The organism is Streptomyces sp. NPDC030021 (genome assembly GCF_055574035.1).
On record NZ_JBVIAH010000005.1, the window covers coordinates 415,706 to 472,412 of the forward strand.

Consider the following 56,707-nt stretch of genomic DNA (forward strand, 5'->3'; position numbering starts at 1 on the left):
CACCACAACCCTCCCCCCCCCCCCCCCCCCCCCCCCCCCCCTCCCTCTTCTCCCCCCCCCCCCCCCCCCCCCCCCCCCCCCCCCCCGCCGGAGCGGAAGCGGGAGCGATCAGACGAGCTTGGCGCTCAGGGTGATCGTGGTGCCCGTCAGCGCCTGGCTGACCGGGCAGTTCGCCTTGGCGTCCTCGGCCGCGGCGGTGAACGCGTCGGCGTCCAGGCCCGGCACCTCGCCCTCGGTGGTGAGGTGGATGCCGGTGATGCCCTTGCCGGGTACGAAGGTGACGGCCGCCGAAGTGGTCAGCTTCGCCGGCGGGTTGCCCGCCTTCGCGAGGACGTTCGAGAAGGCCATGTTGAAGCAGCTGGAGTGCGCGGCGGCGATGAGCTCCTCCGGGCTGGTCCGCCCGTTCGCCACCTCGTCGGTGCGCGCGGGCCAGGAGACCGGGTAGCTGCCGAGGCCGGACGAGTCGAGGGTGACGACGCCCTTGCCCTCGAACAGGTCGCCTTCCCAGACGGCGTGTGCGTTACGTGTGGCGGCCATGGTGGATCCCTTCGTAGAAGTGGGAACGCCCGGGCCCCGAAGGTCCCGGGCGTCCCCAAACCTACTGGGAGACCAGGGGCTTCGCGTCGCGCGCCAGCGCGGTGAGCCGCGATATGGCGCGGAAGTACTTCTTCCGATAGCCGCCGTTCAGCATTTCCTCACTGAACAGCCGGTCGAAGGGGACCCCGGAGGCCAGCACCGGGATCTCGCGGTCGTACAGCCGGTCGGCCAGTACCACCAGCCGCAGCGCCGTCGACTGGTCCGGCACCGGGCCGACGTCGGTCAGGCAGACCGCCGTGAGGCCGTCGGTCAGCGCGCCGTAGCGGCTGGGGTGCACCCGGGCCAGGTGTTCGAGCAGGCCGGGGAAGTCGTCCAGGCTCGCGCCCTCGGTCGCGTACGCGGCCTTGGTGACCTGTTCGTCCGAGAAGGGCGCCGGGGCCTCCGGGAGACCGCGGTGGCGGTAGTCCTGGCCGTCGATCCGCAGCGGCCGGAAGTGCGCCGACAGCCCCTGGATCTCGCGCAGGAAGTCGGCGGAGGCGAAGCGGCCCTCGCCGAGCTTGCCGGGGAGGGTGTTGGAGGTGGCGGCCAGTGCCACACCCTGCTCGACGAGGCGGCTGAGCAGCGAGGACACCAGTACGGTGTCGCCCGGGTCGTCCAGCTCGAACTCGTCGATGCACAGCAGCCGGTGTCCGCCGAGGGTCTGCACGGTCTGCTGGAAGCCGAGCGCGCCGACCAGGTTGGTCAGCTCCACGAAGGTGCCGAAGGCCTTGAGCGCGGGTTCGGCCGGGGTGGCGTGCCACAGGGAGGCCAGCAGGTGGGTCTTGCCGACGCCGTAGCCGCCGTCGAGGTAGACCCCGCGCGGGGCGGCGGGGGCGGTCGGCTTCTTCGAGAACCAGCGCTTCTTGCCGGCGCCGCTGGCGTGCGCACCGCCCAGACCGGCGGCGAAGCCGCTCAGCGCGGTGACGGCCTCGGACTGGCTGGGCTGGGCCGGGTCCGGGTCGTACGTGTCGAAGCGCACCGAGTCGAACCGCGGTGGCGGCACCATCTCGGCCACCAGCCGTTCGGCGGGCACCCGCGGCTCGCGCGCGCAGAGGGCCTGGGGCCCCGCGTCGGCTATGGGGGGCCGGCCGGAGGTGTAACCGGAGGTGGAGAGAGATGTCGACACAGCTCTCAACTCTACGGGGCGTGGCACACTGCACCGATGCGACGCCTGTTCCCTGTGACCGATCAGACATCAGCCTCGCCCCAGGACCGGGCCGACCGGGAGTGGTCGCTCGACGAACTGGCCGAGGCCTACGCGTACCCCGCGCTGAAGGCGGACGGCCACTGGCTCCGGGCCAACATGGTCTCCACCCTGGACGGGGGCGCCCAGCACGAGGGCCGCTCGCAGCCCATCTCCGGCGAGACCGACATGCGGATCTTCGGCACCCTGCGGGCGCTGGCCGATGTGGTGGTCGTCGGCGCGGAAACGGTTCGCCAGGAGGGCTACCGCCCGGCCCGCGCCCGGGAGGCCTTCGCCGCCCGCCGGGCCGCCTCCGGGCAGGGCCCGGCGCCCGCCATCGCCGTGGTCACCGCCAGCCTGGACCTGGACTTCTCGCTGCCCCTGTTCACCTCCCCGCTGGTGCCGACCCTGGTGGTCACCGGGGCCGCCGCGCCCGCCGCCCGGGTGGCCGAGGCCGTGGCGGCCGGGGCCGAGGTCGTGGTGGCCGGTGACGGCGCGGGCGTGGACGCCGCCCGGGCGGTACGGGAACTCGCCGCGCGGGGGCTGCGCCGCCAGCTCACCGAGGGCGGGCCCCGGCTCCTGGGTCAGTTCGTGGCCGCCGACGCCCTGGACGAGCTGTGCCTGACGATCTCCCCGATGCTCGTGGCGGGAGGCGCCCAGCGGATCGCCGGCGGCCCCTCCGTCACGGTTCCGCACCGGCTCGCGCCCGCCTGCGTACTGGAAGAGGCCGGGTTCCTCTTCACGAGCTACCGTCGGATCTGACAAGGCGCGGAATTTGTCGTTCCGCTTTGCTTCCGCTGGGCACATAACTGGGCAGGTATGTCTGCGCAGGGCCCCGTGCGACAGCGGGGCAGGATGGTTTCCGCAGGGGTCGGCCGGCCGGCCTCGGCCCATGAAGGAGAGGGCGTCCGTGTTCACGAGCGTATTGATGATCGAGCAGCCGCTGACCGCGGTCGACGTGGACTTCGTCACCAACCTGCACGGGGACGACGCGGTCTCCTTCATCGTGCTCATGCAGCCCCGGGGCGACCAGGACCGACTGCTGCGCGCCATCGACGACGTAGCGCTCGGTGAGCTCCCCGAGGCCATCCGTGAGGGTGACGAACCCGAGGGCGAGGACGCCCTCGGCCCCGCCGCGCACGCCCTCGCGCACTCCCTGAACGCGCTGCGCGCCAAGGGCGCCAAGGCCGTCGGGCAGATCATCGAGGACCACCCGCTCGACAAGCTGAAGTCCGTCGTGGACGAGCACGACGCCGACGAGGTGATCGTCCTGACCGCCCCGCACTTCGTGGAGGAGTTCTTCCACCGGGACTGGGCCTCGCGCGCCCGCCACAAGGTCGGCGTTCCCGTGCTCAAGCTCTTCGCCCACAACGAATAGGCTGGGGCCAGTCAGAGCCTCACGCGCACCCGCAAGAAAACACGATCCTGGAGCGACCTGAATGAAGCCCGGCCTGCCGACCGCCATGGAACGGCCCCACTTCATCGGCATCGGCGGCGCCGGCATGTCCGGCATCGCGAAGATCCTGGCCCAGCGCGGCGCGCAGGTGGCCGGCAGCGACAGCCGCGGTGACTCCGAGACCGCCGAGGCGCTGCGCGCCCACGGCGCCACGGTCCACGGCGGACACGCGGCCGGGAACCTCGCCGCCGACTCGACCTGCGTGGTCGTCTCCAGCGCGATCCGCGCCGACAACCCCGAGCTGGCCCGCGCCGCCGAGCTCGGCATCCCCGTCGTGCACCGCTCCGACGCGCTGGCCGCCCTGATGGACGGGCTGCGGCCGATCGCCGTCGCCGGGACGCACGGCAAGACCACCACCACCTCGATGCTGGCGGTGTCCCTCTCGGCCCTGGGCCTGGACCCCTCGTACGCCATCGGCGGCGACCTGGACGCCCCCGGCTCCAACGCCCACCACGGCGAGGGCGACATCTTCGTCGCCGAGGCGGACGAGAGCGACCGCACCTTCCACAAGTACACGCCGCAGGTCGCGATCATCCTCAACGCGGAGCTCGACCACCACGCGAACTACGCCTCCATCGACGAGATCTACGAGTCCTTCGAGACCTTCGTCGGCAAGGTCGTGCCCGGCGGCACCCTCGTCGTCGCCCACGGCCAGGAGGGCGCCGCCGAGATCGCCCGCCGGGTCGCCGGACAGGAGGGCCTCACCGTCGTCACGTACGGCGAGGAGGAGGGCGCAGACGTCCGGATCACCAAGATCACCCCGCGCGGCCTGACCAGCGAGGTCACCGTGATCCTGGACGGCCGGATGCTCACCTTCACCGTCTCGGTCCCCGGCCGCCACTACGCGCACAACGCCGTCGCGGCCCTCGCCGCGGGCGTGGCGCTCGGCATCCCGGCGCACAACCTGGCGAGCGCGCTCGGCAAGTACACCGGCGTCAAGCGCCGCCTCCAGCTCAAGGGCGAGGCCGCGGGCGTCCAGGTGATCGACTCCTACGCGCACCACCCCACCGAGATGACCGCCGACCTGGAGGCCATCCGCGGAGCCGCCGGGGACGCCCGGATCCTGGTCGTCTTCCAGCCGCACCTCTTCTCCCGCACCCAGGAGCTCGGCAAGGAGATGGGCCAGTCGCTGGCCCTGGCCGACGCCTCCCTGGTCCTGGACATCTACCCGGCCCGCGAGGACCCGATCCCCGGCGTCACCAGCGAGCTGATCATCGCGGCCGCGCGGGCGGCGGGCGCCGACGTCACCGCCGAGCACGACAAGGCGGCCGTCGCCGACGCCATCGCGGGAATGGCCAAGCCCGGTGATCTCGTTCTCACCATGGGCGCGGGCGACGTCACGGACCTCGGTCCGGCCATCCTCGCCCGGCTGTCGAGCTGAAGGTACGAGGGAGCGGGAGAGTCATGTCCTACGAGGTCGAGAAGACGGACGAGCAGTGGCAGGCGGAGCTGACCCCGTCCGAGTACCAGGTGCTGCGCCTGGCGGGCACCGAGCCGGCCTTCCGCGGTGAGTACACGGACACCAAGACGGAGGGCGTCTACTCCTGCCGCGGCTGCGGGTCCGAGCTGTTCCGCTCGTCGGAGAAGTTCGAGTCGCACTGCGGCTGGCCGTCCTTCTTCGACCCGAAGGACACCGACGCGGTCGAACTGATCGCCGACACCTCGCACGGGATGGTCCGCACGGAGGTCCGCTGCGCGAAGTGCGGCTCCCACCTGGGCCACGTCTTCGAGGGCGAGGGCTACCCGACCCCGACGGACCAGCGGTACTGCATCAACAGCATCTCCCTGCGGCTGACTCCGGGCGGCCAGGAGAGCTGAACCCGTCCGGTTCCCCTCGGGTCCACGTCCCGTAGGGAACCGGTCGGCATCGCCCGCCCGCCCGCCTGCCGCATCCGCTGCCGCGGGTGTCCGTGCCGTGTGGACTCCGGTGCGACCTAGTGCTGTGACCGGCAAGGTTCACCGGGTTGCGACGCCCGGCACGGCACCCCATCCCCCAGACTCCGTCCGGGGGGACCCCCAGGTTGTCGGACCGCGCAAGTACGTCCAGTACGAGCCGCGGCCCTCCGTCTTGCGATGCTTCCCCTAGGCCCTGCGGGCCTGGGGAGACCCCATGCACCGGACGCCGCAACCCGGCAAACCTTCCTGGCCACAGCACTAGGTCACGGGGCGGGCGGCAGTACGGCAGTGCCGGTGCGGTGCGGCAGCCAGAAGCAGGACGCGGCCAGGAGCGCCGCCGCCGCGGCGCCGGTCAGCACGGGGACGCTCCCCAGCCAGGCCGCCAGCGCGCCCGCGGACAGGGCCCCCACCGGGACGGTGGTCAGGAGTGCCGCCTGGGCGAAGCCGGCGACGCGGCCCTGGAGGTGGTGCGGGGCGATCAGTTGCTGGGTGGTCGTCATGGAGATCGCCCAAACGGTCGCCGCAATGCCGAAGACCAGTTGGTAGGCGAGCAGCGCGGGGAAGGCGAGACCCAGCGACGCCGCCGGCACGAGGAAGATCGCGAGAGCTGCCACCACCGCGCAGATCCGTGTCGCCCGGTACAGCTCGACGGACGTCGCGAACCGGCCCGCGAGCAGGACTCCGGCCACGGTGGCCACGCTGAACGCGGCGTACACGATCCCCAGCTGCCATGCAGAGAGGGCGAGTTCGCGATTCGCGTACACCACGAAGAGCGCGTCCGCAGCCCCGCTGCCGAGGTTGAACCCGGCGCCCGCGAGCACCTGCCGGCGCAGCACCGGTTCCGCCCGGACCACCGCCAGCCCCTCGCGGAGCGCGGCGAGCCGGGGGCCCTGGCGTCCGGTGGGCTCGGCCGGTCTGTTCAGCGACGCGGGCAGGGCGAACAGCAGCACGGCCTCGACCGTGTAGGCGGCGCCGCCGGCCAGCAGGGCGGAGGACGCCCCGACGAGACCGACGAGGACGCCGCCCAGGGCGGGGCCGCCGATCATGCCCGTCGTACGGGCGCCGGTCAGGGCCGAGTTGCCGGTCAGGAGCTGCTCGGGCCTGACCACTCGGGGCAGCGCCGCCTGCAGCGCCACCGAGAGGGTCCAGGTCAGCGAGCCCGACAGGGCGGCCACCACGTACAGGTGCGGCAGGCCGAGGCTCCCGAGTGCCCCGGCGAGCGGCACCGAGGCGACGACCACCACCTGCAGCGAGGTGAGCGTGACGGCGAGGGTGCGCAGCCGGGCCCGGTCGGCGAGCACACCGGCGAGGGGGCTGAGCACGGCGCCGGGGAGATAGGTCAGGGCCAGCAGCGCCGACGCCCCGAACGGGCCCGCGTCCAGTCGGGTCACGGCCAGCATCGCCAGTGCGAGCGCGGTGATCTGCCGTCCGACGGAGCTGGCCGCCTGTTCGCCGCAGAGCAGCAGGAACGGGCGATGCCGCCGCAGCGCACCCCACGGCGTGCCGCCGCCGTCGGCGGCCGTGGACGGGGGTCGGGTCGGCGACGAGGTCACAGGTCAGACGCTCGTGCAGGGGACGGGCCAGCGGCGCAGGCGCGGCGGCAGTGCCACCGCCCACCCCTGCGTGACCAGGACGAGACGTTCGTCCGCCAGCAGGGACACGGCCTCGCGCCGTGTCGCGTCGAGCTCGTCGAGGGCCGTGGGTTCCTGCACGGTGAGGAAGGCGCCGAGCAGTGCAGGCTGGTCGATGGTGAACCGGGCCGAGGCCGAGGGATCCCTGCGGTCCATGACCGTCACGAAATCCGGCCCGCGGCGGTGGTAGAGCAGGCCGTACGCGTACCGGGACCTCCACACGGCCGCCTCGTCGGACCTGCCGGACCTGCCGGACCCGTCCGGGGAGGCGGGGCGGGGAGCCGGTGGCGGGAGGTGGTGCAGCAGCCCGGTGTCGAAGGGCAGGGCGTCGCTGTCCGGGACCCAGCGCACCGTGAGCGCCCGGCTCTGGCAGTCGCGCAGGAAACGCACGGCGTCCGCCGCGCCGCGTCCGCCCGTGCCCAGCGGCAGTGGCTCGTCCACCACCACCTGCCCGCCGGTCATATGGCCACCACCTCGGTGTCGGCCCCCGCCCCGGCACCGTCCGTGACGGCGACCGTGCGGACCGGAGCGTTCCGCAGAGGCAGCGACACGTACGACCGTCCGTCGAAGAACAGCAGCCCCAGGGACACGCCCTCTCCGAGCCACTCCGTGAGCCGTTCCGGGGTGACCGGATGCCCCTCCTCGGTGAGGAGCCGGTGCAGGGCGGGCCCGGAGCGGCCGTGTTCCAGGTGCCGGAACGCGGCGGCCTCCCAGCCGCCGAGCCGATGCGTCCGGGCCGGCCATCCGCGCCGCCGGTCGTGCACCAGCAGGTCACCGTCCGCGCCGGATTCCATCAGCAGCGTCGAACCGGCGTGCCCGGCCCGCCAGTCCTCGACGGCCCGTGCGAGCCGCTCCTCCGTCCTGCCGCCGATCCCGCGGGGCGGGGTGTCGAAGAGGTACACCAGGTCGGCCAGTTCCTCCTCGGGGAGGTCGTACACATGGCCGTACATCTCGGCAGGGGTCCGCTCGGCGAAGCCGAGGGCGGGATCGGCGAAGTGCGGGCTGAACCGCTCCAGCTGGATGCGGAACGCGCCGCCCGGTGGCTGCAGGTGCACGAGCGCGGGGATCTGGTCGACGACCGGGTCGTAATCGTCCGCCGTCTCGCCCGGGAACCCGTACAGGTAGTTCCACGTGCACGTGAGCGACCGGTCGGCGCATTCCCGGAGCGTGCGGACGTTGCGGGAGCCGGTGACTCCCTTGTCCATGAGGCCGAGGACGCGGTTGTTGAGGCTCTCGATCCCCGGTTGGATGTGCACCGCTCCCGAGCGGGCCAGGAGCGCCAGCTGGTCCGTGGTGAGGTTGGACTTGACCTCGTAGTGCATCAGGAGGTCCCAGCCGCTGTCGGCGGCGAGCGGCAGGAAGTCCGTGAAGTACGCCATGTCGATGATGTTGTCGACCGTGACGATGTCGAGGATCCGGTGCCGCCGGACGAGCCGGTCGACTTCGGCCCACAACTGCTCACCGGGCTTGGCGCGGAACGCCATCGCCGAGCCGTTGAGACCGCAGAACGTGCAATGGTGCTTCTCGCCCCACCAGCAGCCGCGCGCGCCTTCCACGACCAGTTTCGGACGGACGTACTCGGCCACCGGGGAGGCGTCGAGCTCCGCCTGCCAGATGTCGTAGTCGGGCGAGGCGATGTCACGCGGCGCCACCGTACGGCGGGTCTCCTCGTTCGCCCGCGAGGTCCCGCCGTCCCACCAGCACAGGCCCGGTACGTCGACGGGCGGGGTCCCGGCGTCCAGATGGGCCAGCAGGGCGGGGAACGCGTACTCCCCCTCCCCGCGCACCACATGGTCGACGAAGGGATGGTTGCGGTGCAGGGCGTGGCCCATCGGCCCGTCGCAGTTGCTGCCGCCGAAGACCACGGTGAGGCCGGGGCGGCGGCGCTTGAGCTCGGCGGCGAGCGCGAGCGAGGACACGTTCTGCATGAACGTGCTGGTGAACCCGACGACGTCCGGGTCCTCGTCGAGGATCTCCGAGGCGCTGCTGGAGATGAAATCCGCCGCGTGGACCCGCATGGCATGCGCCTTGTCCACCGGGATCCCGCGCCGCTGCGCGTACGCGCCGAGCCGTGCGACGCCCCAGTCGGGGTCCGCGTAGAGCACGCCCGAGAAGACCCAGTCGCCAAGCCCGTCGAAGATCGAGTCGCTGCCCACCTCGGCGTGGTCGGCCGGGCGCAGCAGTCCGTCCGTCCGCTCCAGCAGGAATTCCGCCCAGCGCAGCGAACCGTGGAACTCGTGGATCTCGTCGGAGGGCCGGGTGCGGGTCAGGAGGGAGTGCAGCAGGCCGATCTGGAGCGAGGGCAGGTCGATCGGCTGCCAGGGCATGGTCACCAGATGGATGCGCATGCGGTCCTCCCCGCCCGGCCTCGCTCCGTCCGCCGGGCCGGCCGGTCGGCAGCCCGGCACGGGGCCTCAGGGGGTGTCTTGCCGATCACGCCGGGCTCGCGGGGTCCGGCCTGACCGACAAGAAACCCCCTGGCGCCCGGCGTCCTCGGTGCCGGGCCGGGCGCCGACTCCCGCGCGGTCAGGACGACGGTCGCTTGTCGATGGTGAGCCGGTCGCGCTTCCTGGCCTCGTCGCGGACGGCCACCTTCTTGATCTCCGGCTTGGTCCGGGTGTCGTCCTCTGGTGCCCTGTCGCTTTCCATGGTGCCTCCCGTTCCTCAAGTCCGCCGACCCTAAAGGCCGTTACCCGCGGTACGCAAGGGATGGTTTCGGCCGACGGGGCAGTGTGCCCTCCTCCGGGGCGGCGTCGGTTCCGCCGAGGCGCCGGACCGGATTCGAACCTGCGTCCACCTGGAGATCGCGAGCAGTCCCGCAGTCCCATCTCCCTTTGTCCCCGGGGTCGTTAGCATGTGAGATCAGGGCCCGGCCTTGTGATCGCAGGGGGATGAGGACAGGTGTGGCTCAACAGGTCTTCGGACGGCAGACCCCGCAGCCTGCGCAAGGCGCTGAAGCTGGTGGAGCAGACCTTCCGGCCCGCACTGCTGACCGGAAGAGAACTGGACCAGGCCGCCGAGGCCTTCGGCCGGGCGCTCGTGGAGGCGCTCGACCACGACCCGGCGCTGGCGGCCGACCTGCTGGAGCGGCCGGGCCGTCGACTGCCCGCCGAGGGGTACGCGGCGGCCCTGGGGCCGGCCCGGAAGGCGGCGCTGCACGAAGCCGTCGGGCACGGCGACCGTACCGCCCTCACCGTGATCGCCGAGGCGGCGGGCCGCGCCGGAGACCTCGCGCTGGAACGTGAGGCCGGGGGCCGGCTGGCGGTGCTGGCGGGTGAGCGGGACAGCGCCGACAGCCTCGTCTCCTTGCTGCGGCGCCGCCAGGACGCAGGTCTCCTCGACATCGGCACGACGACGCAGGCCTTACGGGCGTACACCGCGAGGGCCGCGCTCGCCCACGACGCCGCGCTGTGGAGCACCTTCTTCGACCACCTCGCCGACCCCCTGGTGCCGGACCTGTACCCGGTGAAGCTCTTCCTCGGCCGCGGGGGCGATGCCGTGCGGCTCGCGGACAACCCCGTACGCAAGCGCGAGGCGCTGGACTGCTGCGCGACCTCGCAGCGGATCGACGACGTCCTGGCCGCACTGGAACTGGCCCGGACGGAAGGCCTGTCCGAGCGGGCCCGGGACTTCCACGAGCGGGCCGGTGAACTCCTCCTCGCCGCAGGCCGGCCCGCCGAGGCGCTGGCACACTGCGAGCAGGCCGGCCGGCACGATCTGGTGAGCCGCTGCCACGAGCAGCTCGGCGATCACCGGGCCGCGCTCGCGACCTGCCCCGCCGAGGAGCCCGACCGGCTGGCCTCCCTGGCCGCCGCCTGCCGCCCGGACATCGACGGCCAGGTGCAACGGGGCGACCGGATCGCCGCCCTCGGGCTCGTCTCGGAGATCCTCGGCCAACTGGAACGGGCCGCGAGGCCGACGGAGTTGATCGTCGACCGGAAGGCCGAGCTGGAGGGGTTACGCGCGGCCGTCGTCGCGGTCGAGCGGCGCCGTCTGGACGATCTGCTGCGGCAGGCACCCGCGGAGGACCGCCCGGCCGTGCACCTGGAGTGGAGCCGGTTCGAGGAGGCGGCCAGCCAGCCCGCGGAGGCGGCCGGGCACGCCGAGGACGCCGGTGATCTCTACCGGGCGCACACCCTCTTCCGGAAGGCCGAGCGGTTCGGCGACGCCGACCGTGTCCTCAAGAGCGAGGACTCGGCCGAGGGCCGGGCTGCTCGCGCAGCGGCCCGCGAAGCCGGCGGCGACCTGCTCGGCGCGGCCCGCCTGCACGAGCAGGACGGGCGGTACGAGGAGGCAGTCGTGCTCTACGGCCGGGCGGACGACGCCTCGGCGGCGGCCCGCTGTCTGATCCGCTGGAAGGGCGGGGAGGCGATCGAGGACCCGCGGCTGGCTCCGTTCCTGCGCAGGACGGGCGACATCGCCGAGCTCGTCGAGCGCTGCCTGGACGCCATGGAACGCAGGGGACGCGACTCGGCGGCCCCGGGGCTGCTGAGGTCGCTGGTCGAACAGGACGACGCCGCCGTCCCCGAGCTGCAGCGGGAACGGGTGAGCCAGGCCCTGCAGGCGATCGGCGCCGTCGGCCGCAAGGAGTTCGAGGAGCGGGCCGCCGAGTGGGCGCAGCGGGCCCGCGCCGAGACGGACACCCGCTTCGCCACCGTCTGGGGCCTCGACCTCGGGACCCACTCGTGTGTCGCCGCCCTCTACGACGCGCACAGCGGACAGCCGGTGATCTGTCCGGACGGGGTGAACTCCCAGTTCGCCTCCACCTTGACGGTGACGAAGGGGGGCGAGGAACGCGTCGGACTGACCGGCGACCAGATCCTCGCCTCCTGGGTGGTCGGCCACATCAGCGCGTCCAAGCGCCGGATGGGCGACGGCATGTCCTACACCATCCTCGACCGCTCCTACCGGCCGGAAGAGGTCGCCGCCCGCCTGATCGCGCACGCCCGGACGCTGGTGGAGAAATACCTCGCCGGGCAGGTACGGGAACGGCTCGGTGAGCTGGCCCGCGAAGCGCTCGGACAGGTTCGCGAGGACTGGCTGGACTGGGCGGCCGGACATCACGACCTCACACTGAAGCGGGAGGAGGCGATCCTCACCATCCCCGCGTACTTCCTCAACAACGCCAAGCACGCCACCCGCAACGCGTGCGAGATCGCCGGGGTGAAGGCCAGGCGCCTGATTCACGAGCCGACCGCGGCCTGCCTGGCGGCCGCGGCCCAGCGGCGGCTGAGCGGCGAGGTCACCGTCGTGGACCTCGGCGCGGGCACCCTCGACGTGAGCGCCATGGAGGTCCGGGGCAACCGCTACCAGGTCCGGAACATCCTCGGCGACAACGAGTACGGCGGGTACGACTTCGACCGCATCGTGGCCGACGAGCTCGCGCGGCGGCTCCGCGCCCGCGGACTGGACGTCCCGGCGACCGGCCGGGCGCGCCGACGGCTCGAACTGGCCGCCGAGCACCTCAAGATCGCCCTCTCCTCCCAGCGCGAGGCCGAATACACCCTCAACGCCTACCTCGGGCAGCCGGAAGTGCGCCTGGAGCTGACCCGTGACGAGCTCGCCGCCCTGCTCGCCGACTCGCTGCGCACCCTGCGCGACGTCTGCGAGCGGATGATGGACGAACGCGGCCTCCCGCCCGACCACCTCGTCCTGGTCGGTGGTCCGATGCTCTCGCCGCTGATCAGCGGGACCGTGGAAGAGGTCTTCGAGGCCGACCGCACCGTCCTGTCGGATGCCCGGACGGCCGTGGCCTGCGGTGCCGCACTGGAAGGGGCGGTGCTCTCCGGCCACCTGAAGGACATCCAACTGGAGGACGTGACCCCCTTCGACCTCGGGATCGCGGTCGCCGAGGCCGACGGCACCGAGGGCTTCTCCGTCCTCATCGAGCGGAACACGTCCATCCCGACCCAGGAGTCGAAGATCTACACCACGACCCGGGACCTTCAGATGCAGGTGGACATCGTGGTCTACATCGGCGGGATCGAGCCCCGTTCGCTGGTGGGGGTCCTGCGGCTGACGGGCATCCCGCCGGTCGCGCGCGGAGTGCCGCAGATCGAAGTGACCTTCGGGTTCGACAGGAGCTGCGTCCTGACGGTCACGGCGCGCGACACGGTGACCGGGAACAGCAGCTCGGCCGAGTTCATCGGGACGACCCTGCTCGCACCGAGCGAGATCGAGACGATGTCGCGGCGGCACACCGTCCAGCGCGAACTGGAGGAACTCAGGCGCGCCCTGCGCCGGCTGGTCGAGGAGGCGGCCGAGCTCGGCGACTGCGAGCCGATCTGCCACGAGTTCCGCGAGCGCCTGAGCGCCCACCGGCCGTCCCGCCGGGCCCTGGACCCGGCCACGCAGGGCATGCTCGCCGAGATGTACGGCCCGCAGTCGGCCGAGCTGGAAGGCGAACTCCTCTCCCTGCGCGCCCCGTTGCGGGATCTGCTGACCACCGCGCGGGACCACCTCTCCCAGCCGGCCTTGGCGGAACGGACAGCCGCGGGACAGCACCTCGCCCACCAGCTCGGGGTGCACCTCGACGCCATGCGGCAGGGCATGGCCCGGCTGACGCGCTGGAACGGCGTGCTCGCCGCCCTCGCCGCCGTGGACAGCGACCCGCTGACGCGCTTCCGCGCCCTGCACGACGCCGGTGACCACGGCCGGGCGCTCCACGCGCTGGAGGAACTGGCCGAGCCGCTCACCGACCCCGACGACCTCCGGCGACGGCTGCGCTGCCTCGCCGGCGCCGGGGACGTGGAGGGCTACCGGCGGACGCTGCTGGCCGACGCGGCCCGGCTGCGCGCGGTCGTGCTCGACCCCGAAGACCCCGGGGCGTTCGTGGCATCGGCCAGGTCCGCCCTGGTGCGGGTGGCGGACGGCAGCGGCCAGGAGGGCGGCGGCTTCCTGATCTCGGACCGCCACGTCCTGACCAGCCGGCGGTGGTCGGCGCAGGACCCCGAGGGGATGACGGTGCGCCTGGTCGAAGGGGAGCGGGCCGTACGCCGGGTCTTCCTCGCCGACTCCCCCTCCATCGCCACGGCCGTGCTGCTCCTGGCCGAACCGGTGCAGGCGGCGCCGCTGCGCCTGGGCTTCCCCCGGCTCGTCCACATCGGTGACCTCGTCTGGGCCCCGGCCCCGGACGACGCACTGCTGCCCGGCATCGTCGAGAAGTTCGAGGTCTTCCCGGAGCAGCGACTCCAGTTGTTCAAGACCGATCTGGGACTGCCCCCCGAAGCGGCCGGCGGCCCCCTGCTCAACGAGCTCGGCGAGGTGATCGGCACGCTGGCCCTGCGCGCGGAGTCGGAGCCCGCCTTCGCCGTCACGACCGACTCGCTGGCCGGCCTGCTCGCGAGCGCCGGATTCGGTCTGACGGGCGCGGCGGGCGGAGACGGCGGGTGAGCCCGGTGACCGGCGCCACGGACGGCCGGCTGCTCGACGGGCGCTACCGGCTGCGCGTGCTGCTGGGGGCGGGCGGGATGGGCGAGGTGTGGCGCGCCCACGACGAACTGCTCGACCGGGAGGTCGCGCTCAAGCTGATCCACCCCGCCGCGGCGCAGGACATGCACTTCCGGGCCCGGTTCGAGCGCGAGGCCAGTTTCACCGCACGGCTGGCCGGAGACCCGCACATCGTCACGGTCTACGACTTCAGGAAGGACCCCTGCTACCACGTGGTGATGGAGCTGGTCGAGGGCAGCTCGCTGGACACCCTGGTCCGCGGCGGGGCACCGCCGCCCCTGACCGACGTACTCGCATGGGCCCGCCAGATCTGCGCCGCGCTGCACACCGCGCACGCGAAGGAGATCGTCCACCGGGACCTCAAGCCGTCGAACGTCATCCTGACCCGGACCGGAACCGTCAAGGTCGTGGACTTCGGCATCGCCGCGCTGCTGCCCGGAGCCGCGCCGGGCCGCCGGGGCCTGACCAAACTGACGGTGAGCGGGCACTTCCTGGGAAGCCCGCCCTACGCCTCCCCGGAACAGATCCAGGGCGTGGCGGTGGACGCCCGCGCCGACCTCTACTCGCTCGGCTGCCTCCTGTACGAACTGGTCACAGGGGCACCGCCGTTCGGAACCGGAGCGGTCCACTCCGTCCTTGCCCGGCACCTCCACGAACCTCCGCCCCCACCGACGGAGCTCCGCCCCGATCTGCCGGCCGGCCTGGAACGGCTCATCCTCGATCTGCTGGCCAAGGACCGCGAGGCCCGGCCGCCGGACGCCGCGGCCGTCGGCGGACGGCTCCGGCAGCTGGAGGCGCCGCGCGGCTACACGCCCACGCTGGCCGACCCGCTCGCCGAAGCGCACGCCCCGCGATCGCCGGACGGCGGGACGTCCCCGGCCACCGCGCTGCACCTCGCGCGGGTCTTCGACTTCCGGGGGCCCGACGGAGCGCCCGCCATCGCACCCGACCGTGAGCACGTGACCTCCGCCGAGGAGTGCGCCGCCCTGCTCAGCTCCCTCAGGGATGCTCCCGTGGCCCTGCACGGCCTCGTCCCGGAACCGGACCGCCTCGATCCGGCCCGGAGCAGGGTGGTGCCCGCCGGTTTCCGCACCGACGGCCTCTGGGTCTGGTCCGACCAGATCGCCTACTACCTCGAACGCTACCGGTGCGCCCCGGACCCGGCCCTGCGCCACCACCTCGCGCAGCGCGCCCGGCAGCGGCCGGACGTTCCGGCCCGGCTGCTGAGCGCTGCCGGAAAGCTCGTACGGGGCGAGCCGCAGGGATCGCTGACCGGCCGGCCGGCCACCGATGCGAGGTAGTCCGCCACCTCGACCCGAAGGACCCGGACCAGGCCGGTCCTTCACCGATTCCCGGCCTCGAATGCCTGGGCGACGGCGAGGCTGTCCTCGTAGACGTGGTGCCGGGTGACGAGGCCGTCCTCGACGGTGAGGTGCAGGGCGAACCGTGCGCGGTACGCGCGTCCGGTGGGCCGGGCGGTCTGGCGGATCTCGCCGAGCACGACCGCGTCAGTTCCGTCGATGAGGATGCGCTCGACCTCGGTCCCCACGTCCTCGGGCACGTGGTGCTCGGCAAGCTCGCGATAGTGGGCGGCCGCGTCGGCCCGGGTGGACCGGTGCCGGATCCACGGCGTGGCAGTACGGCCGTGCTCGGCCTCCGGCCAGTCGAGCTTCCAATCGCCCTGCTCGGCATACAACTCGGCGATGCGCTCGGGGTCGCCCTCGCCGATCCGGCGCAGCAACTCCTCGACCACGGTGCGCGTGTTCGTCCGTACGGCCATGGACATGGCTGACCTCTCCGTCCTGGTTCCGCGTCCTTCGACGCGGGGAGATCACCGATCCTGCCCGTGCAGGCAAGCGGAGACGATTACCTCCGAGGTAACGAGCCCCTCGCACCCACAGGTCATCCAGTGACGCCGTGGGGGTGCACCCGGCCGCCTCCGTGCCGAGGCCGGCACCGGCCGGCCGCCCGGAGCGCAGTCAGCCCTCCAGCAGCCCCGCGGCCTCGTCGATCGCCGGTCCCACCCGCATGCCCGCACTCTTCGTCACCGCAGTAGTCGGTTCACGGTAGCGAACCGGCCGGCGGGCCCGTACGGGCGGGTCAGGTGACGACCCGGACGGAATCCGGCTTGGGGAAGGGCGTCCTCAACCAGCCCTCGGGTCGGCCCCCGTCGCAGAGTCCCCGGGTTCGGTCACGAGCAGTCGGGGGAAGCGCCTCAGCCACCACTGCTCCTCGCCGTCGCGGCCGGGCCACGCGATCGTCGCCGCGCGGGGGCAAGAGGGACCGGACGCGGGCCAGGGCGGTCCGGCACCGGATGTCGAAGCCGGTGAGGGCGGCGAGGACAGGATTCGAACCTGCGTCCACCCGGAGATCGAGCCGGGCGCTCCTCCGCAGAGCTTCCTCGCCGCCGCCCCGATCATCCGCAGGCCGCGCCCTCCCGGTCAACGGGATTTCACCGCCGGGGCGTCACAGCCATTCCTCGGCCGCCGCGCGCTTGCCGCGGCCCGAGAAGACCCCCGCCGACCGCATCGCGCTCGCCATCAGCGGGTCGGCGACGGCCACTCCGTGGACCAGTTCCGGCGTGGGCCGGTAGCGGACGGCCTCCGCCGTCGGGCGGGGCGCGGTCCAGCCGCCCGCCACCGGGTCCACGCCGTGCCGGGCGCAGGCCGCCTCCACCAGCGAGCGCGTGCATTCCTTCTCGCCCCGCAGGACCTCCCAGGGCCGGGGCAGATCCGCCCACACGTACGTGTCGGGGTGCAGCCCGCCGCCCCGCCTGCGGTGCCACGCGGCCACGTCGGCCGCCATCAGCCGCGGGACCTTGCCCGGGCAGACCCGGTCCAGGACCTCCTCCTGGCCCAGCTCGGTCATCAGGGCGAACCAGTGCGCGCGGGCGGTGCCCCAGGCCTGGGCGGCCTGGTTCCACGTCGAGGAGTCGTCGCCGCGTCGCACCACCATGCTCGTGGCCTCGAAGCCGGAGCGGTTCCACGCGTCCTCCAGCAGCTCGGCCACCTCGCGCAGGAAGCGGTTCCACCGCACCAGCAGCCGGATCAGCTCCTGGTCGGACAGGTGCCCGAGCACCTCGCTGGTCGGGTGGACGTGCGCCACGGCGTACCAGTCCGTCCGCCCGGGCGCCGCGCGCAGGCGCCGCAGGAGCGCGTCGGCGACCTCGTCGTACGGCCGGCGCTGCCGGCCGCTGGTGAAGACGCTGCGCATGTTCGCGCGGGCGGTCAGGTACGCGATGAACGCGGCGGTGTCGGGGTCCGCGCCGAACACCTCGTACGGCAGCGTGTGCGCGAGCGCTCCCTTGCCGGTCATGGTGACCTCGTGGCGGCGCTGCTCGTGCAGCAGCCGGGCCAGCTTGGCCTCCATCCGCCGCAGCAGCCGGAAACGCTTGTTGTACTGACGCTTGGACAGCTCGCCGATGCCGGCTTCGGCCCGCTCCGTCCGGTTCAGCCGGTCCAGGCCGAAGTCGTTCTCCCCGTACTGCCGGTGAATCTCCTCGCCGGCCCGGCGGATGACCGCCTCGATTTCGGCGGGATCGTCCCCGGCCCCTTCGGGGAGTTCGGGAACGGACGCGAACAGCGCCGTGGCGCGGGCGAGCTGGCGCTGCGCGCCGACGGGCGCGGCGAACTCCTCCAGCATGGAGGTGTATCCGTGCCAGAGGCGGCGCAGGGAGTTCCTGGAGGCCTTCTCCAGGGCCTCGGCGGTGGCGGGGCCGGGATCGACCCGGCGGGCGGCGAACAGGTCCTGGACGAGCCGGGCGATGTCCTCGGGACGTCTGCGCAGCCCCAGCGAGGCGTGCAACTCGCGGATCAGCTGCTCGGCGTGGTGCGACGGCATGGGCCTCACCCTGCCACCGGACACCCGTGACCTCCACCGGTTAACCGGCGGCCGGAACAGGCCGGGGCGGCCTTGGTGTCGAGTACGTCGCGGTTCGATTCCGATCCGATCTCTGGCCTGCGATGATTTACCGCAGGTAGCACGCTTCGGGCTCGGAAGACACCTATCCGAATCTCCGCCATGTCTGGTTATGATCGGCCTCCCGCCGTCCCCCGCTCGCGAGGACCGATGTCTCCCATAGAACCCGAAGGCGTACGACGGCAGTCGACGACCCGTCGGTGGCGTTCCGTGCGTCTGCGCACCCTGCTGATCTGGCTGGCGGTGGTCCCCACCGTCGCGATGGGCACCCAAGTGGCGGTGACCGCAGAACGGTTGCTGGCCCAGTCGGAGGAGCTGCGGTCCGACGTGGCGGCCGCCGAGCAGGTCGGCGCCCCGCTCTACACGCTCATGGTCGACATGCAGGCCGAGCGGACGGCGACCGCCGCCCGGTGGACGGGCACCGACGGGTCCGAGGGCGAACTGCGCGTCCGCCGCGAGGCCACGGACTCGGCAGCGGCCGAGTTCCGCCGACTGGCGGTCGATCCCTCGCGGTCCTTCGCGGAGGTGACCCGGCAACTGGAGAAGCTGGCCGAGTACCGACAGCGCGCGGACACCCGCAGCGGCTCCGCCGACAGCACGCTGGCCTACTACTCCGATGTGATCGGCAAGGTCATCCAGGTCTACCAACAGGAGTTCAGCCACGCCGAGGACGCCGAACTCGCCCAGGCGAGCCGTCCCGTGGTGTCGATGCTCCAGGCCACCGAGATGGTGGCGCGCGAGGACACCGTCCTGGCCCTGGCCGGGCCGTCCGGGGACCTGAGCTACGTCGGCTACGACCAGTTCGTCAGTGCCCTGGGTGCCCAGCGGTACCTGCACGAGGCGCTGATCGTGCCGCACCTGACGGCCCGGGACCAGCGGTCCTACGAGCAGGTCGTCGGCTCCCCGGAGTGGCAGACCAAGACGCGCATCGAGAGCGCGGTCCTTTCCGGGCACAAGGACATCGCCACGGGCATCAGGCTCTCCGCCGAGACCCGCGGCTGGTCCTCCGCGCACGCGACCTTCTCGGTGCAGATGACCACGCTCAACATCGACCTGGCGCGCTCGGTGCTCGCCCGCGGCGAGGCCAAGGCCGCGGAGCTGCAGACCGAGGTCGCCTGGCTGATCGGAGGCAGCGCCGGCGGGCTGCTGGCCGTCGTGGTCGTGGTGGTCTTCACCACCCGGTCGGTGCTCCGCCGCCTGCACGACCTGCACGTACGCACGGTGACCGTCGCCGAGGAGACCCTTCCCGACGTCGTCGCCCGGCTCCGGCGCGGCCAGACCGTGGACCCCGAGGCCCTGCCGGCCGTGACCGGCGACCGGGACGAGGTCGGACGCATCAGCGACGCCTTCGCCCGGGCCGTCGCGGTGTCCGTCGACGGACACCGCGAGCTCGCCGCCGAGCGCCACGGATTCGGCCTGTTCGCCTCGGGCATCGCCTCGCGCACCGGAAACCTGGTCAGCCGCCAGCTGAGCCTCACCGAGGACCTCCAGGACACCTTCGGCCACGACGAGGCACTGCTCGCCGAGCTGATGCGGGCCGACCAGCTGACGGTCGGCATGCGGCGGCAGATCGAGAACCTCCTCATCCTGGCGGGCGGCGAGGTCCCCGACCCGCACACCGAGCCCATGCGCGTCGCCGACCTGCTGCGCGAAGCGGCCGCGGAGGTCGAGGACTTCCGGCGCATCGAGCGGCAGGCCCTGGACGAGACCAGCGTGGAACCGAGCGCGATCAGCCAGATCAGCCACCTGCTCGCCGAACTGCTGGACAACGCCACCCGGTTCTCCCCGCCGAAGTCCAAGGTGGTCATCCGCGCCGAACTCGTGACGGACGGGCTTTCCGTCGAGATCGAGGACCGCGGGCCGCGGGTGAGCCCGGAGCGCTACGAGGAGATGAACGGGCGCCTGCACGAGGCCCCGCCGTACTCCGTGCTGGCGCAGAACGCGCACCGGCTCGGCCTCTTCGTGGTCGGGCACCTCGCCGACCAGCTCCGCGCGACGGTCACCCTGCGCCGCTCGGTGTACGGGGGCACCTCCGCGGTGGTGATCGTGCCCAGGCAGCTGCTGGTGGCGACCGACGCGCGGGCCCCGCGCGAGATCGAGCCGCAGGCCCGGCTCCTGGAGCTGCTCCCGGCCCCGTCCCGGGTCACCGCCCCGGCCGCCCCGGAGCCGAGCCCGCCCGCGGTACGCGGCCCCGAGCCCGCCCCCGAGCCCGCCCCGGAGCCCGAGCCGGTCGTGCACACGAGCGCCGGGCTGCCGAGCCGCCGTACGAAGGCACCCGCGGCCGTGCCCGCAACGGTGCCCGCGCCCGCGGCCGTGCCGGCACTCGTACCCGTACCCGCACTTGCGGTCCGCCCGGCCCTCCCGGAGCGCGTCCCGCAGACCCACATCGCCGAACAGCTGCGCGAGCCCCGCGCGCAGGAAACCGTCGTCCGGCCCGACACCGCGACACCCGAAGAGGTGGCCGATGCCTGGGCGGACTACGAACAGGGGACCCAGACAGTGGAAGAAGAGCTCCGACGGGATCAGCCATGACCACCTCACCGAACACCGCGGCATCCAACGACGCGATCTACAGCGTCCTCGACAACAACCTGAGCAGGATCGCCGGCGTCCAGGGAGCCGTGCTGCTCTCCAACGACGGCATGAAGCTCAGCGCCTACCTGCTGGACGAGCCCCAGGCCGAGCGCATGGCGGCCGCGGCCTCAGGCATCGCGTCCACGATGAAGGCGATATCCCGGGAGATCGACGGCGGTCGCGTCATCCGCCAGCTCGTCGAGATGGACGACCGGTACCTCTGCATCGTCGGATGCGGCGAGGGCAGCACGCTCATCGTGGTGACCTCCCGCAAGGCGCGGCTCGGGGAGCTGGGCGGCGAGGCCGTACGGACCGCCCAGGCGCTCGGCGAGTGGCTGGGCACCCCCGAGCGCGGCCAGCCGTCCGCGTAATGCCGCAGGACGAGCCACAGCCGCAGCCGGCGGGCCGCCGCCGGACGCGGCTGTACGCCCTGACCGATGGGCGTACGGCCGCCGCGCAGTCCGTCCTCACCATGGACACCACGATCACCGCGGCGGCCGACGGCGAGGTGGACGGGACCCTGCCCACCGAGTGGCAGGAGATCCTCGCCATGTGCGCGCCGCCGGGCGGGCGGGCCGTCGCCGAGATAGCGGCGCGGATGCACATCCGCCTCACCCCCATGACGCTGCTCCTCGGTGAACTCGCCGACCGCGGGCTGATCCACCACCGGCCGCCCCTGGCGGTCGCCGAGACCACCGACGTCCACCTGCTCATGAGAATCAGGGACAGCCTTGCCCGGATATGACACGACCGCGACCGCCCACCGGGAACCGGCCCCGGTCAAGATCCTCGTCGCCGGCGGGTTCGGGGTCGGGAAGACGACCCTGGTGGAGACGATCTCCGAGATCGAGCCGCTGCGTACGGAGGAACGGCTGACGTCCGCCGGTATCGGCGTCGACGATCTCGACGGCATCGAGTCCAAGACGGTGACCACCGTGGCCATGGACTTCGGCCGGCTCACCCTCACCGACGCCGGTGTGGTCCTCTACCTGTTCGGCACGCCCGGCCAGGAACGCTTCTGGTTCATGTGGGACGACCTGCTGAACGGGGCGCTCGGCGCGATCGTGCTGGTCGACACCCGGCGCCTGGACCGCAGCTTCCCGGCCGTGGACTTCTTCGAGAGCCGCGGACTGCCCTTCGTGGTCGGCGCGAACTGCTTCCACGGCGAACAGCCCTACACCGCCGAGGAGATCGGGGCGGCGCTGCACCTGCGCGATCCGAACACCCCCGTCCTCATGCTCGACGCCCGTTCCCGTACGGACGTCCGCGGCTCCCTGCTCGCGCTGCTCGACCTGCTCATCGCCAAGGCGCAGGCTCCGGCGGCCGTCAGCCGCTGAGCCCCGGCCGGGCCCCGGTCACCGCAGCCAGGTGGTCCGCCAGGCTGCGGTGCGGGGCCCAGCCCTGGGCCCGCGCCCGGGTGAGGTCCAGGACCACCGGGTGCGCCAGCTGGTCCACCGCGTAACGGCTGAGGGCCGGCTCGGCCCCGGCCGCCGTCGCCACGGCCTCCGCGACCCGGGCCGCCACGGCGGCCACCGGCAGCGGGAGGTGCCGGATCCGGGCCCGGACGCCATGGGCGCGCAGGACCGCGCGGACCGCCGCGTCGCGGCCGTACGGCTCCCCGTCGGCGATGTTGTACGCACCCGGCGCCCAGGCCGCCGCCGTCAGGCAGGCCCGCGTCAGGTTCTCCACTGCGGTGAGGCTGAGCGTCACGTCCGGGCCGGGCAGCAGCAGGGTGCCCGCCCGGACCCGGGAGAGCAGCCGGGGCAGCAGCGTGATGTCGCCCGGCCCGTAGACGGCCCGGGGCCGCAGCACCACCGCCCCGGCGGCCAGCGCCAGGGCCTCGCCCTCCGCCTTCGTCCGGCCGTAGGCGTTCAACTGCCCGGCGCGCGGGTGCTCCTCGCCGACCAGGCCGCGGTCGTGCCGCGGATCGTAGACGCTGGCGCTGCTCACCCACACCACGGGCCGCCCGCCGGCCGCTCCGAGCAGCCGCTCCGTGCCGTCCACGTTGACCGCGCGCATCAGCGCCGCGGCCCGCGAGCCGGGGGCCGGATCGCCGACGGCCGCCGCGCAGTGCACCACCAGGTCCACGCCCGCCAGGTCCGGCGGCTCCGCGGCGGCGTCCCAGAAGCGGTGCGTGCCCACCGGGCCCGGCCTGCGGCCCAGGCACACCACCTCGGCCCCCGCCGCCGCGGCGGCGCGGGCCACGTGCCCGCCGCAGAAGCCGCTCGCGCCCGTGACCGCGATCACGACCCGGCCCCGGGGACCCCGGCCCGTACGGTCAGCACGCGCCAGCCGGGCAGCGCCGCGCCCCGGTCCACCCGGGCCCGCGTCACCACCGGCCGGTACGGGGCCAGCGCGCCCAGGACGTCGGCCAGTTGGGCCCGGGCCAGCCGGGCACCGGGACACGCGTGCGGTCCGGCGCCGAACACCAGCCGGTCCACGGCCGGGCCGGCGGGCCGCTCGGCGTCCGGGTCGCGCCGGTGCGCCCCGGCCGCGTGCCGGGCGACCAGCAGCAGCCGGTCGCCGCCGCGCACCGGGCAGCCGCCCACGACCCCGTCCGCCGCGGCCACCCGGGGCAGCAGCGGCGAGGCCGAGGTGACCCGCAGCAGCTCGTCGGCGAGCACCGGCCGCAGGGCCCCGTCCGCCGCCTGCTCCCACAGCCCCGCGTCGGCGCACCAGGCCACCGCCCGGGGCAGCGCGGCGACGGTGGTGTTGACGGCGGCCACCGCCACCATCGCCGGCAGGGCCTCGCCGGCGGGCCCCAGGAGCCGGCGGAGCCGGTCGGCGGCGCGGGCCGCAGCAGCCTCGGCGCGCGGGCGGCGCGGCCCCGGCAGGTGGCTGCGTACGGAGGCGGCCGCCGCCTCGGCCGCGGCCCCGGCGACCGCCCGCGGGTCGGCGCCGGACCCCAGCAGGGCGCACACCACCGACCCGGAGAGCTCCCGCGCGAGGTCGACGAGGTCCACCTCGCCGCCCCGGTCCAGCGGCGCGAGACGGCGTACGAGCAACGGCCGCCAGAGCGACCGGAGATCCTCGACCCCGGCACCGCCCAGGGAGCCCGCGAGGCCCCGCCGGTCCGCCCGGTGCCCGCCGCCCTCCTGGTCGAAGAGCACGCCCCCGGCCCCGCCCCCGCCGGCGCGCAGGGCCGTCCGCGCGGCGGCGCCCGTCGTACCGGCCGCCGTCCGGTCGAGCGGCAGCCGGGTCAGGGCCTCCCGGTAAGCCTCCGGGCCGTGCACCAGCAGGGTCCGGCCGAGCCGGCGCACCGGACGGCCGCGGGTGGCGGCGAGCAGCCCGAACAGCAGGGGATGGCTGTGCAGATAGACCCGGCGGTCGCGGCGACGCGCCCTGGTGTGGGACGTGGTGCTCATCGGGGGTGTACCTCCGTGGAATCGGCGGGCCGGGCGAAGACCCGGGGAAGGCTCCGGGCGCGCGACCCGGGACCCGGCCCGTACGGGTACCGCGGCCCGGGACCGGCGGCACGGGCCGTCATCGCGCCGGGCCCAGGCGTCGCGCCGCCAGTGCGGCCGTCGCCGCCCGGTCCGGTTTGCGCGAGCGCCCCGACAGCGGGATCCGCGCGAGCAGCAGGGCGTCGGGCCGGGCCGTGCCCATCCGCCGGACCGGCTCCGACAGGGCGGCGCGCAGGGCCCGTTCGTCCGCGCCGCGCCGCGGCTGCACGACGGCGACGAGCCGTTCGTCGCCGTCACCGGCCGGGATCCCGACGAGCACGGCCAGCTCCACCCCCGGCACGTGCAGGGCGGGCTCGTACAGCCCCGGATAGATGTTCTCGGCCCGGCGCAGCACCATGTCCTTGCTCCTGCCTTCGAGCACGATGCGGCCCGCGCCGTCCAGCCGTGCCCGGTCGCCCGTACGCACCCACGCGTCGGGCTCCTCCCCGAGGTAGCGGTGGCGGGCCGCCGGGCCGGACAGCAGCAGCTGCCCGTTCCCGTCCGGCTTGGCGAGCACGCCCGGCAGCGGCGCCCCGACCAGGTCCCCCGGCTCCCCGGCCTCCTCGAACACGGACTTCTCCCGCGACTCGACCGCGGCGGCCGGGAACAGCTCGGTCAGCGCGTACACCCCCCAGGCCTCGGCCGCGCCTGCCGCGCGTACGCGTTCCAGCAGCCCGGCGCCCGCCGGGGCCGAGCCCGTCCACACCCGGCCGTGGAAGCGGGCGCCCGCGCCCAGCGCGTCCCGCAGCCGGGGCGGGGTCAGATAGGTGTCCTCGGGCCGCAGTCGACCCAACTGGCGGGCCAGTGCGCGGGAGTTGCCCGCCGGGAGGGCGACGGCGGCGCCCCGCGCCAGCGAGGGCACGAGGACGAAGAAGGTGCCGCCGAGCACCGGCCGGTCCCCGTGCGCGTCGAACAGCGCGGAGACCGTGGTCATGCCCGCGGCCAGGCTCGCCCGGGTGTGGACGACGGCCCGCGGCAGGGAGGTGGTCCCCGAGGTGAACACGATCACCGCGTCGGCGTCCCCGTCCAGCCCGTCCCCGGGCGCGGGCACACCCTGGCGGGGCGCGGCCAGGTCCAGCGCGGGCGCGCAGCCCGGCAGCCGGGTCCCGACCGTGGCCACCGGCCCCAGCGCGGCCAGGTCCGGCAGCGCGAGCCGGGCCCGGCGGGCCAGCGGCCGCGCCCAGCCCGCCACCGCCTGCGCGGCCGCGTCGGCCAGCACCAGCGAGGGCCGGGCCAGCGCGAGGCGGGCGCGCAGCACGTCGGGCCCGGCACCCGGGTCCAGGACGGCCCCGCGCAGCCCGAGCCGCCACAGCGCGAGCAGGACGGCGAGGGCGCGCGGCCCGGGGCGTACGGCGACGCCGACGGTGTCCCCGGCGCGCAGCCCGCGCGCGTGCAGGGCCGCGGCGAAGGCGTCGGCCAGCTCGGCGAGTTCGCCGCGGGTGGCCCGTACCCGGGGCGCACCGGTGCGGGCGGCGGTGAGCACGGCGGGCCGCTCGGGGCGGCTGCGCAGTGCGTGGTCGAGGTGGTCCAGCATCAGCGGGGGTCGTCCGTTCCGTGCGTGCCGCTGCCCTGGTCCAGGTACCAGCGGGCGGTGCCGGCGAGCCCGTAGGCCCGCAGGCGCCGCGTCGAGTTCTCCACGACCATCCCCCGGCAGTGCGTGATCCGGTCGGTGTGGCGGCGTACGGCGTTGAGGAAGAGCCGGTCGGTCGGCGAGGGGCGCCGGGGCATCCCGCCGACGGTCAGGTACAGCTCGGCGGTGATGGCCATGTTGTTCCCGGCGTGCATGCGGTACGGCGCCCGGTAGCCGCGCCGCCGGGCGTGCTCGGGCCGCAGCCGGCCGAAGAGCGCGGCGAGGGCCACCAGCGCGCCGAACCCGGCCCGGCCCAGCGGGCCGTGCTCGTCGCGGCGGGCCACGATCCGTCCGCACACCAGCCCGGGGCTGCGGACCAGCGCGGCACGGGCGGCGCCGGTCCAGCCGGGCCGGGGCAGGCAGTCGGCGTCCGTACGGGCGAGCAGGGCCGCCCCGCGGCCGATCGCGTACCGGAAGCCGGTGTCCACCGCGGAGCCGACCCCCTTCTCCGGCTCCTCGATCACCTCCACCGGGAAGGGCGCGCCGGCCGCGAACGCGCGGGCGACGGCGCCCGTACCGTCCGTCGAGGCGTTGTCGACGACCAGCAGGGTGAAGTCCCGGTCCCGCTGCGCGGCGAGCGCCCGCAGGGTGGCGGCCAGCCGGGCCTCCTCCTCGTGCGCGGGCACGACCACCCACATCGGCGCGGCCGCGGCCGTCACGACTTCTCCCAGACCATCGTCATGATGCTGATGCCGCCGCCGAGACCCACGAACAACACCCTTTCCCCCGGGGCGAGTTCGCCGAACACCCGGTCCAGCTGGAGCCCGATGCTCGCGCTCGCGACATTGCCGAGCTCGGGCACCGTCACCACCAGCTTCCCGGCGGGCACCCCGGTCAGTTCCGCGAACCGCTCCAGGTACGGCACCGTCACCTGGTGCACCAGCACCTTGGCGAAGCCGTCCCACTCCATCCCCGTGCGGTGCAGCGTCCGGTCGATGACGGCGGTGCCCACCTTCTCGAAGACGCCCCGCAGTTCGTGCCCGTCGCCGCGGAAGTACGTGTACGCGTCCCCGCGCGGGTGCCGTGACCCGCCGCCCGGGATGCCCCCGACCTCCCAGTGCTCCGAATGGGTCTCGGTGTCCACGTCGATGATCCCGCCGCGCTCCACGGCCTCCACGACCACCGCAGCGCCCGCGTCGCCGAAGGTGTACCCGGCGAAGCCGTCGCGCAGTTCCGCGAGATCGGCCGGGTCCCTGCGCACCGCCCGGCTCGGCGTCTCACCGGTGACCACCAGGGCCCGCCGCGCCCGCCCGGCGAGGATCATGGAGCGGGCGAGGTCGATCCCGTTGACGAAGCTGTTGCAGGCGTTGGTGACGTCCAGGGCGTGGGCCCGCGAGCCCAGTTCCGCCTGCACGATGTGCGCGGTGGCCGGCTCGACCAGGTCGCGGGAGGCGGACGCGAACAGCAGCAGGTCGACGTCGAGCGGACCGAGTCCGGCGGCGGCCAGGGCCCGGCGGGCGGCGCCCACCGCGAGGGTGGAGGCGTACACGCCCTCGCCCGCGACCCGGCGGGAGACGATCCCGGTGGCCTGCGTCAGCAGCCTCGGCGGCAGGGTCAGCCCACTGCGGAGCGCCACCTCCCGCTGCAGGGCGTCGGAGGACAGCACCTCGTCGGGCAGCAGGCTGCCGACGGCGGTTATCCCGACGCGTATCCCGGCGCGCGGCAGTGGATCACATGGCTGAATGAACATGCACACACGATGACAAGCCGGCCGCGCCGGAGCCTGAGTACGGATGCTCAGTCCGCCGCCACCGGCCGCACAGACCGCCTGAGTACCCGCACCCCCGAGCCGCTTCCCGCCCAACCCCGCGACAGCCACGGGCCGTTTGCATAGGGTGGACGACACGGCCACGGGGGAGGACGCGATATGGCAGCACGCCGATTACCGGTGCTGGCGCAGTACCGGGACGACGCGGTGACCCGGCTGCTGTGCGCGGGAGCACACCTCGACGAGGGCTTCGCCCGCGAGGTGGACGTGGAACTCACCGAGGACCGGCTGCGCGCCATCGGGCTCTCGCTCGGCATCGACCTGGTGGCCCTGGCGCGCCACGCGCGGGCCTCCGTACGGCGGATCGACCGGCGCGACCGGCGCCTCGCCGGGCTCTGCGCGGCCGGCGTGTGGGCGGCGGTACCGGCCGCGCTGTACGGGCTCGTCGCGGACCTGCCCGTCCTCGCCCTCGGAGCCGCCGCCGCGTTCGTCCTCGCATACGCCACCGCCTGGGCTCTGGTCCGCCAGGCCGAGGACGGGGCCCGTACGGCGGCGCTCGGCGTCGAGCACGGCGCCGGGCGGCCCAAGGACCTCGCCCCGGAGGTCGGGGCGGAGGTGGAGGGCCGGCTGCTGGAGCAGAAGCGGGCCAACGTGGTCCCGTACACGGCGGGAGCCGCGCGCACCACCCCGTTCGTCGGCAGCGGCTCGAAGATCAAGGAAATGGTCTGGCAGCCCATCGACGTCAGCCGGCCCGCCGACGATCCGGCGGGCGGCGGCAAGCTGGTCATCAAGCCCTTCGACGCCGTCGACCTGCACAGCTTCGTCGCCCGCGAGATGGAGCACATCGCCGGGCTGAAGGGTCTGCGGGCCCGCAACCGGCTCTACGTGATAGGAGATCACGTCTCCTACGTCGGGCCCGACCTGCTCCCCGACCGGCTGCGCCGCCCGCGCGCCCAGATACCCAAGCAACTGGTGCAGGCCGGAGTGGTGCAGCCCGGCGCCGGCATGCGCACCTATCTCAGCCTGGAGCGGACCGGCGAGGGCGGCCGCGTCATCGTCTCCATGCACCTGCGGGCCCGGCTCCAGCACCCCAGTCTCACCTGGGAGGTGGCGGCGTACGGCATCCCCCCGCTCCAGTCGCGCTTCTACCGGGTGTACGAGCTACCCCTGGACGGCTGGGAACGCTGGTGGGACCTCTTCCGCGTCGCCACCGCCGCCACCTGGCCGGCGCTGCTCGGCGCCCCCGGACGGCTGGTCCGGCGGGCTGCCGCCCGGGGCGAGCGGGCCCGGTCGCTGGAGAGGCTGCGCCGCGAGATCGGCCGGCGGCACCTGCGCTACGACTACGGAGCCGTGGACAGCCTCCGCGAGCGGGTCGCCGACTGGGACCAGCTGGGCTTCTCCGAGCGGACCGACTCCCAGGACTTCCTCCAGCGCCTCCAGCAGGGCGTGCTGATAGCGACCGAACGGTTCCTGAAGGACCACCACGTCGACACCAGCTCCTACGACCAGGCGCAGCAGGTGATCAACACCCACAGCTACACCTTCCAGGGTGACATCCACTCCAGCAACATCGGCGCCCACGGCACCGTCAACCAGGGCGGTCAGGCACAGACTTCGGGGAAGCCGCCCGGGCAGCCCTGAGCGAGCACGAGGAGCACGCGTGAGCACCTACCACTTCCACGGGAACATCTCCGGCCCCAACAACATCGGGGACCACGGAACCATCAACATCGGGCAGCAGGACACCGCCGCGCAGACCCTGCGCCTCGCCACCGAACTCGCCCAGTGGCTCCGGGCGCAGGGCGCGGCGCAGGAGCGGCTCGACGCGGCCCAGGCCCTGCGCGGCGAGCTGGACCGCGCCGGACAGGAGGGGCGCGCCGCCGAACCGGGCCTGATCCGGCGGTCGCTGGAAACCATCACCCTCGGGCTGGGCGCGGGCAGCACCGGCCTCGCCCTCGCCCAGGAGATCAGCCGCCTGCTGGGCTGACGGGCCGGCTCACTTCGCCCGTACGACGGCCCGCGCGCCGCCGAAGTCCAGCTCCAGCCCCGAACGCAGCGGCACGGTCTGCCCCGGGGCGATCTCCTGCGTGCTGCCGTCCGCGCGGGTACCCGTCCACGCCGACCCCGAACGGTTGGCCAGCCCGAACTTCCCCGGCCGCTGGGGATGTTCGGTCAGCTGCGCCACCAGCGTGCCGTCGCCGTAGTCGTGCCGGGCCGGCTCCGGCGCCAGGTGGTGCGCCTGCACCCGCGAGGACCGGTGCAGCAGGATGTGGTGCTCGGTGCGCGGCGGGGGCGTGGTCAGCACCAGCCGGGGCGGCAGCACCAGCGCGTTCCCGCAGCTCCAGCAGGTGCCCGGGGTGGCGGACCGGGGCTCGGTCATGTTCTGCTTCCCGCAGTGGGCGCAGTCCACGACCGCGTCGAGGACCGCCCGGAGCGCGTCGCGCCACTGCGACTCCCGCACCCGGCCGGCCGGGTCGTGCAGGCCCCGCGTGAAGTTCCTGGTGAACAGATCGCGCAGGGAATCGGGCACCACCGCCCACGTCGCCAGGACGGTGGCGTGCTCCCCGGGATCGGGAGCGTTGGAGCGGTCCAGCGGGTCGAACAGGAACAGCGGGTCCTTCCCGTACAGCTTGCGCTCGGCGGCCTCGTCGAAGCAGCGGATGGCCAACTCCCGCCTGCCCATCAGCGGATGATGGTTCATCAGCAGCATGAACAGCAGCACGGACAGGGAGTGCAGATCGCTCTGGGTGCCGGGGGAGACCCCGGGCTCGCCGCGCACCAGCTCGGGCGCCATGAACGCCATGGTCCCCGAGATGCCCGTGCTGTCGCCCTCGACCACCGCGTTGTCGTTGTCGCAGACCAGCACCTCGCCGGTGGCCGGGTCGAAGAGCAGGTTCCCCCAGGAGATGTCCCGGTAGGCGATCCCGCGCGAGTGCAGCGCCTGGTACGCCTCGACCGTGTACAGGCAGGCGGTGAGCAGGGCGCGGATCGTGGTCCGCAGTTTGCGGCGGAAGAGCAGCGGCAGGCCCTTGAACCGGTCCGGGCGGATGTCCATCAGGTAGCCGAAGCCGCCGCGCCCGTCGCCCACGAAGTCCCGGGGCCACAGGAAGCGGTCGTCGTCGAAGCCGCGGTCCACCAGCTGGCGGACGATGTCCTCCTGCTCCGGTGTCGCGCAGGCCGGGTAGTACCACTTGAGGGCCTGGTCGCCGGCCGGGGTGCGCACCCGGTAGACCTCCCCCTGGCCACCGGCGCCGAGCAGGTCGAAGACCTCCACGCCCAGGCCGCTGTCGGCCGTCAGCCGGGTACCGCTGTCGAGCATGCCGCTCATTCGTCACTCCTGTACGGGTCTGTCAGGTCGGCCGGGTCGGCGGCGCCGGCGCTGTCGGGCGGCACCCCGCCGGGTTCGGTCAGGGCTGTGGCGGCGTGCCAGGCCGCCACCAGGGTGGTGTCGTCCCCCGAATGCCGGGAGGCCTTGGCCAGCCACTCCGGCAGGACGGCCCGGACGCACTCCGGGCCCTCCGCCGACAGCCGGTCGTCCAGTCCGGCCATGAACTGCCGGAAGCCGGCGTCCGAGGCGAAGCTCTTGGACAGCCCGTCGGTGGAGAGCGACACCAGCCGCGGCGCCCGCGCGGGGGCGGTCACCGGCGCCCAGTGCGTACGGACCCGCAGCCAGGCCTGCGGGGAGCACAGTGACTCCGTCTCGTCGCCCAGATCCGCTTCGTCCGGCGCGAGCGGTACGGTCACCTGCCCGTCGTCGGTCACCACCGTCAGCTCGCCGTCGCCGAGCTGCCAGGCCGCGAAGACCCGGGGGGTCAGCACGGCACCGACGAGCGTGCTCCCGTACAGCACCAGCTTGTCCGCCGGGGACAGCCCGGGCTCGCCGGGCGAGCTGCTGCGCTCCCAGTGCCCGAGCGCCTTCTCCTGCCAGGCGCTGACCAGCTGGCGGGGCAGGGTGTACTGGGCGTAGTTCATCAGCCAGGCCAGGCTGGGCGGCCGCGTCCCGCCCCGGGGCTCGGCGAGCGCGGCGAACAGCCGGGCCTGCTGGACGAACAGGTCCACGGCGAACCGGGACCCGAAATGACTGCGCGCGTGCACCGCCGATCCGTGGCCGTCGGCCACCGCCATGATCAGGGGCTGCGCGGCGGTGCCGAGCCCCTCCGCGTCGTGGTGGTCCTGGTTGCGCGCCTTGTTCACGCCCTGGACGCTGCCCTGGATCGTGTCCCAGAGCGGCAGCGGTCCGTGGGTCATCCGCACGGGCTCGCTCACCACACGTCGTCATCGTCGTCGAGCACCGGCGGGGCGTACGGCGGCTGCTTCACGGTCGCGTCCGCGAAGCCCGCCACCGGCTGGGAGGCCGCCTTCACCGCGGCCGTCGAGGCCCAGCGGATCGCCGCCGCCAGCTGCTTGGGGCTGTTCGCGTCCAGCGGCTGGAGCTCGGGATTGCCCAGGAACTCCTGGAGCACGTTGCGGTCGGCGTCCGCGCCGATCGCGATGGCCACCCGGACCGCCTTGCGGCCCCAGGGCGTCGCGTCCACCGCCCGCAGCCCCGCCTTCCAGTCGTCCGTCGGCACCCCGTCGGAGACCAGCGCCAGCACCGGCTTCAGGGCCCGCTGCGGCATCGGCGGGGTGTCCAGTTCGCGCGCCGCGAGCTGGAGGGCCTCACCGAGATTGGTCATACCGTCCACCTGCACGTCCTGCCAGGTGAACTGCTCGACCGGCACCGGGTCCTTGTGGTGCCAGCGGGCCGTCGTGGAGAACGTCATCGTGCGCAGCAGCAGCTGGGCCGCCGGGTTGTCCTGCGCCACGGAGAGCATCTCCGGAACCGCTTCTCTGATCGCGTAGTTGAGCTGGCCGATCTTCTCTCCCTGCATCGAGTACGAGCAGTCGATCAGCCAGATGAAATGGACGGGCCGGTTCGCCATCGGCCCGCCGGGGATGTCACTCACCGCGTGTCTCCTTCAACTTCCGGTCCATTGCGGGATGTACCGCACCAGCGCCGCCACCACGGCGGCCGCCGTCATCACGACCGCCGACACGAACAGGACCGCCATCATCCGCCGGCCCCGCGTGATCTGCGGTGTCATCATGGGGTGTTGCTCCTTTCCGCACCGGGCGCGACCTGCGGGTCCCGGGTGTCCTGTCGGGCCTGCGCCCCGTCCGGCCGGGCCGGCCCGTCCCGACGCTCCTGCCGGTCCCGTACGAGCCGTCCGACGCGCAGCCCGGTCCGTGACAGCAGCCACAGCACCGGCTCCGCCGCCCGCCGCCGTTCGGTGTCCAGGGCGCCCGCCCCGGTCGCGGCGCGGGCGCTGACCACCCAGTACCGGGCCGCCGCGAAGTCGTGGCCGAGGGCCCGGACCAGCTCGTCCAGCCCGATCCCGGCCAGCCATGCCTCGACCGGCTCCGTCGGCCGCGGCAGTGAGTCCAGCCGGTCCAGTACGTCCCGCTTGGTCACCACCGCGGCCACGGGGAGGCGCCCGCGACGGCCGCCGAGCCCCTGCAGCTCGCCGGTGAACCCCGCGTACGTCTCCACCGGGCCGAGGTCGGCCGGCCGGGCGCCCTGTGCCCGTTCGGTGTCACCCGCCTGCAGGGCACGGCGCACGACGGGCGCGGCGAGCACGTCGGTCACCAGCAGGACCCCGTCGGCGTGCGCGAGGTAGCCCTGGCCGCGGGTCGTGTCGGCGTCCCGGAGGGACTCGCCCATCGGGTCGTACAGGTACAGCAGCCGGCGCCGGCGGCCGTGCCCGACCAGCAGCATCAGGGCGCGCGGCTGCCCGCCCTGGGTCTTGAGGGTCCACCCGGTCCGGTTCAGCTGCTGCCCCAGGGCGTTGGCCTCGCGGAGGTCGTCGGGGGAGGCGTACTCGACGGTCAGCCGGGACTCGTGCGACCAGGACCGCAGTCCGTCGAGCACGGCCGCCAGCAGCATCGTCTTCCCGGCGGAGGTGCCCCCGATCAGCGGCACGTGCACGACCCGGGTGGTGCCGACGGCCGGCGGCAGGCCCCGGTCGCAGTGCGGGCACCGGGCGGCGAGCCCCCGCCGCCCGGTCATGAGCGTGCTCGGCAGGGCCTTGCCGCAGCGGCAGACGTGCCGAAGGGCGCCGAAGGCGCCGGGCCGCAGCTCGCGGTGGGCGGCCCCGCAGCCCGGGCAGAGGTGCACCGCCAGCGGGAACGGCCGGTAGCAGCCGGGGTAGGGGCACTTCATCCGGATGCCCAGGACCAGCTTCCACAGCCGCTCCGCGACGCGCCCGGCCAGGGTGGCGGCCAGGGCGGCGAGCGCGACCAGGAGGAGCTCCACCGCGAAGAACAGCGCGACGCCCGCCAGCAGGGCCGAGGCGAGCAGCGCCGACAGCAGCGCGGCCAGTGCCGTACCGGGAGCCAGCAGCCGCAGCAGCAGCCGGCCGAAGCCGTTCTCCGCGAGCTCGCCGGTCTGCCCGTTGCGGCCGCGCAGCAGGCGGCGGCGCACCACCTCGCCCAGCCAGTGCCGGGTCAGCAGGAACCAGACGGTCAGCGCCGCGGCCTGTCCGGCGAACCGGGCGTCCAGCCACATCTGTCCGGCCCAGTACGCGGGCCGCGCCGGTTCGGGACCGGTGTACGGGGTGATCCGCGGGTCGGTGCCGCCCGGCGGATGCGTCCGAAAGGCGGCCCAGGCGGCCGACAGGGCCAGCGCCAGGAACCGCCACAGCCCGTACCCGAGGCACACGGCGACCCCGACCACCCCGGTGAGGGTGGCGAGGATCCGCGCGATCAGCTCCGGATCCGTCACGTCAGCCCCCGTTCCCGGCACCGCCGGAGCGGCGCCCTCCGAAGCGTTCGCGCAGACGGCCGAAGGCACCCGGCCGCTGCCAGCCGCGGAACTCGTCCGCCCAGCGCCCGCCCAGCCGGGCCAGCGACTGCTCCAGCTCGGCCAGTTCCGCCGCCGGGAGGCTCCGTACGGCCGGCCGCAGCACCCCGTCGAGCAGGTCCGCGCGGGCCTCCTGCCAGGCCGGGCCGGCCTGCGGCTGGGAGGACCACACCGTGAAGCAGTCCGCGGCATAGCCCGGATCCAGCCGCAGCCGGTCACGGACCGCCGGTGTGCGCGCCGCCGCCCGGTAGGCGGCCAGCAGCTCCCCGTCGTTGCTCTCGATCAGCGCCCGCAGCTCGCTGTCCGGCCGGTCCCCGGCCAGCAGCCGCGCGCACAAGGCCGCGTACGCGCTCTCCCGCGGGCCCGGCTCCGGATCCAGCGACCTCAGGTCCAGCGCCTGGCGGACCCAGCCCCCGCCCGCCGGGCCCGACCGCAGGTTCAGTGCCAGCTCCAGCAACAGCAGCGACGGCCGCAGCCGGGCCGGGATCTCCTCCTGGAACTGCCCGAGGAGCTCCGGAGCCAGCTCCGCGGCCTCGGTGTCCCCGGCCGGGGCCCGCACGGCCGCCTGGACGAGCAACTCCCAGGTCCCGGCTTCCCGGTGGACCTGCGCCCCGGTCGCCATCAGCACCAGCCCGGCCTCGCCCGCCCCCGGCGGATTCCCGTCCCACACCAGCCGCATCGCGGTACGCAGCACCAGCGGCTCCGCGTACAGCGAGACGCCCGAGTGGGCCAGCAGCGCGTTCAGGGCGCCGACCCGGTCCGGTGCGGGCGCGGCCTGCGCCGCGGCCTCGGCGCACATCCGCAGGTGCGGCCGCGCGTCGGCCGCGGTCGGCCGCAGCGCGGTCCGCTCGAACAGCCGCCGCCCGGCGCCCGGATCGCCCGCCGCGAGCGAGTCCAGCCGGTCGAGTACGAGGGCGCGCAGCCCGGGCAGTTCGGCCAGCGCGGCCCGCACGCCCGCCCCGTACGCCCGCTCCGGATCGGTGAGCAGCGCGAGCGCCAACTGCCGGGCCGTGCCGGGCAGCAGGTCGCTCACGTCCACCCCGAGCACCGAGGCCACCCGCAACAGCCCGGCGGGATGCGCCGGTTCGGCCGCGGGGCCGCCCAGCGCCGCCCGCAGGCCCGGTTCCAGTTCCGCCGCGAGCCGGCCGCGGACGGCCGCGCCCAGGGCGCCCGCGGTCGGCAGGGCCGCGGGCGGCGCGCCGGTCCGTACCGCCTCGGTCAGGGTCAGGGCCACCAGCGGCTCGCACACCGTGGGCGGGGCCCAGCCGTCCAGGGCCGCGAGCAGCCGCCCGGCCGCGGCGATCTCCGCCGGGTCCCGGTCCCCGGCCGGGCGGCCCAGCGCCCGGGCCAGCGCGTGCAGCCGTACGCCGTCCAGCGCGTCCCGGTGCCCGGCGGCCCAGTCGGCGGCCGCGGCCCGGCCGGGGGAGGGCAGAGCGATGTCCGCGGCCAGGGCGAGCGCGGCCAGCGGGCCCGCGTCGTAGGGTCCGGCGGCCAGCCGCCGTACCTCGGCGACCAGGTCCTGGCGCTGCGCCTGCCAGACGCGCGCGGCGGTGTCGGCCCACACGTCCGGCTCCCCGGCGGCGGTGGGGGCGGCGGCGCGCGTGGCGTCGTAGACCCGGTAGCGGTGCTCCTGCCCGGCGAGGCCCAGTCCGTCCTCGGGCATCACCCCGATGATCTGCTGCCGGGCGAGCTGCGGCCGCCGGGTGTAGGTGGTGAAGGTGAGCCACTGTCCCCGCTGGTGCGGCAGCACACTGCACGCGAGCATGATCCAGCGGGCGACGGCCTCGCTGTCCGCCTCCACGAGCACGATCTGCGGGGCGTCCGGGTCCTCGCCGAGCCGGCGCACATCGGTGAAGAAGGCGGCCAGCCACGGCGTGCGGGCCGCGACGAAGGCGGCCAGCGCGGCCCGGTCGAGGCGGCCCGGCGCGGGCACCGCGGCCAGCAAGGGGGCGCCGGCCTCCGGGGTCGCGGCGGCCCACTGGGGCGAGCCCCAGGCGGTGATCGGCAGTTCGCCCACGGCCGGACCGGAACCGGCGGGCTGCGGCAGGTGCACCGCGTGGGCGTGGAAATTGCCCCAGCGGCCGCTGTAGTCGGCGCCCGTGTACACCGAGCGCGCCAGCAGCCGGCTGCCGTCGGCCAGCACGTTCAGGCTGAGCGCCTGCGGAAAGGCGGCCAGCTCCTCCGTCCCCGGGCGCGGCGGCGCGTCCCGGGGCGGCTCGTAGCCGATCAGCTGCTCCGCCTCGCGCAGCAGGGCGGCCGGCACCCCGGGGCTGACGGCCGTGAACCGGAAACCGGAGCCGTCGGGACCGGGCGGCGCCGAGGTGTAGTGCAGTTGGGCGAGATTCATGAGTTCCCCTCGGAGCCGGTACGGCCACCCGTGCCGGCGCCGCCACCGGTGCGCGGCAGCAGCCCGCCCAGCCCCAGCAGCCACAGCAGCGGATCCTCCACGCGCAGCGGCCGCGGACCCGACTTCGGGGCGTCGGCCGGCGCGTGCGCGGGCGGCGGCGAGCCGAGCGCCGAGAGCCCGAACAGCGACAGCCGGGCGAAGTCCCGGTCCAACTGCCGCAGCAGCGCCCCCGAGTCCCAGCCGTCGAGGAGCGAGCGCATCTCCTCGTGCACCGCCCGCCGGTCCTCCTCGTCGAGCGCGCCGGCGCCGTGGTCGGCATTGCGCAGCAGCGGCGAATGCGGCTCCAGCAGCGGCGCCAGCGAGTCCGTCTTGGTCACGGCCACCGCCACCGGGGTGGTGACCCGGCCGCGCGAGGAACCCCGCCCGTGCGCCCGCAGCTGCGCCGCGAGATCGGCGGCGATCTGCTGCGGCGGGGTCTCGATGACCGGCAGCGGCGGCCCGTCGTCCACCGGCAGCCGGTCGCGCACCGCCCGCATCTGCAGCGGGTCCACGAGCAGGATGATCCCGTCGGCGGCGGCCAGGTAGTGGGTGTAGCGGTCCATGGCCTCGGCGCTGCCGAGGTCCTCGCCCGCCGCGTCGAAGAACACCAGCGCGGTGTGCCGGCTGCCGTCCCCGCGCAGCCGGCGCCGCAGGGGCAGGCTCAGCCGGTACAGCAGCGGGTCGTTGAAGCCGAGGGCCGCCGGCCTGGTGGCCTCCGGCAGGCGCAGCCGGTCGTAGAGGTCCTCCGCCAGCTCGCGGTCCCGGCGCTGGGTCTCGCCGCCCATCGCGGTCACCGAGGCCCCGTACGCCCGGCCCACCCTGCCGCGCAGTTCGTTGAGCAGGACCGAGACGTAGGTGCTCTTGCCGGAGGCCTTGGGGCCGAGCAGGGCGATGATCCGGGTGTCCTGGTCGCAGTAGTCGCTCGGGAAGTCGCTGTGGCAGCGCCGGCAGACCCGGACCGGGGTGGACCCGCCGCAGGCGGGGCAGTCCGCGCGCGATCCGCCCCCGCTCGGGGTCAGGCGCAGCCCGAGGCCGCGCGGGGCGGTGAAGACCGGGCCGCGCATCTTCAGCGCGGGAGGCACGCTCGGGCCCATGAAATCAGCCCATATGGTGTCGAGTTCGGCGCTGCAGGGCTTGGCGCCGCGCACCCCCGTGGCGGACATCTGGCAGCGGTAGGGAAGCCGGGCCGCCGGGGACCGGTCGAAGCAGTAGGGGCAGACGACGGAGGTCATGTCAGCGGACCACCAGGGAGAGGAGCGGAGGCTCTTCGAGCCGGACGGAGGCGGCGGCGCCGCCGAGGAGAAAACCGCGCAGGGCGTACGGGCGGCCGGGCGCGACGGCGGTGTCGATCGGGCGCTCCACCGTGCCCGTGCCCGTTCCGGTGCCCGCGGCCGCGGCCGCGGCCGCGAGTTCGGCCCCGGTCACCCGGCACACGGCCGTTCCGCCGGACGGGCCGCCCGGGCGCCGCGGGTTGCGGCCGCCGTCCCCCCGGGCCACGAGGACGAAGCCGGGGAGGTCCGGGCCGGGTGCGCCGCCCGGCGCCCGTACGGTCACCCGCAGGACGGCGGGCCCGCGGCGCAGGCCGCGCCGGGCGCCGGGCACCAGCTCGTAGGCGATGGCCACGTCGGCGGGCAGTTCGGCCCGCGCGTCGCCCCCGGCCGAGGCGAGCACGGAACGGGCGCTGCGCGGTGCGGCGTGCGCCTCGACGGACAACGCGGCCGGGGTGACCGGCAGTCGCAGGCCCTCGCGCAGGAACACGCTGCGGGCCACGGCGAACTCGGTGCGCCGGCCGTCCTGGGTGACGACGGCGGTGACGGTGCCGGCCGTGCCGGGCCAGTCGAAGCGGACCTCGACCAGGTCGGGCGCGGCCCGCCGCAGCGCGAGCCCGGTCACCGGCAGCGGGGCCTCGACCAGGACGGAGGGCCCGGCCAGGGCCCGCGGGCCCAGCACGGACACGGCGCAGACGCCGGTGAGCGATCCCGGGGGCGGGTGCCCGACGGAGACCGGGCCACTTCCGGCCGGGCCACTTCCGGCCGGGCGGGACCAGCCCGGACCGGCCCACTCCAGCGGCGGCGGCAGCTCGGCCGCCGTCAGTTCGGCCCGCTCGGCGGGGGCGGCGCCGGGCCACTCCACCAGCCGCACCTCGGCCCCGTCGCCGCCGGTCAGGCCGAACTCCACCCCGCCCGCCTCCCGGGCCCGGGCCCGGGCCGTCAGGGTGAGCACGGGCTCCGGCCAGGCGTGCACGGTGACCGGGACGGTCACGGCCGCGGACAGCGCGCCGCGGTCGGCGCTGCCGGCCGGGGCGTACCGGGCCCGCACCGCCAGCTCGTACCTCCCGGGCGCCAGCCCCTCCGCGCGCAGGGACTCCCGCAGGCCCGCCCGTGCCGCCGGGGGCACCGGTACGCGTCCCTGCGTCCCGGTCAGCGTCACCTCGCAGTGGGACGCGCCCGACGGCGCGGTCCACGAGGCCTCGATCCACCCGTTGCCGTCGGCGGCGGCCGCCTCCGTCACCGCCGGGGCGACCGACAGCGCGGCCGCGATCAGCGGCGGCCCGTCGACGGCGCCGTCGGCCCGCAGCGGCAGCGCCACGTGGCGGACCTCCTCGCCGATCCCGGCGCCGCGGTCCACGAGCACGCCCCCGGCCGGCCGCCCCGCCACCTCGGCGAGCGGCGCGCCGGCCGGCTCCCCGCGGGTGAGCCGCACCACCCGCCAGCGCGTGTCCCCGAAGTCCCCGACCGGCCAGCGCAGTTCGACACCCCCGGGGACGAGGGCGGACACCATCGGGCCGGGATCCCCGGGATCGGGCCGGTAGGTGCGGACCAGCCCGCGCACCGCGCGCGGGCAGTCGCCCGCCAGCGCCGCGGCCTCCTCGTAGTGGACGCAGGCCCGCTCCGGATCCTCCTGCTGCTCGGCCCGCCGGGCCACCGCGAGCTCGGTGTCGGCGGCCGTCACCCGGGCGGCCAGCCCGGCGAGGAGGGCCGCCAGCGGCCGGTCCTCACCCGCGGGCGGCAGCAGGGCCGCCCGGCGGGCCGCAGAGCGGATCCGGTGCTCCAGCACGTCGTCGAGCAGGGATTCGGCGGCGGCCCGCTGTCCCTCGTCCAGCCGGGCCCGCCGGGCGGCCGCGTGGACCAGGGCCGCGGCCTCGGCCGGGTCCACCCCGAAGCCGGCCGCGGTGGCCGGCAGCTGCCCCTCGGGATGGTCCTGGAGCAGGTGGGTGAGCTGGTAGAGCAGGATCCGGCGCAGGGCCGCGGGGTCCGCCTCCTGGATCGCGGCCAGCCGCTCCAGCAACCGGGCCGCGCCCGGCTCCGGCCGGTCCCGGCGCAGCGACCGCAGCACCCCGGCATCCACGTGCCGGCGCCGGCCGGGCCCGGTGACGGCGAAGATCCCGTCGAGTACCCGTAAGCGGCCGCCGGACGGGACCATTAACTCGCCCAAGTGGCGTAATCCGATGGTCTGTTGCGCGGAGAGGAGTTCCCCGTACCCTCCCACGAGCGGCGACAGCGGCAGGCCGGAGAGTGCGCGGGGCAGCCCGATGGCATGCCCGAACTCGCTCCCGGCCATCCGCTCTGCGCCCCCCGTGCAGTGTGTGGGAGGTCATTTCAGCAGATACGCAGGTCGTTCGGGAGCTCTTTTCGTTCTCCAGGTGTACGGCGCAGTGTCACGAAGCGATCTCCGCCCGGTACCCCGGGACCGCTGTCCTTGGGGCGCCCCTCGACTCCCCCCTCACTCCCAGAGGTCGTCACCCCATGGCAGAACTCAACCGTCGCAGGTTCCTGCAGATAGCCGGTGGCACCGCCGCCCTCACGATGCTGAACGACAGCATCGCGCGGGCCGCCGCCATCCCGGCGCAGGGCACCACCGGAACGATCCAGGACATCGAGCACGTCGTCGTCCTGATGCAGGAGAACCGGTCCTTCGACCACTACTTCGGCGCGATGAAGGGGGTACGGGGCTTCGGTGACCCGCGGCCGGTCCTCCAGGACAACGGCAAGTCCGTCTTCCACCAGTCGAACGGGACGAAGGACATCCTGCCCTTCAACCCGCAGGTCCAGGACCTCGGCATGCAGTTCCTGGAGGGGCTCAACCACGACTGGGCCGGCGGCCACCAGGCGTACAACAACGGCAAGTACGACAAGTGGGTCCCGGCCAAGACGGCCACGACCATGTCGTACATGACCCGGAACGACATCCCGTTCCATTACGCCCTCGCCGACGCCTTCACGGTGTGCGACGCCTACCACTGCTCCTTCATCGGCGCCACGGACCCGAACCGCTACTACCTGTGGACGGGTCACACCGGCAACGACGGGACCGGCGGCGGCCCGGTCCTCGGCAACCAGGAGGCAGGCTACGGCTGGAAGACCTACCCCGAGCGGCTGGAGTCCGCCGGGGTCTCGTGGAAGGTCTACCAGGACATCGGCGACGGCCTGAACGCCGCAGGTTCCTGGGGCTGGATCAACGACGCCTTCCGCGGCAACTACGGCGACAACTCGCTGCTGTACTTCAACACCTATCGGGGCGCCCAGCCCGGCAGCGCCCTGTACGAGAAGGCCCGTACGGGCACGAACGTCAAGGCGGGCGACGGCTACTTCGACCGGCTGCGCGCGGACGTCGTGGGCGGCACGCTGCCCCAGGTCTCCTGGATCGCCGCCCCCGAGGCGTTCAGCGAGCACGCGAACTGGCCGACGAACTTCGGCGCCTGGTACATCTCGCAGGTCCTGGACGCGCTGACCGCGAACCCGGCGGTCTGGGCCAAGACCGCCCTGTTCATCACCTACGACGAGAACGACGGCTTCTTCGACCACGTGGTCCCGCCGTACCCGCCGGCCTCCTCCGCCTGGGGCCTGTCCACGGCCGACGTGTCGAAGGACCTCTACGCCGGCGGCGGCGGTTACGCGGCCGGACCGTACGGGCTCGGCCCGCGCGTCCCGATGATCGTGGTCTCCCCCTGGAGCAAGGGCGGCTACGTCTGCTCCGAGACCTTCGACCACACCTCGGTGATCCGCTTCATGGAGAAGCGCTTCGGGGTGCAGGAGCCCAACATCTCCCCGTGGCGCCGTGCCGTCTGCGGCGACCTGACCTCGGCCTTCGATTTCACCCGGGCCGACGCCGCGCCCGCCGCGCTGCCGTCCACGGCCGGGTACGTCCCGCCGGACAAGGACCGCCACCCCTCCTACCACCCGACCCCGCCGGCGACCGGCACCCTGCCCCGTCAGGAAGCCGGCTCCAAGCCGGCCCGCGCGCTCGGCTACAGCCCCTACGTGGACGGCGCCCGCACCACCTCCACCGGCAAGTTCACCCTCACGTTCGCCTCCGGACCGACCCTGGGCGCCCACTTCCACAGCACCTCAGGCAACCGCACGGACGGCCCCTGGCCCTACACGGTCGAGGCGGGCAAGACGCTCTCGGACACCTGGTCCACCAGCAGCTCCACCGGCAACCAGATCAACCTCACGGTGTGGGGCCCGAACGGCTTCCTGCGCACCTGGAAGGGCCCGGCGAAGAAGGCCGGCCCCGAGGTCACGGCCCGCCACGTGGCGGCCACCGGCAACCTGGCCCTGACCCTGACCAACTCCGGGACGGCGGCCGTCAACCTCACGGTGACCAACACCTACGGCGGCGCCGCCCAGATCCTCCGGGTGGCGGCCGGCGCGACGGTCTCCCACACGGTGGACCTCGCCGCCTCGGGCCGCTGGTACGACGTGCAGGTCGTCTCCGACGCCGACGCCACCTTCCTGCGCCGCTTCGCCGGACACGTGGAGACCGGCGCCCCGGGCGTCTCGGACCCGGCGATCAAGACCGTCTGATCCGGTCCTCCGGTGCGTGCAGCAGCCGCCGTTCCAGGACCGGGAGGTCCGTGGGACGGTGGCTGCGGGCGTGCCGCAGCAGGAGGTCCCGCGCGGTGTCGGGCACCCGGCGCCGCTTCGGGTGGCGGGTGGTGAACTCCTCGCTCGCGAAGAACCGCACGGCCCCTTCCAGGCCGGCCCGGTCCGTCTCCCTCACGGCCCATGCGAGTTGATCCGTCGGAACTCCGGCGAGCAGCCGCTCGGGGGCCCGGTCCGCGAGGAGCCACGCCGCGTCGCGGGGCTCGTCCCGTGGGGCGCCCAGCCAGCCGAACACCGTACCCAGCGGCACCCCGCGCGGCGCCGGGGGCTCCTCCTCACCCGCGGCGAGGGCCCCGGCGTACTCCCGCAGCTCCGCGGGCGCCGCGGCCACCCACCGCGCGCGGTGGCGGGCGGGGATGCCGTCGGGGGACAGCGGGTCGAGCAGACGCAGCAACTCCGGCCCGTGGTGATCCGTGCGCAGGTCCCCTCCGCACATACAGCTGATCGAGTCGACGGCGCGGCCGTCGCCGCCCGGCCGTCCGGCCTCCTCCACCGCGCCGATCTCGGCCGGGTCGCTGATCACGTACGTCCGGGGGTGGTGCGGGTGGCGTGCTCCGTCGGGCCGCGAGAAGTCCCCCATGTCCAGGGGCTGCGGGCGTGGTGTCGGGTTCACGGTGTGATGGTAGATCCGGTGGGCAGAACCTTCGGCGTCGGTTTTCTTCGCCACGTCACCGAGGGAGAACGCATGGCCATCGCCCACCGCAGGATCGGTACCGGACCCGTCCGCGTCATCGTGCTGCACGACTGGTTCGGCACCTCCGCGAACTGGGGTTCCGTACTGGACCACCTGGACCCCGAGGGCTTCAGTTATGTCTTCGTCGACTACCGCGGCTACGGCGACCGCCGCGACGTCCCCGGCCGCCACACCCTGGCCGAGATCGCCGACGACGTCCTCGAACTCGCCGACCAGCTCGGCTGGGACACCTTCTCCCTCCTCGGCCACTCCATGGGCGGCAAGGCGGTCCAGCAGGTCCTCGTTCGCGCCCCCGAGCGGGTGGAGAAGCTGATCGGGCTCGCCCCGGTCCCGGCCGCGCCCTACGCGATGGACGACGCGACCCACGCCCTCTTCCACGGTGCCGCCACCGACCCCGACAAGCGCCGCGTCATCCTCGACCTGGTCACGGGCAACCGCGTGAGCCGCCGCTGGCTCGACGGGATGGTCGCCCACTCGCTGGCCGTCTCCCGCCCCGAGGCCTTCGCCGGCTACCTCGCGAGCTGGCAGCCGCTCGACCTGTCCGCCGCCGTGAAGGGCAACACCGTCCCGGTGCTCGTCCTCGTCGGCGAGTACGACCTCGCGATCACCGCGGATGTGATGAGGGACACCTGGCAGGCCTCCTACCCGGACTGCCGGGTCGTGACGGTCCCGGGCTCCGGCCACTACCCGCCGCACGAGACCCCGGTGGCCTTCGTCACCGAGGTGGAGGCCTTCCTGCGGATCTAGACGAACAGGCCGGACGGGCCGGGCGCACGAAAAATCCCGTGGGGTACGAGGAAACCTCGTACCCCACGGGATCGACAGGGTGAGTGACGGGACTTGAACCCGCGGCCACCTGGACCACAACCAGGTGCTCTACCAACTGAGCTACACCCACCACGAAGGGCGGTGGACCGCCCGTTCGATGTGCAAGCACAGCATAGCCGATCAGAGGGGTGGTCCCGCGACGCCTTATCGGGCGGCGGACGTGCTCGCGGCCGGGCTTCCGGCCCGGTCGGAGGCGTGGGGGACGGCCGCCGCGGCGAGCGCCCGGACGATCGGGTGCGGCCTCGACCCGTCCCCGTGCAGCTCCGGCTGGCACAGCGTGGCCAGGAAGAAGGGGCTGGGCAGCTCCGCGAGCGCACCTGGCCGTCCTCGTCGCGCCCCGACAGCCGCAGGCCGAGCGCGGCCTCGGCGAGCGAGCCCGGCTCGCACCGGAGGGCGTGCTGGAAGCCCCCGCAGGTCCCGAGGAACGGGATGCGCCCCTCGCGGGCCACCCGGATCGTGGCCGGCGCCCCGGCCTCGCCGGCGTACGGGCTTCCGGGCAGCACCCACACCGCGTCGAAACGGGCCAGGGTCCCGGCGGCCGCCCCGGCCTCCGCCTCGCCGGTGGGGTTCCAGCAGGCGTCGAGGACGAGCCCGTCGCGGGAAGCGAGCTGCTCACCCGCCGGCCCGTCGCGCCGACCCCGGCCGGGGTGCGGCTGCCGGAGCACGCGGGACCGCCGCTGCCGCGGCTCGACGCCGTCCGTGCCGATGTGCTGCGGCCGGCCGCAGCCCCGCCTGGGCGCGTCACCCTCGCCGTCGGCCCCCGGCTGCTCGCGGCGCTGCCCGCCACCGGGGTCACCCTGCGGGTGCTGCCCCCCGGCCGAGGTGCCCGCCACCCCGTCGCCACCGGTGGCTGCGCCCTAGGGCCTCGCCGCGCCGAGCGACCCGCTGCGGCTGCCCGACGTGGCCCCGCTCACCGTGACGGGCGCGGGGGAGGAAGAGCCGGCCGGGCTGCTGCCTGCCGGACACCCGCTCGCTGGGCGGGCCGCCGTCCGGCTCGACGCCCCCGGCGTGGGGATGCCGCTCACGGCCGCCCGCGCCTCCGTGCGCTACGCGGCCGCCGGGCACGGCCTCGCGCCGCTGCCGCGCCGCGTGGTGGACGCCGCCGGCGCGGGGGCCCGTACCTCTGTGGGCCCCGCGCCTGGTCCACCGTACGGAGCTCCTCTCCCCGGGCCGCCCGACCGGCGTGGCCGCTGCCCTCGCCGCGCGGCTCACGGCAGGATCACCCGTATGACACGTGAACCCGCACCCTTCACGGCCGATGACTACGCCGCCCGGATGGCCGCAGCCGCCCAGACCGCCGCCGACGCGGGACTCGCCGGACTGCTGATCGCCCCCGGGCCCGACCTCACGCACCTCACGGGCTACCGGCCCACCGCCGAGACCGAGCGGCTGACCCTGCTCGTCCTGGCCGCCGGGCAGGACCCGGTGCTCATCGTGCCCGCGCTGGAGGCACCCGACGCGGAACAGGCCCCGGGCGCCACCGCGCTGACCCTGCGGGACTGGGCCGACGGGAAGAACCCGTACGCCGTCACCGCCCCGCTGCTGGACTTCCGCGGGCGCTTCGGGGTGAGCGACAACACCTGGGCGCTGCACCTCCTCGGCCTGCAGCGGGAACTGCCGAACAGCTCCTACGCGCCGCTCACCGACTGCCTGCCCATGCTCCGCGCGGTCAAGGACGAGCGGGAGCTGGAGCGCCTCGCCGCGGCGGGGGCCGCCGCCGACGCCGCCTACGCGCAGATCCTCCACCTCCCCTTCGCCGACCGGCGGGAGACCGACGTGGCCGAGGACCTGGCGGCCCTGCTGCGCGCGCACGGCCACTCCCAGGTCGACTTCACGGTCGTCGGCTCCGGCCCCAACGGGGCCAATCCGCACCACGAGGCCGGGGACCGCGTCATCCGCCACGGCGACATGGTGGTCCTCGACTTCGGCGGCCTGCGCTTCGGCTACGGCTCCGACATCTCCCGCACCGTGCACGTCGGCGAGCCCACCGCCGAGGAGCAGCGGGTCCACGACGTCGTCCGCGAGGCCCAGCAGGCCGGCGTGGCCGCGGTCCGGCCGGGGGTCTCCTGCCAGGAGATCGACCGGGCCGCCCGGGCCGTGATCACCGAGTTCGGCTACGGGGACCGCTTCATCCACCGCACCGGCCACGGCATCGGGGTGACCACCCACGAGCCCCCGTACATGGTCGAGGGCGAGGAGCAGCCGCTGGTCCCCGGCATGTGCTTCTCCGTGGAGCCGGGTGTCTACCTGCCGGGCCGGTTCGGCGTCCGCATCGAGGACATCGTGACCGTCACCGAGGACGGCGGGCTCCGCCTCAACAACGCCCCGCGCGAGCTCGCCGTCGTGGAGTGAGCCTCACGGGGCCAGGACGACCGCCGTTTCGCCGGGTACGTGGATCCGCCCGTCGGGACCCGGGTGGCCGACCGGCTCCCAGGAGGCCAGCACCCGTACCCCGTTGCGGCCCAGCGCGATCGTCACCGGGTCCGGGGAGAGGTTCACGGCCACCCGGACGTCGCCCCGCCGGAAGGTGAGCCAGCGACGCTCCTCGTCGTGCGCGACCCGGACCGCCCCCAGGTCCGGGTCGCGCAGGTCGTGATGGGTGCTGCGGAGTGCGATCAGCGTGCGGTACCAGTCCAGCAGGCGGGCGTGGACGGCCTGTTCGGGCTCCGCCCAGTCCAGACAGGAGCGGTCCCGGGTGGCCGGGTCCTGCGGGTCCGGGATCTCCTCGGCCTTCCAGCCGTGCGCCGCGAACTCCCGCCGCCGGCCGGACCGTACCGCCTCGGCGAGTCCCGGGTCCGGATGGTCGGTGAAGTACTGCCAGGGGGTCTTCGCCCCCCACTCCTCGCCCATGAACAGCATCGGCACGAACGGCCCGGTGAGGGCCACGGTCGCGGCGCACGCCAGCAGCCCGGGGGAGAGCGAGGCGGAGAGCCGGTCGCCGAGCGCCCGGTTGCCGATCTGGTCGTGGGTCTGGGTGTAGCCGAGGAAGCGGTGGGCCGGGGTCCGGCGGTGGTCCACCGGGCGGCCGTGGGTACGGCCGCGGAAGGAGGACCAGGTCCCGTCGTGGAAGAAGACCCGGGTCATGGTCTTGGCGAGGGCGGCGAGCGGGGCCGTGGCGAAGTCGGCGTAGTACGCCTGGGACTCGCCCGTCAGCGCGCAGTGCAGGGCGTGGTGGAAGTCGTCGTTCCACTGGGCGTGCAGGCCCAGGCCCCCGGTGGCGCGCGGGGTGGTGGTGCGGGGGTCGCAGCGGTCGGACTCGGCGATCAGGAACAGCGGGCGGCCGGTGTCCGCGGACAGTTCATCGACGGCCGCGGACAGTTCCTCCAGGAAGGTCAGCGCCCGGTCGTCGGCCAGCGCGTGCACGGCGTCGAGCCGCAGCCCGTCGATCCCGTAGTCGCGCAGCCAGGCCAGGGCGCTGCCGAGCAGGTAGGCGCGTACCTCGTCGGAGCCGGCCGCGTCCAGGTTCACCGCGGAGCCCCACGGCGTGTGGTGGGTGTCGGTGAAGTACGGGCCGAAGGCGGGCAGGTGGTTGCCGGACGGGCCGAGGTGGTTGTGGACCACGTCCAGCACCACTCCCAGCCCCGCCTCGTGCGCGGCGGCCGTGAAGCGGGCCAGGCCGGCCGGGCCGCCGTACGGCTCGTGCACCGCCCAGGGCGCGACCCCGTCGTACCCCCAGCCGTGCCGCCCGGAGAAGGAGCAGACCGGCATCAGCTCCACGTGCGTGACGCCGAGGGCGGTGAGGTGCCCGAGCCGGGCGGCGGCCGCGTCGAAGGTGCCCTCGGGGGTGAAGGTGCCGATGTGCAGCTCGTACAGGACCGCGTCCTGGAGCCGGGTGTGCGGCGGTTGCGCCGGCCGCGGGGCGAGGGCATCCGGATCGACCACCGCCGACAGGCCGTCGGGGCCGTCGGGCAGCCGGCGCCCGCGCGGGTCCGGCCGCGGGCCGTCGCCGTCGAGCAGGAATCCGTAGCGGCTCCCGTCGGCGGCCGGGGCCTCGGCGGTCCACCAGCCGTCCCGGTCCGGATCGCGTGCCATGTCGTATGTCGTCCCGTCGAGCAGCATGGCGACGTGACCTGTCAGTGGTGCCCACACCTCGAACTGCACGGACGGTCCCCTCGTCGGCGGCGGTGTCCAGCATGCGTATCGTGCCCATCATTCCGGGCATGGCGGGGGAGTTCTGGACACTCCGGCCCCGACGGGCCGACAATCACCCTGTGACGTCCAGTTTCGAGATTCCCGCCTTCCCCGCGCCGCGGCTGTCCGACGCCGAGCGCGACCGGGCGCTGGGCCAGCTCAGGGAGGGCGCGGCCCTCGGCAAGCTGTCCCACGACACCTTCCTGCGCCGGATGGAACTCGCCCTGGTCGCCCGCCGCTCGGAGGAGCTCGCCGTGCTCACGGCCGACCTCCAGTCCCGGGAGGCGGCCGAAAGCCCCTGGACCCGTCGGCTGTTCGGCTGGGTCGGCCGGGCCTCGGCCGTGTCCCTCGGGGTCCGGCGCGCCTGGAACGCCGAGCGGCTGCCCAAGCTGCTGCTGCCGCATCCGAGCGCGGCGGCCCTGCGGATCGGCCGCGACCCCGGCAACGGGCTGCGGCTCAGCCACGAGACGGTCTCCCGGGCGCACGCGGAGCTCAGGCTGCAGGGCGGTGTGTGGGTGCTCAGGGACCTCGGCTCCACCAACGGGACCACGGTCAACGGACGCCGGGTGACCGGCTCCGCGGTGGTCCGCGACGGGGACCAGGTCAGCTTCGGGAACATGACCTTCCGGCTCTCGTCGAGCTGAGGGCGTCCCGTCCCCTGCGGGCGTCCCCTGCGGGTGTCCCTTGGGGCGCCCCGCCGGTACGGCGCCGGGAGCCGGCGCGCAGGATGGCGCTCATGGAACACACCTCCGTCATCCGCCGCGCACGCGTCGGGGACCTGCCCCGCCTGGTAGAACTCGTCCACGAGCACGTGGCGTACGAGAAGTCGGCGCCGCGCCCGCCGGACCTCGCCGAGCGGCTCGGCCCGCAGCTGTTCGCCGAGGACGCCCGGCTGTGGGTGCTGCTCGCCGAGACCCCGGACGGCACGGTCGCCGGATACGCCGCCTGCTCCGCCGAGTTCGCCTTCTGGGACGCCCGGCACTACCTGCACATGGACTGCCTCTACCTGGCGGAGGAGGCCCGCGGCCACGGCCTCGGCGCCGCTCTGATGGACGGCGTGACGCGTCTGGCCCGCGAGCTCGGCCTCGACCAGGTCCAGTGGCAGACCCCGGACTGGAACGAGGGCGCGATCCGCTTCTACGACCGGCTCGGCGCCACCGGACGGCCGAAGCACCGCTACTCCCTCGCGGTGGAGCCCTCCCGGGGCCAGGGCGGGACACCCCCCGGGCCCGGTTCCGCTTCCCGCTGACCGCGCCGCTCCGGATGCCCGGCGCGGGCGTGCGCCGTGCACTTCCATGCGCCCCCTTGTGCTCCTTCGGCGCGGACGGCCGCCGTCGTACGGTTCCGGGCTATGAGCGGATACACGATGGAACCGGCCACGCCGATGGAAATCAGCCCGCGAGTCCTGCCTCCCTCCGACCGCTGGTCCCCCGCCCTCGCGGTACCGGCACCGGTCTGCCGTTTCGAGAACTTCCTGGGGGCGGAGCGCGCCACCGCCCTGCTGGAGTACGCGATATCGCGGGCGGAGGACTTCACGGCGGGGACCGTCCTGGACCCCCTGACCGGACAGGTGTCCCGCAAGGGGCGGGACTCGCTGGTCCTTCCCGTGACCAGCGAGGTGTTCAGCGCACACCTGGCCGACTGTCTGCCGCTCGTCCAGGAGGTCCTCGGTCACCGGGCCGCACTCGCCCGGTCGTTGACCGTCCTGACGGCGCACGGCGATGGCGGCCACTTCGGCATCCACACGGACGCCTCACGTGTCCCGGACGTGGCCACGGCGCTGTCCGCCGTGTACTACCTGCACCGCACGCCGCGCGGCTTCGGCGGCGGCCAACTCCGGCTCTACGACACCGTGGTGGACGAGGGCCGGGCGCGGCCGGGGGAGTCCTACCGCACGATCGAGCCCGAGCACGACACCATCGTCTTCTTCCCCTCCGGGGCCTTCCACGAGGTCGTGCCGTCCACCTGCCCGAGCGGGCGGTTCTCGGACCACCGGTTCACCCTCACGACCTGGATCTCCGGCGGGGAGCCAGCCGCGGCCCCGGACGCCCGCCGGCCGCACGTCTGGCAGTGGCTGGCGGACGCGGCCGAAGGCACCCGCCCCCTCCACGACGCCGGGGAGGACCACGACGGAGCCAGGCCGGTGGCTCTGCCGCCGCCCGGCCCCGGCACCCGCCTGGGTCCGCCCAGGTCCTGACCGCCGCTCAGCCCGCCCGCCCGCCGACCCGCCCCGCTTAGCCGGCCCGCTCGTCCCGGCCGGCCGCGACGAGGCGGTCGTAGGTCGCCAGGACGGTCCGGGACTGGTGTTCCACCTGGGTGGCCACCGGGACCCAGCGGGCCCCGAAACGGGCCGCGAAGTCCTCGCACCACCCGGTGACCAGCCGGTCCAGCCCGGGCGCCGTCGGATGCCCCTGGGCGCGCAGCACCCGCAGCAGCATCGCGGCGGCGCGCAGCGACAGCCGCCGCCCGAAGGCGTCGATGCTGGCGATGTTCGCCGCCGTGGCCTCCTCGGGAGCCCCGGCCGTCCACTCGGCGGCGATCCGGGGGATCAGTGCGAGCGTCCAGTCCACCGCGCGCAGCAGGGGCGCCGCGGCCGGGTCCTCGTCCTCGTACGGCGGACCCGGCCGTACGTCGGCACCGGCCCGGACCGAGGCGACGAGCGCGGCGTCCGCGGTGAGCCGCTCGGCCAGCATCTGCAGGGCGCCGCGCGGGTCCGGGTGCGGGGCCGGGTCGTCCACCAGGTCGGAGGCCCACATGGGGACTTCGACGATGGCGGTCGTGCCGGCGTAGCGGTGGGCGCGGTACCAGGTGCTCAGCCGGGTGTCCTCCGGGTGGAAGGCCCCGGCGGCCTCGCTGCCCGGCTGCGGGATCACGAAGATCCCGGGCCCGGGGGAGGGCCAGCCGGCCGCGTCCGAGGCGCCGTTCTCCACCGGGATGCGCAGCTCGGCGGCCGATTTGGCGAACGGCTCGGCGAGGCCGGGTACGTCCCGGGTGAGCTGCACCCAGGAGCCGCCGAGGTCGGTGGCGTGCAGGGAGACCTGCAGGACGGGCCGCAGTTCGTCGATGAGCGCCATCAGGGCCAGGGTCTCGGGCGGCAGCCGGTCCGGGGGCAGTAAGGACGGGGCCCACTCGGGCTGTTCGGGGCCGGGAGGCCGGAAGAAGTTCCGGTGGTAGTCCAGCAGCGAGTACGGGTGGGGGGTGCGGTGCAGGTCCGCGCCGTCCGGGTCGGCACAGAGCAGGAAGTGCCAGCCGCAGCCGGCCCGCGGCGCCGGGTCGTCGAGGACGCGCCGGGCGAGCGAGAGGGCGGTGGCGCCGCCGACGGGCTCGTTGGCGTGCGCCCCGGCGACGACGAGGACGTTGCGGTCGGCCCCGCGCGGGGTGCCGCCGGTCGCGGCGACGGACAGCACCCAGAGCGGCTGTCCGGCCCGGGAGGTGCCGGCCTGGCGGAGCCGGGCCTCGCCGGGGTGTTCGTCCGCCAGAGCGCGGGCGGCGAGCCCGAGTTCCCGCGGTGTGGGGTAGTGCATGTCACGGAGGAGAGTCACAAGGGATGCCATGCCCGCAGGGCCCGCCGCCTACTGCTCCGCGGGCCCCGCAGTTCCCCGAATCGAGGGTGAAACCCCTGGCCGAGGCCCGGGGGCCCAGCACCGGCGGGGCCGGGCCCGGGGCCGCTGCCCGGGGGTTCGGACTACTGCTGGTGCAGTCCGCGGCCCGCCAGGCTGAGGAAGGCCTCCCCGACCGCCTCCGACAGCGTCGGGTGGGCGTGGACGTGCCGTGCCACATCGCCCGGTTCCGCGTCCCAGCCCACGATCAGCTGGCTCTCCGCGATCATCTCCGACACGTGCGGCCCCACCAGGTGCACGCCGAGCACCCGCCCGTCCCGTTCCGCGACCACCTTCACCGTGCCGCCCTGCCCGTGCACCATGCCCTTGGCCACGGCGGTCAGCGGCATCGTGTTCACCACCACGTCGTACGCCGCCTCGCGCGCCTGCGCCTCCGTCAGCCCGACGGCGGCGGTCTGCGGGGCCGAGTAGGTCACCCGCGGCACCGCCGCGTAGTCCACCGGCGCGCTCGCCACCCCGGCCAGGGTCTCCGCGACCAGCAGGCCCTCCGCGAAGGAGGCGTGCGCCAGCCCGAGCGAGGGCGGCGGCAGCAGGTCGCCCACCACGTGGATCCCCGGGACGGCGGTCTCCAGCCGGGACCAGTCGGCCGGGGCCACGAACCCCCGTCCGTCGGTGGCCAGTCCGGCCGCCGCGAGGTCCAGGCCGTCGGTCACCGGGACCCGCCCGACCGCCACCAGCAGGCGCTCCGCACCGATCTCCCGCAGCTCCCCGCGCGCGGTGCGCACGGTGGCCCGGACACCGCCGGAGGCGAGCCGCTCGGCCCCCTCCAGCCGGGCCCCGGTCTGCACGTCGATCCCGCGCTTCTTCAGGCCCCGCGCCAGATGCCGGGACACATCCGCGTCCTCCAGCGGGACCAGCCGGTCCGCGGCCTCGACCAGGGTCACCTCGGCGCCCATGGAACGGTGGAAGGACGCGTACTCCACCCCGATCGCCCCGCCGCCCAGCACCAGCACCGAAGCGGGCAGGCCGGGCGCGAACAGTGCGTCGTCACTGGTCACCACCGTGTGGCCGTCGGGCTCCAGGCCGGGCAGGGTACGCGGCCGGGACCCGGTGGCCAGCACGATCCCCCGGGCGGCCGTGAACTCCCGCCCGTCCTCGGTCCGTACCGAGCGCGGTCCCGTCAACCGGGCGCCGCTGCGCACCACCCGCACCCCCGCGTGCTCCAAGTGGCCTTCCACACCCTTGTGGTTGCGGGAGACGATGTCGTCGCGGGTGGCGGTCAGGGCCGGCCAGTCGACCGACTCCACGCTCGCCCGGACCCCCCAGCGCTCGCGCGCCTCGGCTATGCCGTCCACGAGTTCCGCCGCGTGCAGCATGGCCTTGCTGGGGATGCAGCCCCGGTGCAGGCAGGTCCCGCCGACCTTGTCGCGTTCCGCGAGCAGGACGCTCAGGCCCAGGGCCGCGGCGCGCAGGGCGGTGCTGTAGCCGCCCGTACCGCCGCCGATCACGATCACATCCACTGCGCTGTCGTTGGTCATGTCGCCAGCCTCCACCGCCCGTTGGGTCAAGTCCAAGGAAATGATCTTCTGAAGGTCATGCAGGATCTTTATGCTTCGAGGTCATGAGCCTGCGCCAGATGGAGTACTTCCTGGCCGTCGTGGAGGAGTCCTCCTTCACCCGCGCCGCGGACGGTCTGCACGTCACGCAGCCCGCCCTGTCCCACCAGGTCAAGGCCCTGGAGCGGTCCGTGGGCGGCGCGCTGCTGGAGCGGATGCCCCGCGGGGTCCGGCTCACCCCGATGGGCCGCGCCTTCCTCCCGCACGCGCAGCTCGCCGTCCGCAGCGCCCGTCAGGCCGAGCGGGCCGCCCGCGCCGCCGCCGGGGTGGCCGGCGGCGAACTGCACATCGCCACCGTGCACGCGCTGGCCGTCGGCCTGCTCCCGGGCGTCGCCGCCCGCTGGCGGTCCCTGCATCCGGGGGTGTCCCTGGTGCTGCGGGAGTACGGCAGCACCGAGGCCCTGGAGGAGCAGCTGGAACGGGGCGTCGCCGACCTCGCGGTGGGCCCGGAGCCCGCGGGCTGGCCGGGGCCGCTGCTGCGGATCGGCCGGGAGGAGCTGGTCATCGTCGTCCCCTTCGACGATCCGCTGGCCGGCCGCACGGCCGTCGCCCTCGCCGAACTCGCCCACCGCGACTGGATCCGCTGCGCGATGGAACCCCTGGTCGACGGCGTCCTCGTGCTCGACCGGGCGTGCGGGGCGCTCGGTTTCACCCCGCACACGGTGCTGCGTACGGAGCACACCTCGACCGCGGTACGGATGGCGGCCGCCGGGGTGGGCGTCGTCATGGCCCCGGCCCACATGGTCCGCGGCGCCGTCGGCGAGGACTGCGTCCTGCTCTCCCTCGACCCGCCGTGGCACCGGCCCCTGGCGGTCTTCTCCCGGGTCCCGCTGACCGGTGCCGCGGCCGCCTTCGCGGAGCTCATCGGTGCCGGTGCCAGTGCCGGGGCCGGGGCCGCGCCGGATCCGGGCTGCCCCGGCGGTCCGCCGAAGTGAGCGGCGGGCGGCCCCGTCGCCGCCGGATCACCGGCGCAGCCAGACACCCACCGGGTGGCCGTCCAGCAGGGCGGCCACCTCGGCCGGACCGCCGTGCGACACGGTGGAGTCCGTGCGCGGGGAGAAGGGGGCGAGGCGGGTCCAGGTGCCGGGAGGCAGGTGCAGGCGGGTGTCCCGCCAGCCGCCCGACGCGGCCAGCCGGTGGGACAGCCGGGTGGCCGCCACCAGCAGTCCGGGGGCCCGGGTGAAGGCCAAAAGATGGTCGGCGGCCGGGCCCCGCGCGAGGACCGGCGCGTAGCCCCGGAAGAGCTCCGGCCGGTCCCGGCGCAGCCGCAGCAGGGTGGCCGTGAGCCCCAGCTTCTCCTCGGCCGGGTCCCCGGGGGCGGCCCCCGTGTCCAGCCGGGCCAGCGCCCGGCGGGGGAAGTGGGCCGGACGCCGGTTGTCGGGGTCCACCAGGGCCCGGTACTCCGTCTCCGCGCCCTGGTAGACCTCCGGGACCCCCGGCATCGCCAGGTGCAGCAGGGTCATGCCGAGGAGGTTCGTGCGGGCCGCCCCGGCCAGTTCCGCCGGGAGGTCGAGCGGGGCCCGGACGTATCCGGCCACGCCCGCCTCGTACTCCTCGTCCCGTTCGGTCCAGCTGGTGTGCAGGGCCGCCTCGCGGACCGCCTTGAGCAGTGCGTCGGCCAGCCGCGGCCCGGCCTCGGGGACCCGGCCGAGCCCCAGCGCGGTCTGCCGGGCCACCCAGGCCAGCTGGGGGTCGGGCCCCTCGGGGCGGCCCATCAGCTCCGGCGCCTGGGACAGCGCCGCGATCCGGGCCCGGACGTCCGCGCTGCGCTTGGTGTCGTGCGTGGACAGGACCGTCCCGGCCGCGGGCCACTCCTGGGCCAGGGCGGCGCAGTACGCGTGGAACTCCGCCGCCGACACCGCCGGCCGCCCCGGCTCCCCGCCGACCTCGGTGGCCGACAGCAGCGGCGCGTACCGGTAGAAGGCCCGGTCCTCCAGGGACTTGGCGCGCAGGGCCGCCGAGGTCTGGGCGAAGCGGGCGGCGAAGGCCGGATCCCGCAGCAGCAGCTCCCGTACGGCGGCCACCGCGCCCGGACCGGCCGCCGCGGCCGCCTGCTCCAGGGCCCGCGGCGGCAGCTCCGGCTCTCCGGGATAGGGCCGATAGACAGGAAAGGCGATCAGCAACTCCCGTACAGCTGCGGCAAGTTCGGGACCGGCCTGCCGTTCCAGCGCCCCCAGTTCGGCGGCCAGGTCGCCGGTCAGCACCTCCCGGGCGGACGTCCGGGCCGCCTCCTGCCAGCGGGGCAGCCCGGTGGTCTCCCCGTAGCGGGCCGCCAGCTCGGCGGCGCCCTCGGGGTCGGTGAACACCCCGTCCACCCGGTGCAGGGCGTCGTAGCCGGTGGTCCCCGCCACCGGCCAGGCGGACGGCAGCCGCTCCTCGCGGGCCAGGATCTTCTCGACCACCACCCAGCAGCCGTCGCCGGCCGCCGCCCGCAGCCGCCGCAGGTACTGCTCCGGGTCCGCGAGACCGTCCACGTGGTCGATCCGCAGTCCGTCCGCCACCCCGTCCCGGACCAGCTCCAGCACCTTCGCATGGGTGGCCGTGAACACCTCCGGGTCCTCCACCCGGACCCCGATGAGCTCCGAAATGGTGAAGAAACGCCGGTAGTTGAGTGAAGTGCGGGCCTCGCGCCACCAGGCGGGCCGGTACCACTGCGCGGCGAGCAGCTCGGGCAGCGCCAGCCCCGAGGTCCCTTCCCGCAGTGGGAACTGCTGCTCGCCGTAGCGGAGCACCTCGCCGTCGGCCCACAGCTCGCAGGACTCCACCGGCCCGGCCAGCACCGGCAGCAGCACCTGCCCGCCGCCCGCCTCCCAGTCGATGTCGAACCAGCGGGCGTACGGCGAGCCGGGGCCCTCCCGCAGCACCTCCCACAGGGGCCGGTTCAGCCGCAGCGGGGTCGGTACCGCCATGTGGTTGGGCACGATGTCGAGGACCAGCCCGAGCCCGTGCGCCCGGGCGGCCCCGGCCAGGGCCCGCAGGCCCGGCTCGCCGCCGAGTTCGGTCCGCACGCGGGAGTGGTCGGTGACGTCGTAGCCGTGCGTCGAGCCGGGCACCGCCTCCAGGACCGGGGAGAGGTGCAGGTGCGACACGCCGAGCGAGGCGATGTACGGTACGGCTGCCTCGGCCGCCGCGAAGGGGAACTCCGGGCGCAGCTGGAGGCGGTAGGTCGACGTCGGAGTGACTGGTGTCGGAACGTCAGATTCCGATTCGGGGGTCGCGTGCGGCTGGCTCATGAGAACGTACGTACCCAACCTGCCGGATTCCGTGCCATTACCCAATGCATCCGAGTGACTGCGCCGGGTTAG

General features: G+C 74.5%; 45 protein-coding genes, 2 tRNA genes and 1 pseudogene. 19 read left to right on the forward strand and 29 right to left on the reverse strand.

Features of this window, described 5'->3' with window-relative positions; all coding sequences use genetic code 11:
- Window positions 1-108 precede the first annotated feature (108 nt).
- Together ACZ4YL_RS12940 and zapE are read right to left on the reverse strand one after the other, a co-directional pair.
- Window positions 109-537, reverse strand: coding sequence for an OsmC family protein (locus tag ACZ4YL_RS12940; protein ID WP_468116146.1), 429 nt, complete (start codon window positions 535-537; stop codon window positions 109-111).
- Between the two features lie 61 nt (window positions 538-598).
- Window positions 599-1,654, reverse strand: coding sequence for a cell division protein ZapE (gene zapE / locus ACZ4YL_RS12945; protein ID WP_468116289.1), 1,056 nt, complete (start codon window positions 1,652-1,654; stop codon window positions 599-601).
- An 84-nt stretch (window positions 1,655-1,738) separates the two neighbouring features.
- Here zapE and ACZ4YL_RS12950 point away from each other — a divergent pair, with 84 nt between their 5' ends.
- The 4 genes from ACZ4YL_RS12950 (at window position 1,739) to msrB (ending at window position 5,033) form a co-directional block, all read left to right on the forward strand.
- Entirely contained in the window at window positions 1,739-2,521 is a 783-nt protein-coding gene (locus ACZ4YL_RS12950; protein WP_468116148.1) for a pyrimidine reductase family protein, read from the forward strand.
- Between the two features lie 148 nt (window positions 2,522-2,669).
- Entirely contained in the window at window positions 2,670-3,137 is a 468-nt protein-coding gene (locus ACZ4YL_RS12955; RefSeq protein WP_468116150.1) for an indole-3-glycerol phosphate synthase, read from the forward strand.
- 61 nt (window positions 3,138-3,198) lie between these two features.
- Complete coding sequence (gene murC / locus ACZ4YL_RS12960) at window positions 3,199-4,596, forward strand: UDP-N-acetylmuramate--L-alanine ligase (RefSeq protein ID WP_382545628.1); 1,398 nt, start codon at window positions 3,199-3,201, stop codon at window positions 4,594-4,596.
- A gap of 23 nt (window positions 4,597-4,619) precedes the next feature.
- The gene (gene msrB / locus ACZ4YL_RS12965) at window positions 4,620-5,033 is read left to right on the forward strand and encodes a peptide-methionine (R)-S-oxide reductase MsrB (RefSeq protein ID WP_468116152.1); all 414 of its coding nucleotides are present in this window, start codon (window positions 4,620-4,622) and stop codon (window positions 5,031-5,033) included.
- A gap of 341 nt (window positions 5,034-5,374) precedes the next feature.
- Here the strand turns inward: msrB and ACZ4YL_RS12970 are convergent, their stop codons facing one another.
- The 4 genes from ACZ4YL_RS12970 to ACZ4YL_RS12985 form a co-directional block, all read right to left on the reverse strand.
- Window positions 5,375-6,664, reverse strand: coding sequence for an MFS transporter (locus ACZ4YL_RS12970; protein WP_468116154.1), 1,290 nt, complete (start codon window positions 6,662-6,664; stop codon window positions 5,375-5,377).
- A gap of 3 nt (window positions 6,665-6,667) precedes the next feature.
- Entirely contained in the window at window positions 6,668-7,204 is a 537-nt protein-coding gene (locus ACZ4YL_RS12975; protein WP_468116156.1) for a DUF5825 family protein, read from the reverse strand.
- Window positions 7,201-9,090 (reverse strand): RiPP maturation radical SAM C-methyltransferase, encoded by a 1,890-nt coding sequence (locus tag ACZ4YL_RS12980; protein WP_468116158.1) that lies wholly within the window; start codon window positions 9,088-9,090, stop codon window positions 7,201-7,203. The genes ACZ4YL_RS12975 and ACZ4YL_RS12980 overlap by 4 nt, the downstream gene beginning before the upstream one ends.
- Window positions 9,091-9,268: 178 nt before the next feature.
- On the reverse strand, window positions 9,269-9,391 hold the full coding sequence (locus ACZ4YL_RS12985) for a hypothetical protein (RefSeq protein WP_258309265.1): 123 nt from the start codon (window positions 9,389-9,391) through the stop codon (window positions 9,269-9,271).
- 252 nt (window positions 9,392-9,643) lie between these two features.
- On the opposite strand from ACZ4YL_RS12985, the gene ACZ4YL_RS12990 reads away from it, so the two are divergent.
- Together ACZ4YL_RS12990 and ACZ4YL_RS12995 are read left to right on the forward strand one after the other, a co-directional pair.
- Window positions 9,644-14,134 carry an Hsp70 family protein gene (locus ACZ4YL_RS12990; protein WP_468116161.1) on the forward strand — a complete coding sequence of 1,497 codons (4,491 nt, stop codon included), beginning with the start codon at window positions 9,644-9,646 and terminating at the stop codon, window positions 14,132-14,134.
- A complete protein-coding gene (locus tag ACZ4YL_RS12995) occupies window positions 14,131-15,492 on the forward strand; it encodes a serine/threonine-protein kinase (RefSeq protein WP_468116163.1) in 1,362 nt (453 codons plus the stop codon). The genes ACZ4YL_RS12990 and ACZ4YL_RS12995 overlap by 4 nt, the downstream gene beginning before the upstream one ends.
- A gap of 41 nt (window positions 15,493-15,533) precedes the next feature.
- On the opposite strand, the gene ACZ4YL_RS13000 is transcribed toward ACZ4YL_RS12995, so the two are convergent.
- The 3 genes from ACZ4YL_RS13000 to ACZ4YL_RS13010 all read right to left on the reverse strand — a co-directional run bounded on the left by ACZ4YL_RS13000 (window position 15,534) and on the right by ACZ4YL_RS13010 (window position 18,031).
- Window positions 15,534-15,977, reverse strand: a complete 444-nt coding sequence (locus tag ACZ4YL_RS13000) for a nuclear transport factor 2 family protein (protein WP_468116165.1) — start codon at window positions 15,975-15,977, stop codon at window positions 15,534-15,536.
- A 547-nt stretch (window positions 15,978-16,524) separates the two neighbouring features.
- Window positions 16,525-16,597, reverse strand: a tRNA-Ser gene (locus ACZ4YL_RS13005).
- A 60-nt stretch (window positions 16,598-16,657) separates the two neighbouring features.
- On the reverse strand, window positions 16,658-18,031 hold the full coding sequence (locus tag ACZ4YL_RS13010; protein WP_468116167.1) for a hypothetical protein: 1,374 nt from the start codon (window positions 18,029-18,031) through the stop codon (window positions 16,658-16,660).
- 288 nt (window positions 18,032-18,319) lie between these two features.
- Here ACZ4YL_RS13010 and ACZ4YL_RS13015 point away from each other — a divergent pair, with 288 nt between their 5' ends.
- The 4 genes from ACZ4YL_RS13015 to ACZ4YL_RS13030 are packed head-to-tail and all read left to right on the forward strand — an operon-like array spanning window position 18,320 to window position 22,020.
- The gene (locus ACZ4YL_RS13015; protein ID WP_468116169.1) at window positions 18,320-20,641 is read left to right on the forward strand and encodes a sensor histidine kinase; all 2,322 of its coding nucleotides are present in this window, start codon (window positions 18,320-18,322) and stop codon (window positions 20,639-20,641) included.
- Entirely contained in the window at window positions 20,638-21,054 is a 417-nt protein-coding gene (locus ACZ4YL_RS13020; protein WP_468116171.1) for a roadblock/LC7 domain-containing protein, read from the forward strand. Before ACZ4YL_RS13015 ends, ACZ4YL_RS13020 begins: the two co-directional genes overlap by 4 nt.
- Window positions 21,054-21,428: a DUF742 domain-containing protein gene (locus ACZ4YL_RS13025; RefSeq protein WP_351155340.1), complete on the forward strand. Its 375-nt coding sequence runs from the start codon at window positions 21,054-21,056 to the stop codon at window positions 21,426-21,428. Before ACZ4YL_RS13020 ends, ACZ4YL_RS13025 begins: the two co-directional genes overlap by 1 nt.
- The gene (locus ACZ4YL_RS13030) at window positions 21,415-22,020 is read left to right on the forward strand and encodes a GTP-binding protein (protein ID WP_351155339.1); all 606 of its coding nucleotides are present in this window, start codon (window positions 21,415-21,417) and stop codon (window positions 22,018-22,020) included. The genes ACZ4YL_RS13025 and ACZ4YL_RS13030 overlap by 14 nt, the downstream gene beginning before the upstream one ends.
- Here ACZ4YL_RS13030 and ACZ4YL_RS13035 read toward each other — a convergent pair.
- From ACZ4YL_RS13035 to ACZ4YL_RS13055, 5 genes are all read right to left on the reverse strand, one after another.
- Window positions 22,010-22,930 (reverse strand): NAD-dependent epimerase/dehydratase family protein, encoded by a 921-nt coding sequence (locus ACZ4YL_RS13035; protein ID WP_468116173.1) that lies wholly within the window; start codon window positions 22,928-22,930, stop codon window positions 22,010-22,012. The genes ACZ4YL_RS13030 and ACZ4YL_RS13035 overlap by 11 nt on opposite strands.
- Window positions 22,927-24,048, reverse strand: coding sequence for a cytochrome P450 (locus ACZ4YL_RS13040; RefSeq protein WP_468116175.1), 1,122 nt, complete (start codon window positions 24,046-24,048; stop codon window positions 22,927-22,929). The genes ACZ4YL_RS13035 and ACZ4YL_RS13040 overlap by 4 nt, the downstream gene beginning before the upstream one ends.
- A 118-nt stretch (window positions 24,049-24,166) precedes the next feature.
- A complete protein-coding gene (locus tag ACZ4YL_RS13045) occupies window positions 24,167-25,660 on the reverse strand; it encodes an AMP-binding protein (RefSeq protein ID WP_468116177.1) in 1,494 nt (497 codons plus the stop codon).
- The gene (locus tag ACZ4YL_RS13050) at window positions 25,660-26,415 is read right to left on the reverse strand and encodes a glycosyltransferase family A protein (protein WP_468116179.1); all 756 of its coding nucleotides are present in this window, start codon (window positions 26,413-26,415) and stop codon (window positions 25,660-25,662) included. The genes ACZ4YL_RS13045 and ACZ4YL_RS13050 overlap by 1 nt, the downstream gene beginning before the upstream one ends.
- Window positions 26,412-27,446, reverse strand: coding sequence for a 3-oxoacyl-ACP synthase III family protein (locus ACZ4YL_RS13055; protein WP_468116181.1), 1,035 nt, complete (start codon window positions 27,444-27,446; stop codon window positions 26,412-26,414). Before ACZ4YL_RS13055 ends, ACZ4YL_RS13050 begins: the two co-directional genes overlap by 4 nt.
- Before the next feature lie 177 nt (window positions 27,447-27,623).
- Between ACZ4YL_RS13055 and ACZ4YL_RS13060 the strand changes: the two genes are divergently transcribed.
- Complete coding sequence (locus ACZ4YL_RS13060) at window positions 27,624-29,105, forward strand: hypothetical protein (protein WP_468116183.1); 1,482 nt, start codon at window positions 27,624-27,626, stop codon at window positions 29,103-29,105.
- 19 nt (window positions 29,106-29,124) lie between these two features.
- Window positions 29,125-29,451 (forward strand): hypothetical protein, encoded by a 327-nt coding sequence (locus ACZ4YL_RS13065; RefSeq protein ID WP_468116185.1) that lies wholly within the window; start codon window positions 29,125-29,127, stop codon window positions 29,449-29,451.
- Window positions 29,452-29,460: 9 nt separating this feature from the next.
- Here the strand turns inward: ACZ4YL_RS13065 and ACZ4YL_RS13070 are convergent, their stop codons facing one another.
- The 8 genes from ACZ4YL_RS13070 to ACZ4YL_RS13105 are packed head-to-tail and all read right to left on the reverse strand — an operon-like array spanning window position 29,461 to window position 40,249.
- Entirely contained in the window at window positions 29,461-30,792 is a 1,332-nt protein-coding gene (locus ACZ4YL_RS13070; RefSeq protein WP_468116187.1) for a protein kinase domain-containing protein, read from the reverse strand.
- A complete protein-coding gene (locus ACZ4YL_RS13075; RefSeq protein WP_468116189.1) occupies window positions 30,789-31,730 on the reverse strand; it encodes a PP2C family serine/threonine-protein phosphatase in 942 nt (313 codons plus the stop codon). The genes ACZ4YL_RS13070 and ACZ4YL_RS13075 overlap by 4 nt, the downstream gene beginning before the upstream one ends.
- A complete protein-coding gene (locus tag ACZ4YL_RS13080; RefSeq protein WP_468116291.1) occupies window positions 31,727-32,386 on the reverse strand; it encodes a vWA domain-containing protein in 660 nt (219 codons plus the stop codon). The genes ACZ4YL_RS13075 and ACZ4YL_RS13080 overlap by 4 nt, the downstream gene beginning before the upstream one ends.
- A 36-nt stretch (window positions 32,387-32,422) precedes the next feature.
- A complete protein-coding gene (locus ACZ4YL_RS13085) occupies window positions 32,423-32,551 on the reverse strand; it encodes a hypothetical protein (protein WP_468116191.1) in 129 nt (42 codons plus the stop codon).
- Window positions 32,548-34,224: a TRAFAC clade GTPase domain-containing protein gene (locus ACZ4YL_RS13090; protein ID WP_468116193.1), complete on the reverse strand. Its 1,677-nt coding sequence runs from the start codon at window positions 34,222-34,224 to the stop codon at window positions 32,548-32,550. The genes ACZ4YL_RS13085 and ACZ4YL_RS13090 overlap by 4 nt, the downstream gene beginning before the upstream one ends.
- A gap of 1 nt (window position 34,225) precedes the next feature.
- Window positions 34,226-36,649, reverse strand: coding sequence for a GTPase-associated protein 1-related protein (locus tag ACZ4YL_RS13095; RefSeq protein ID WP_468116195.1), 2,424 nt, complete (start codon window positions 36,647-36,649; stop codon window positions 34,226-34,228).
- Entirely contained in the window at window positions 36,646-37,920 is a 1,275-nt protein-coding gene (locus tag ACZ4YL_RS13100; protein WP_468116197.1) for a TRAFAC clade GTPase domain-containing protein, read from the reverse strand. Before ACZ4YL_RS13100 ends, ACZ4YL_RS13095 begins: the two co-directional genes overlap by 4 nt.
- Window position 37,921: 1 nt before the next feature.
- Complete coding sequence (locus tag ACZ4YL_RS13105) at window positions 37,922-40,249, reverse strand: hypothetical protein (protein ID WP_468116199.1); 2,328 nt, start codon at window positions 40,247-40,249, stop codon at window positions 37,922-37,924.
- A gap of 185 nt (window positions 40,250-40,434) precedes the next feature.
- On the opposite strand from ACZ4YL_RS13105, the gene ACZ4YL_RS13110 reads away from it, so the two are divergent.
- Entirely contained in the window at window positions 40,435-42,495 is a 2,061-nt protein-coding gene (locus tag ACZ4YL_RS13110) for a phosphocholine-specific phospholipase C (protein WP_468116201.1), read from the forward strand.
- Here ACZ4YL_RS13110 and ACZ4YL_RS13115 read toward each other — a convergent pair.
- Window positions 42,482-43,186 carry a hypothetical protein gene (locus tag ACZ4YL_RS13115; RefSeq protein WP_468116203.1) on the reverse strand — a complete coding sequence of 235 codons (705 nt, stop codon included), beginning with the start codon at window positions 43,184-43,186 and terminating at the stop codon, window positions 42,482-42,484. The genes ACZ4YL_RS13110 and ACZ4YL_RS13115 overlap by 14 nt on opposite strands.
- A gap of 72 nt (window positions 43,187-43,258) precedes the next feature.
- On the opposite strand from ACZ4YL_RS13115, the gene ACZ4YL_RS13120 reads away from it, so the two are divergent.
- Window positions 43,259-44,014, forward strand: coding sequence for an alpha/beta fold hydrolase (locus tag ACZ4YL_RS13120; RefSeq protein WP_468116205.1), 756 nt, complete (start codon window positions 43,259-43,261; stop codon window positions 44,012-44,014).
- A 78-nt stretch (window positions 44,015-44,092) separates the two neighbouring features.
- Here the strand turns inward: ACZ4YL_RS13120 and ACZ4YL_RS13125 are convergent.
- Both ACZ4YL_RS13125 and ACZ4YL_RS13130 read right to left on the reverse strand, forming a co-directional pair.
- Window positions 44,093-44,165 (reverse strand) — tRNA-His (locus ACZ4YL_RS13125).
- A 74-nt stretch (window positions 44,166-44,239) separates the two neighbouring features.
- Window positions 44,240-44,760, reverse strand: a pseudogene (locus ACZ4YL_RS13130) (CTP synthase).
- A gap of 562 nt (window positions 44,761-45,322) precedes the next feature.
- Here ACZ4YL_RS13130 and ACZ4YL_RS13135 point away from each other — a divergent pair.
- Window positions 45,323-46,447, forward strand: coding sequence for a M24 family metallopeptidase (locus tag ACZ4YL_RS13135; RefSeq protein WP_468116207.1), 1,125 nt, complete (start codon window positions 45,323-45,325; stop codon window positions 46,445-46,447).
- Window positions 46,448-46,450: 3 nt separating this feature from the next.
- On the opposite strand, the gene treZ is transcribed toward ACZ4YL_RS13135, so the two are convergent.
- Window positions 46,451-48,196 (reverse strand): malto-oligosyltrehalose trehalohydrolase, encoded by a 1,746-nt coding sequence (treZ, locus tag ACZ4YL_RS13140; protein ID WP_468116209.1) that lies wholly within the window; start codon window positions 48,194-48,196, stop codon window positions 46,451-46,453.
- A gap of 110 nt (window positions 48,197-48,306) precedes the next feature.
- On the opposite strand from treZ, the gene ACZ4YL_RS13145 reads away from it, so the two are divergent.
- From ACZ4YL_RS13145 to ACZ4YL_RS13155, 3 genes are all read left to right on the forward strand, one after another.
- The gene (locus ACZ4YL_RS13145; protein ID WP_373038651.1) at window positions 48,307-48,870 is read left to right on the forward strand and encodes an FHA domain-containing protein; all 564 of its coding nucleotides are present in this window, start codon (window positions 48,307-48,309) and stop codon (window positions 48,868-48,870) included.
- Window positions 48,871-48,962: 92 nt separating this feature from the next.
- Complete coding sequence (locus tag ACZ4YL_RS13150) at window positions 48,963-49,475, forward strand: GNAT family N-acetyltransferase (RefSeq protein WP_468116212.1); 513 nt, start codon at window positions 48,963-48,965, stop codon at window positions 49,473-49,475.
- Between the two features lie 102 nt (window positions 49,476-49,577).
- Window positions 49,578-50,423 (forward strand): 2OG-Fe(II) oxygenase, encoded by an 846-nt coding sequence (locus tag ACZ4YL_RS13155; RefSeq protein WP_468116214.1) that lies wholly within the window; start codon window positions 49,578-49,580, stop codon window positions 50,421-50,423.
- Window positions 50,424-50,460: 37 nt separating this feature from the next.
- Here the strand turns inward: ACZ4YL_RS13155 and ACZ4YL_RS13160 are convergent, their stop codons facing one another.
- Window positions 50,461-51,768, reverse strand: coding sequence for a M14 family zinc carboxypeptidase (locus tag ACZ4YL_RS13160; RefSeq protein ID WP_468116293.1), 1,308 nt, complete (start codon window positions 51,766-51,768; stop codon window positions 50,461-50,463).
- 143 nt (window positions 51,769-51,911) lie between these two features.
- Complete coding sequence (gene lpdA, locus ACZ4YL_RS13165) at window positions 51,912-53,324, reverse strand: dihydrolipoyl dehydrogenase (RefSeq protein WP_468116216.1); 1,413 nt, start codon at window positions 53,322-53,324, stop codon at window positions 51,912-51,914.
- Between the two features lie 83 nt (window positions 53,325-53,407).
- Between lpdA and ACZ4YL_RS13170 the strand changes: the two genes are divergently transcribed.
- The gene (locus ACZ4YL_RS13170) at window positions 53,408-54,337 is read left to right on the forward strand and encodes a LysR family transcriptional regulator (protein WP_468116218.1); all 930 of its coding nucleotides are present in this window, start codon (window positions 53,408-53,410) and stop codon (window positions 54,335-54,337) included.
- Between the two features lie 27 nt (window positions 54,338-54,364).
- Here the strand turns inward: ACZ4YL_RS13170 and treY are convergent, their stop codons facing one another.
- Window positions 54,365-56,635, reverse strand: a complete 2,271-nt coding sequence (gene treY / locus ACZ4YL_RS13175; protein WP_468116220.1) for a malto-oligosyltrehalose synthase — start codon at window positions 56,633-56,635, stop codon at window positions 54,365-54,367.
- Window positions 56,636-56,707: the final 72 nt, after the last annotated feature.

What these genes read in the sequence shown, in the direction of transcription:
- ACZ4YL_RS13045 (WP_468116177.1), bottom strand. Translation starts at nt 25,660, where the DNA reads ATGCTGGACCACCTCGACCACGCACTGCGCAGCCGCCCCGAGCGGCCC.
- ACZ4YL_RS13120 (WP_468116205.1), top strand. Translation starts at nt 43,259, where the DNA reads ATGGCCATCGCCCACCGCAGGATCGGTACCGGACCCGTCCGCGTCATC.
- ACZ4YL_RS13010 (WP_468116167.1), bottom strand. Translation starts at nt 18,031, where the DNA reads ATGCCGTCGCACCACGCCGAGCAGCTGATCCGCGAGTTGCACGCCTCG.
- ACZ4YL_RS13020 (WP_468116171.1), top strand. Translation starts at nt 20,638, where the DNA reads ATGACCACCTCACCGAACACCGCGGCATCCAACGACGCGATCTACAGC.
- ACZ4YL_RS13060 (WP_468116183.1), top strand. Translation starts at nt 27,624, where the DNA reads ATGGCAGCACGCCGATTACCGGTGCTGGCGCAGTACCGGGACGACGCG.
- ACZ4YL_RS13170 (WP_468116218.1), top strand. Translation starts at nt 53,408, where the DNA reads ATGAGCCTGCGCCAGATGGAGTACTTCCTGGCCGTCGTGGAGGAGTCC.
- ACZ4YL_RS13155 (WP_468116214.1), top strand. Translation starts at nt 49,578, where the DNA reads ATGAGCGGATACACGATGGAACCGGCCACGCCGATGGAAATCAGCCCG.
- ACZ4YL_RS13055 (WP_468116181.1), bottom strand. Translation starts at nt 27,446, where the DNA reads ATGTTCATTCAGCCATGTGATCCACTGCCGCGCGCCGGGATACGCGTC.
- lpdA (WP_468116216.1), bottom strand. Translation starts at nt 53,324, where the DNA reads ATGACCAACGACAGCGCAGTGGATGTGATCGTGATCGGCGGCGGTACG.
- ACZ4YL_RS12985 (WP_258309265.1), bottom strand. Translation starts at nt 9,391, where the DNA reads ATGGAAAGCGACAGGGCACCAGAGGACGACACCCGGACCAAGCCGGAG.
- ACZ4YL_RS13100 (WP_468116197.1), bottom strand. Translation starts at nt 37,920, where the DNA reads ATGACCTCCGTCGTCTGCCCCTACTGCTTCGACCGGTCCCCGGCGGCC.
- ACZ4YL_RS13110 (WP_468116201.1), top strand. Translation starts at nt 40,435, where the DNA reads ATGGCAGAACTCAACCGTCGCAGGTTCCTGCAGATAGCCGGTGGCACC.
- ACZ4YL_RS13095 (WP_468116195.1), bottom strand. Translation starts at nt 36,649, where the DNA reads ATGAATCTCGCCCAACTGCACTACACCTCGGCGCCGCCCGGTCCCGAC.
- ACZ4YL_RS13150 (WP_468116212.1), top strand. Translation starts at nt 48,963, where the DNA reads ATGGAACACACCTCCGTCATCCGCCGCGCACGCGTCGGGGACCTGCCC.
- ACZ4YL_RS12975 (WP_468116156.1), bottom strand. Translation starts at nt 7,204, where the DNA reads ATGACCGGCGGGCAGGTGGTGGTGGACGAGCCACTGCCGCTGGGCACG.
- ACZ4YL_RS13135 (WP_468116207.1), top strand. Translation starts at nt 45,323, where the DNA reads ATGACACGTGAACCCGCACCCTTCACGGCCGATGACTACGCCGCCCGG.
- ACZ4YL_RS13040 (WP_468116175.1), bottom strand. Translation starts at nt 24,048, where the DNA reads ATGAGCACCACGTCCCACACCAGGGCGCGTCGCCGCGACCGCCGGGTC.
- treY (WP_468116220.1), bottom strand. Translation starts at nt 56,635, where the DNA reads ATGAGCCAGCCGCACGCGACCCCCGAATCGGAATCTGACGTTCCGACA.
- msrB (WP_468116152.1), top strand. Translation starts at nt 4,620, where the DNA reads ATGTCCTACGAGGTCGAGAAGACGGACGAGCAGTGGCAGGCGGAGCTG.
- ACZ4YL_RS13070 (WP_468116187.1), bottom strand. Translation starts at nt 30,792, where the DNA reads ATGAGCGGCATGCTCGACAGCGGTACCCGGCTGACGGCCGACAGCGGC.
- ACZ4YL_RS12950 (WP_468116148.1), top strand. Translation starts at nt 1,739, where the DNA reads ATGCGACGCCTGTTCCCTGTGACCGATCAGACATCAGCCTCGCCCCAG.
- ACZ4YL_RS13080 (WP_468116291.1), bottom strand. Translation starts at nt 32,386, where the DNA reads ATGGCGAACCGGCCCGTCCATTTCATCTGGCTGATCGACTGCTCGTAC.
- murC (WP_382545628.1), top strand. Translation starts at nt 3,199, where the DNA reads ATGAAGCCCGGCCTGCCGACCGCCATGGAACGGCCCCACTTCATCGGC.
- ACZ4YL_RS13085 (WP_468116191.1), bottom strand. Translation starts at nt 32,551, where the DNA reads ATGATGACACCGCAGATCACGCGGGGCCGGCGGATGATGGCGGTCCTG.
- ACZ4YL_RS12940 (WP_468116146.1), bottom strand. Translation starts at nt 537, where the DNA reads ATGGCCGCCACACGTAACGCACACGCCGTCTGGGAAGGCGACCTGTTC.
- ACZ4YL_RS13025 (WP_351155340.1), top strand. Translation starts at nt 21,054, where the DNA reads ATGCCGCAGGACGAGCCACAGCCGCAGCCGGCGGGCCGCCGCCGGACG.
- ACZ4YL_RS13105 (WP_468116199.1), bottom strand. Translation starts at nt 40,249, where the DNA reads ATGGCCGGGAGCGAGTTCGGGCATGCCATCGGGCTGCCCCGCGCACTC.
- ACZ4YL_RS12980 (WP_468116158.1), bottom strand. Translation starts at nt 9,090, where the DNA reads ATGCGCATCCATCTGGTGACCATGCCCTGGCAGCCGATCGACCTGCCC.
- ACZ4YL_RS13000 (WP_468116165.1), bottom strand. Translation starts at nt 15,977, where the DNA reads ATGTCCATGGCCGTACGGACGAACACGCGCACCGTGGTCGAGGAGTTG.